The sequence below is a fragment of the Cytobacillus sp. GQ23 genome (assembly GCF_059758675.1).
Genome location: NZ_JCAXER010000013.1, coordinates 1 through 57,671 on the forward strand (window position 1 = coordinate 1; position 57,671 = coordinate 57,671).

Sequence of the window (57,671 nt, forward strand, 5' to 3'; positions counted from 1 at the left end):
GTGCTTTGAATGATTTTGGCGATCAGAAAAATATATTTAGGCTCTATTGTTAAAACATATATGTGTCACTTTACGCAGCATATGTGCTGCTTTTTCATTTTATGTGCCGCTTTCAGACATATATGTGCTACTCCTTATTTCCGCGTCTGTTTTAAAATTCAAAGCTGTTCTCTGTAAAGATAGCTAGTGCTAAATGTTAGATAAACTTCAAAGTATGCTAGATAAATTAAAAACCTGTTAGATAAATTTACAGTCATGTTAGATAAAACCCATAACATGCTAGATAACATCAGAAACCTGCTTGATAAGACTAATTAAACCTCTCTCCTTCATGTAGCCTCAACTAATACAGGCATAATTTCATCCTATTCAATAAAGGCTTTGCTTGAAAAGGAAAATAAATTCGGCATTATTTTAAAAGGAATACATATGTGCCACTTTGCCAAGCATTTGTGCTGCTATTTCATTTTATGTGGCGCTTGCACCCATATATGTGCAACTCTCTATTCCTCCGTTTGTAAAACCTCAAATTTGTTCTCTCTAAAGATCAAGAGTGCCAAATGCTAGATAAATCCAAAACCTGTTAGATAATATAAGATAAAACCCCAAACATGCCAAATAACATCCGAAACCTGCTAAATAAAACTGATCAAACTTCTCTCCATCTTATAAGCTCCACTACTACAGGCATAATTGAGCAGTTTCATCCCACTCAAAAAAGGATAACCTATTCATAAAGATTCAATTTTTGAAAAAAGGTTACCAAAAGCTAATTTCTTTTGTACAATAGTGACTTAATGGGGAGAGGACACTCCTTTGCCTCTTAATTCCTTATGAAGGAGGACTTGCGTTGCTGGAAAACAGTTTTATTATGGTCGCTATTATTTTGATCATTAATATCGTATATGTATCATTTTTTACCATCAGGATGATTTTGACGCTAAAGGGACAGCGTTACCTGGCAGCTTTTATAAGCACAATTGAAGTTGTTATTTATGTCATTGGACTTGGACTGGTTCTGGATAACCTGAATGAAATTCAAAATTTGATAGCCTATGCGGTCGGTTATGGAATCGGTGTTATTGTTGGAATGAAAATAGAAGAGAAGCTGGCCCTTGGTTATATTACCGTAAATGTCATTACAAAAGAATATGACCGGGATCTGCCAAAGGCTTTAAGAGATAAAGGCTATGGCGTGACAAACTGGGCTGCCAATGGTCTTGAAGGCGATCGGATGGCCCTGCAGATTCTGACACCGCGAAAATATGAATTGAAGCTTTATCAGACGATAAAAGAGCTGGATCCTAAAGCATTCATCATCGCCTATGAGCCGAAAACGATTCATGGCGGCTTCTGGGTAAAATCCGTTAAGAGAGGAAAGTTATCTCAATGAGAAAAGGCAAGAATAAAATGGCATTCGAAGTGCAGGAAAATGAAACCATTGACCAGTGCCTCGAAAGAATCAAAAAGACAGGCTATATGCCTGTTAGAAGGACGGAAAAGCCTATTTTCAAGGAAGTTAAAAAATCAGGACAGGTGGAGTATGAACCGGCCGGCCGGCAGATTGTTTTTGAAGCAAAGCGAGTTGAAGGCTAAAACACGAACATTAATTGTCTGACTTTTAGTATCGTTCGATTTTTCAATTGACAGAGTATCAGGTATGTTGTTAATATGATGGTAGTTAATAAAACGTGAATAACCCTCGTATAATAATGGGAATATGGCCCATAAGTTTCTACCTGGCAACCGTAAATTGCCGGACTATGAGGGAAAGCTGATATGCCCGGCATGTAGAAGGAATAGATCCTGCCGTTTGCAGGTGTCTTTCTAACGGTTCTTTTTAGCCCGGACAGATTACTTTCTCTCATATAAGAGAAGGGGTCTGTGCGGGTTTTTATATTAGAAGATTTGGAGGAGAAGGAATGAGCGCACAAGCAGCAGTCATTATGGGAAGCAAATCGGATTGGGAGACAATGAAGCACGCTTGCGGAATTCTGGAAGAGCTGGAAATCCCCTTTGAAAAAAAAGTTGTTTCAGCCCATCGCACTCCAGATCTAATGTTTGAATATGCGGAACAGGCAAGAGACAGAGGCATTAAGGTAATTATTGCGGGGGCAGGAGGAGCTGCACACCTGCCGGGAATGGTGGCAGCAAAAACAACACTTCCTGTGATTGGAGTGCCTGTCCAATCCAAAGCTTTAAACGGACTGGATTCATTGCTATCGATCGTTCAGATGCCTGGCGGAGTCCCGGTAGCAACCGTTGCGATTGGAAAAGCAGGTGCTGTAAATGCCGGATTGCTGGCAGCGCAAATCCTTGGCTCTTTTGATAAAGCCATTGCAGAACGCCTTCAGTCAAAAAGAGATAAAACAAAACAAGAAGTACTGGAAAGCAGTGATGACCTTGTCTAATAAAACCATTTTACCAGGACAAACTATTGGAATTATCGGCGGTGGACAGCTTGGGAGAATGATGGCCCTGGCAGCCAAGGCTAATGGCTTCAGGATTGCGGTATTAGATCCGTCAGAAGACTCTCCTTGCGGGCAGGTTGCGGATATTAGAATCCTTGGAGAATACGGAGATTTAGATTCTATAAAAGAGCTGGCAAAAGTAAGTGATGTTGTCACTTATGAATTCGAAAATATCAGTGCCGAAGCTCTTGAGTGGCTATGTGCAAATGCGTATGTCCCACAGGGAAGCGAAGTACTGGAGATCACCCAGGACCGGACAAAGGAAAAAGCAGCCATCCAAAAAGCCGGCTGTGAGGTAGCGCCATATGCGGTCATTACGACTGAAAAAGACATTTATGATAATATAGAAAAGCTTGGCTATCCAGCAGTATTAAAGACCTCCAGAGGCGGGTATGACGGAAAAGGGCAAGTTGTGATAAAGGACGGGCAGGATATTAAGAAAGCTGCACAGCTTCTTGATAATGGCGTGTGCGTCCTTGAAAAATGGATCACTTTTGAAAAGGAAATATCAGTTATTATTTGCCGGAATATCTCGGGAGAAAGCGCAGTATTTCCAGTCGGCGAAAATGTCCATAAAGAAAACATATTGCACCAGACAATTGTGCCGGCCATGATTACAGCTGATGCTGAGGAAAGGGCAGTAAGTGCAGCAAACCAGCTGGCAGAAGCTTTAAACCTTGTCGGAACATTGGCAGTTGAAATGTTTTTGACGAAAAACGGGCAGGTTTACATTAACGAGCTTGCACCCCGTCCGCATAACTCAGGCCATTATTCAATTGAAGCCTGCGAGACCTCTCAGTTTGAACAGCATATCCGTGCGGTCTGCAATTGGCCCCTTGGCAGCACAGAGCTATTAAAACCTGCTGTTATGGTAAACATACTAGGAGAGCACCAGGAACCTTTAATCAAGAAAATACCTGAATTGAATGACTGGAAGATTCATTTGTATGGAAAAAAGGATGCCAAATATAAACGCAAAATGGGCCATGTCACGCTTTTACGGAACTCTGCCGAAGAGGCACTTGAAGAAGCAGACAGAAGTGGCATTTGGACCCCTGTGAAGGAAAAGATCGGAGGATAAAACATGATTGAACGTTATACGAGACCGGAAATGGGAGCTATCTGGACAGAAGAAAACCGCTTTAAGGCATGGCTTGAGGTAGAAATACTTGCCTGTGAAGCCTGGGCTGAATTAGGAGATATTCCGAAAGAAGATGTACAGAAAATCCGGGAAAATGCTTCTTTTAATATTGAGCGTATTAAAGAAATCGAAGCGGAAACACGGCATGATGTTGTCGCATTCACGCGCGCGGTATCTGAAACGCTTGGCGAGGAGCGCAAATGGGTTCATTACGGGCTTACTTCAACAGATGTGGTTGATACGGCGCTTTCATACCTAATCAAGCAGGCAAATGATATTCTTCTCAAAGATATCGAACGATTCGTGGAAATTCTGAAAAATAAAGCACAGGAACACAAGCATACAGTGATGATGGGACGTACACACGGGGTGCATGCTGAGCCGACTACATTTGGTTTAAAGCTTGCACTGTGGTATGAAGAAATGAAGCGCAATCTTGACCGCTTTAAAGAAGCTGCTGCAGGGGTAGAATTCGGTAAGATTTCTGGTGCAGTTGGAACGTATGCCAACATTGATCCATTTGTTGAAAAATATGTGTGTGAAAAGCTGGGCATCCAGCCAGCGCCGATCTCAACACAAACACTTCAGCGTGACCGTCATGCGCATTATATGGGTGCACTTGCACTTGTGGCCACTTCAATTGAAAAGTTTGCGACAGAAATCCGCGGCCTTCAAAAAAGCGAAACGCGTGAAGTGGAAGAGTTTTTCGCGAAAGGTCAAAAGGGATCTTCAGCGATGCCGCATAAACGCAACCCGATTGGTTCAGAAAATATGACGGGAATGGCAAGAGTAATCCGCGGCTACATGATGACAGCGTATGAGAATGTAGCGTTATGGCATGAGCGGGATATTTCCCACTCATCAGCAGAAAGAATTATTCTGCCTGATGCAACAATCGCGCTGAATTACATGCTGAACCGATTTGGGAATATTGTTAAGAACTTAACAGTTTTCCCTGACAACATGAAACGCAATATGGACCGTACACTGGGGCTTATTTACTCTCAGCGAGTTCTTCTTGCTTTAATTGACAAGGGCATGACTCGTGAAGAGGCATATGACACAGTACAGCCCCGTGCCATGGAAGCGTGGGAAAAGCAGGTCCAATTCCGCAGTTTGATCGAGCAGGACGAAATTATTACATCAAAGCTATCTTCATCAGAAATTGATGATTGCTTTGACTATAACTACCATATCAAGCATGTGGATACAATTTTTGACCGCTTAGGTTTGTAAAAAAATAAAGAGGTAGAGAGCAGTCTTTACCTCTTTATTAACGGGAAAATTCCCAATCTTCTTAATAATACGCCTAGCAGCCAATCAAATAAAGGGGGCTCTCCGCCATGGAAAAAGGAGCATTGTTATACGAAGGCAAAGCCAAAAAAGTTTATCAGACAAACGATGAAAACATCGTCTGGATTGAATATAAGGATTCTGCAACAGCCTTTAATGGCGAGAAAAAAGCAAGTATCAGCGGCAAGGGCCGTCTGAATAACGAGATTACGAGTCTGCTTTTTTCAAAGCTTCATGAACTGGGGATTGAATCTCACTTTATTGAAAAACTTTCAGAGACAGAGCAGCTTGTTAAAAAGGTGGAGATCATTCCGCTCGAAACAGTAGTCCGCAATGTTGCGGCGGGGAGCTTTTCTAAGAGATTGGGAGTTGAAGAAGGGAAAGAATTATCAAGGCCAATCGTTGAGTTCTACTACAAAGATGATGAGCTGGGTGATCCGCTGCTGACAGAAGATCATATTGAAGTTCTTCAGCTGGCTGAAAAGCAGGAAGCAGCCCTATTACAGGAAAAGGCACTTCAGGTTAATAATATTTTAAGAGATTTCTTCAAAGAGCTCGGCATTAAATTAGTAGATTTCAAGCTGGAGTTTGGTAAAGATGCAGCTGGCCAAATTCTGCTGGCTGATGAGATTTCACCAGATACCTGCAGGCTTTGGGATATTGAAACGAATGAAAAATTGGATAAAGATGTTTTCCGCAGGGACCTTGGAAATTTAACTGATGCATATGAAAATATTTTAGCGAGACTGGGAGGCCAAACAGTATGTACAAAGTAAAAGTTTTCGTCACATTAAGAGAAAGTGTTCTAGATCCTCAGGGAACGGTTGTAAAAAACTCTCTGCATTCCATGAATTACAGCGAAGTATCTGATGTGCGCATTGGAAAATACATGGAGCTGACAGTGGAAAAAAGCGATCGTCCTGTAGAAGAAGCTGTGAAGGAAATGTGTGAGCGCTTATTGGCTAACGTTGTGATTGAAGATTACCGCTTTGAAATCGAGGAGGCTGTTGCTCAGTGAAGTTCGCTGTGATCGTATTTCCAGGGTCCAATTGTGACATCGATATGTACCATGCAGTAAAGGACGAGCTTGGAGCGGAAGCTGAATATGTTTGGCATGACGCAGAAAGCTTAGACGAATATGACGGAATTCTTCTTCCCGGCGGTTTCTCTTACGGAGATTATCTTCGTTCAGGTGCTGTCGCACGCTTCAGTAATGTCATGAAGGAAGTTATAAAAGCGGCTGAGGCAGGCAAGCCAATCTTGGGAGTCTGCAACGGATTCCAAATTTTATTGGAAGCGGGTCTTTTGCCAGGAGCGATGAGAAGAAATGACAGTCTGAAATTCATCTGCCGTACGGTTGAGCTGAAGGTTGAAAACAACGAAACTATGTTTTCATCCGTATACGGAAAAGGCGAAGTAATTAATATTCCAATCGCCCATGGCGAAGGAAACTACTATTGTGATGAAGCAACTCTTGCAGCTTTAAAGGCAAATAATCAGATTGTCTTTACTTATAATGAAACAAATCCAAATGGCAGCCTGGAAAACATTGCAGGCATTGTCAATGAAAAAGGAAATGTCCTCGGTATGATGCCGCACCCTGAGAGAGCTGTTGATGAGCTTTTAGGGGGAGCAGATGGCCTGAAACTTTTTCAATCAATCGTAAAACAATGGAGGGAAGCACATGTCGTTAATGCTTGAGCCAAGTCCGGAACAATTAAAGGCACAGAAGGTATACAAAGAGATGGGATTGTCTGATGACGAATTTGCGTTGATTGAAAAGATTATCGGGCGTTTGCCAAATTACACAGAAATCGGTTTGTTTTCGGTTATGTGGTCAGAGCATTGCAGCTATAAAAACTCAAAGCCCGTTTTAAGCAAGTTCCCGACAACAGGAGAGAAAGTACTTCAGGGACCAGGGGAAGGAGCTGGAATTGTTGATATCGGCGATGGGCAAGCAGTTGTGTTTAAAATCGAAAGCCACAATCACCCTTCTGCAATCGAGCCTTACCAGGGGGCAGCAACAGGTGTCGGCGGGATTATCCGCGATGTATTTTCAATGGGCGCAAGACCGGTCGCACTCCTCAACTCTTTACGCTTTGGAGAATTGGATTCTCCTCGTGTACGGTACCTTTTTAAAGAAGTAGTCGCAGGCATTGCGGGTTACGGAAACTGCATCGGTATTCCGACAGTTGGCGGAGAAGTGCAGTTTGATTCTTCCTATGAAGGAAATCCGCTTGTAAACGCGATGTGTGTCGGCTTAATCGACCACAAAGATATTAAAAAAGGCCAGGCTCATGGAGTAGGCAACACCGTTATGTATGTTGGCGCGAAAACGGGACGTGACGGTATCCATGGTGCTACTTTTGCATCAGAAGAATTAACAGACCAATCAGAATCAAAACGCCCGGCTGTACAGGTTGGCGATCCATTCATGGAAAAGCTTCTGCTGGAGGCATGTCTTGAACTGGTCCAGTCTGACGCACTTGTCGGCATTCAGGATATGGGAGCTGCAGGTCTGACAAGCTCTTCTGCTGAGATGGCCAGCAAAGCGGGATCGGGTATTGAAATGAATCTTGACCTTGTTCCTCAAAGGGAAACAGGCATGACGGCATATGAAATGATGCTTTCCGAGTCTCAGGAGAGAATGCTGATTGTTGTAAAAAAAGGACGCGAGCAGGAGATTGTTGATTTATTTTCCAAATATGGCCTGGAAGCCGTTTCTGTCGGCAAGGTAACCGATGATAAAATGCTTCGTCTAACTCATCAGGGAGAAGTGGTGGCAGAGCTGCCTGTAGATGCACTTGCAGAGGATGCGCCAGTTTACCATAAGCCATCAAGCGAGCCTGAGTATTTCCGTGAATTTCAGGCGATGGAGAACGAAATCCCAGCAGTGGACGATTACAAGGAAACGCTTGTGAAGCTTCTCCAGCAGCCGACAATCGCCAGCAAGGAATGGGTTTATGACCAGTACGACTATATGGTCCGCACGAATACTGTAGTGGCACCTGGATCAGATGCAGCTGTCATCCGCATCCGCGGCACCCGCAAAGGATTGGCTATGACGACAGACTGTAATTCACGGTATATGTATCTTGACCCGGAAACAGGCGGAAAAATTGCTGTGGCCGAAGCGGCAAGAAACATCATTTGCTCCGGCGGTCAGCCATTGGCGATAACAGATAATCTGAACTTTGGTAATCCGGAGAAGCCTGAAATCTTCTGGCAAATTGAAAAAGCGGCAGACGGAATCAGTGAAGCATGCCGCACATTGGATACACCAGTTATCGGCGGAAACGTCTCTTTATATAACGAAACAAATGGAACAGCGATCTATCCGACACCTGTCATCGGAATGGTCGGACTGGTAGAGGATATTGACCATGTAACATCTCAATCATTTAAAGCAGCTGGGGACTTAATTTATCTGGTTGGCGAAACAAAGGATGAGTTTGGCGGCAGTGAGCTTCAGAAAATGACATACGGCAGGATTTTCGGAAAAGCACCTGGGCTTGATCTCGAAAAAGAAGAAAAGGCACAGGAGCAAATTCTAAAAGCCATCCGTTCAGGACTTGTAGCATCTGCGCATGATGTAGCAGAAGGCGGATTAGCTGTAGCAGCCGCAGAAAGTCTCATCGGTTCAAAAGGTCTGGGAGCGGATATCAAGGTTACAGGAAATGCAACTTCAGCTTTATTCAGTGAATCACAATCCCGTTTCCTTCTTTCTGTAAAAAAAGAAAACCAGGAAGCATTCGAAAATTTAGTCGACGCGGCACTAATCGGTGAAGTAACAGAAGCACCTGTACTTTATATCTCTAATGAAGAGGGCCTATTGCTTGCCGAACAAGTTGACGTTCTAAAGCAGGCCTGGAAAGGAGCTATCCCATGCTTGCTGAAATAAGAGGACTGAATGAAGAGTGCGGTGTTTTTGGAATCTGGGGGCATCAGGATGCTTCCCAGATCACCTATTACGGGCTCCATAGCCTGCAGCACCGCGGCCAGGAAGGCACCGGAATGGTTGTTACCGATGGAAAGAAGCTGAAAGGCATTAAAGGTGAAGGCCTTGTAACGGAAATTTTCACATCAGATGCCATGAAGGAACTGGAAGGGAAAGCAGCAATCGGGCATGTACGCTATGCGACTGCCGGGGGTGGCGGTTATGAAAATGTCCAGCCTCTCCTGTTCAACTCTCAAAGCGGAAGCCTTGCTCTTTGCCATAATGGAAATCTGGTAAACGCGACTGCTTTAAAGCATCAGCTTGAAGGACAAGGAAGCATTTTCCAAACGAGCTCGGATACAGAGGTGCTTGCTCACTTAATTAAGCGTGCAGGATTTTCCTCCCTCAAGGATCGTGTCAAAAATGCGTTATCCATGATTAAAGGAGCTTATGCTTTTCTGATCATGACTGAAACAGAGCTGATGGTTGCGCTGGACCCGAACGGCATGAGGCCGCTCTCTCTTGGCAAAATCGGCGATGCTTATGCGGTTGCATCTGAAACCTGTGCTTTTGATGTGGTGGGAGCCGAGTTTATCCGCGATATTCTTCCGGGGGAGCTGCTGATTATTGATGATAATGGCTTCCGTTCAGAAATGTTTGCCATGGCCTCTAATATTGCCATGTGCACAATGGAATATGTTTATTTTTCCCGTCCGGACAGCAATATCAACGGGATCAACGTTCATACAGCCCGGAAAAACCTTGGAAAACAGCTGGCTCTTGAAGTGCCAATTGAAGGTGATGTTGTTACTGGTGTACCGGATTCCAGCATTTCGGTTGCGATTGGCTATGCTGAAGCATCCGGCATTCCTTACGAGATGGGTCTGATTAAAAACCGCTATGTAGGACGTACATTTATTCAGCCTTCGCAGTCGCTGCGTGAACAGGGTGTGAAGATGAAGCTGTCGCCTGTACGCGGGGTGGTAGAAGGCAAGAGAGTCATCATGGTGGACGACTCGATCGTTCGCGGAACAACAAGCAGACGGATCGTCACCATGCTGAAGGAAGCTGGAGCGACTGAAGTGCATGTGCTGATCAGTTCACCTCCGATTAAGAATCCATGCTTCTATGGAATCGATACATCGACAAAGGAAGAATTGATTGCCGGCAATCATTCTGTTGAGGAAATAAGAGAAATCATTGGTGCAGACACACTTACCTTTTTAAGTACAGAGGGCATGGTCAAAGCAATTGGACGGAAAGATGGACAATGCCTGGCATGCTTTACAGGGCAGTATCCGACTGAGATTTATCCAAGTACTTTGCATCCTTATGAAAAAGTATAACAATTCAATTGGCCGATAACCTGCTTTGTTTGGCCGATAAATATAGGAATTTGGCCGGAAAAACTTGATTTTTGACCGGTAAAAGCACTAATTTGGCCGATAAGTTGTAGGATCGGCCTTTATTGATGAAGAAGTAACTTTGAAATACGATAACTGTCTAGCTGTAGCGCCTGCCTCCTCGAGGTCATAAGACATTCCTTCCAGAAAGGCATAGAACGCCTTCACGAGAGGCTCGTCTTTTGCTTGTCTGAGGTGAGCAAGGCGCTTACGCTTTTCTAATATGGGGTGAGAGACAGATGGCAAATGCATATAAACAGGCCGGAGTAGATATTGAAGCTGGATATGAAGCAGTTTCCCGCATGAAAAAACACGTACAGAAGACGATTCGTCCGGGTGTGCTCGGCGGTTTGGGCGGATTTGGCGGCATGTTCGATCTATCTGAACTAAACCTGAAGGAACCGGTTCTCGTTTCAGGTACAGATGGTGTCGGCACGAAGCTGATGCTTGCTTTTATGATGGATAAACATGACACCATTGGGATTGATGCAGTCGCCATGTGTGTAAATGATATTGTCGTACAGGGAGCAGAGCCTCTGTATTTCTTGGATTATATCGCCTGCGGAAAAGCGGCGCCTGAACGGATTGAAGCGATTGTGAAGGGCATTGCGGATGGCTGCGAACAGGCAGGGTGTGCACTTGTAGGCGGTGAAACTGCCGAAATGCCTGGCATGTACAGTGAGGAAGAATATGATCTTGCCGGATTTGCGGTTGGTGCCTGTGAAAAATCCAGACTGATTAATGGTGCGGACATCAAGGCAGGAGATGTACTGATCGGCCTTGCCTCAAGCGGAATTCACAGTAATGGCTACTCGCTTGTCAGAAAACTGTTTTTTGAAAAAGCGGATATGTCCTTAACAGATCATGTAGAAGAATTAGGCTGCACCTTAGGGGAAGAGCTGCTTCGCCCTACAAAAATATATGTAAAACCGCTGCTGTCTGCTATGAAGAAGTTCAAGCTGAAGGGCATGGCACATATTACAGGCGGCGGATTTATTGAAAATATTCCGCGCATGCTGCCTGAAGGTCTTGGCGCCCAGCTTACTGAAAGCAATTGGGAAGTGCCTCCGGTATTTTCAGTGATGGAGAAAATCGGCGGACTGGAACGCAAGGAAATGTACAATATTTTTAATATGGGAACAGGCATGGTGATTGCAGCAGATAAAGAAAAAGCTGATGAACTGATCGCCTATTTTAATGAAATTGATGAAAAGGCTTATCTGATGGGGACTGTAACGGATCAGGAAGGAATTGAAATTCTGTAACTTGGAGGAAGTCATGAAAAAAATAGCAGTGTTTGCTTCCGGAAGCGGAACGAACTTTCAAGCCATTGCTGATGCCGTCAGAAATGGGGACCTGCAGGCTGAGATCGTCCTGTTTGTCTGTGACCGGCCAGGTGCATACAGCATCCAGCGCGCTCAAAACGAGCAAGTTCCGCAATTTGTTTTTTCAGCTAAAGACTATGCAGGCAAAGCAGAGTACGAAAGAGCAATTTTGCAAGAGCTGAAGGAGAGCGGGGCAGAGTATATTATTCTCGCAGGCTATATGAGACTGATTGGCCCGACGCTTTTAAAAGAGTTTGAAGGCCGAATTATTAATATCCATCCTTCTCTTCTTCCTGCTTTTCCAGGTAAGGACGCGATTGGCCAGGCATTATCGGCCAAAGTGAAGGTAAGCGGTGTGACGGTTCATTTTGTAGATGAAGGCATGGATACGGGCCCGATAATTGCTCAAGCGCCAGTTGCTATAGATGCGGATGAAACGCTTGAGAGTCTTCAAAAGAAAATACATGAAGTCGAGCACAAACTTTATCCGCAGGTTTTGCAGGATCTTTTCTATGCTAAAATGGTAGAGTGCTAAAGTATATCATATCATCGATAGAGTCAGGGGGAGCGAACATGAAGAAACGTGCATTAATCAGTGTTTCCGACAAAAATGGCATAACAGAATTTGCCCAGCAGCTAAGTGAATTGGGTTTTGAAATTATCTCAACAGGCGGTACAAAAAAAGCGCTGGAGGAGAGCGGAGTTCCTGTTATCGGGGTAAGCGATGTGACAGGCTTTCCGGAAATTCTGGAAGGGCGTGTGAAAACATTAAATCCGTTGATACATGGCGGACTGCTGGCTAAGCATGGTGAGCCAGGCCACAAACAGCAGCTTGAGGAGCATGGGATCCAGCCTATTCAGGTTGTGTGCGTGAATTTATATCCGTTCCAGCAGACTATCGCAAAACCGGATGTGACAGTAGAGGATGCGATAGAGAATATTGATATCGGCGGTCCGGCCATGCTGCGTGCTTCCGCCAAGAACCATGACTATGTAACGGTTGTAGTGGATCCTGCTGATTATGAAACAGTTCTTTCACAGCTGAAAGAAACCGGAGAGGTTCAAAAGGAAACCCGCCGCAGGCTTGCTGCGAAGGTATTCCGCCACACAGCTGCCTATGATGCGATGATTGCTGAATATATGTCAGATTTGGCAAATGAAGAAACGCCTGAAAAATTAACGGTTACGTATGAATTGAAGCAAACTTTGAGATACGGGGAGAATCCTCACCAAAAAGCTGCTTTTTACCGCAAGCCGCTTGGATCTGAATTTTCGATTGCTAATGCTGAACAGCTTCACGGCAAAGAATTATCCTACAATAATATAAATGATGCAGATGCAGCGCTTCAGATTGTTAAGGAATTCTCTGAGCCTGCTGCAGTTGCTGTTAAGCATATGAACCCTTGTGGAGTTGGGACAGGGGAAAATGTCTTTGAAGCTTTCTCTAAAGCTTTTGAAGCAGATCCTGTATCGATTTTTGGCGGGATTATTGCCCTTAACAGGGAAGTGGATGCTGAGACAGCCAAAAAGCTATATGAAATTTTCCTTGAGATCATCATTGCACCTTCCTTCTCGGAGGAAGCACTTGAGATTTTAAAAGGGAAAAAGAATCTGCGTTTGCTGACTATTCCTTTTGGCGGTAAAAAGAAAGCGGAGATGAGATTATCCGCTATTGAAGGCGGTTTGCTGACGCAGGAATATGATCTGTTCACCCTTGAAAATGCCGAAGTAAAAGTAGCGACCAGGAGAGAGCCGACAGAAGAAGAGTGGAAAGCACTGAAGCTCGGCTGGAAAGTTGTTAAGCATGTAAAGTCCAATGCGATCGTCGTCAATGATGAAAATATGACACTTGGAGTTGGTGCAGGCCAGATGAACCGTGTGGGCTCTGCCAAAATTGCGCTTGAACAGGCCGGAGAAAAAGCAAATGGGGCAGTAATGGCATCTGATGCCTTCTTCCCAATGAACGACACAGTTGAAGTTGCAGCCAAAGCAGGCATCAAAGCCATCATTCAGCCGGGAGGATCCATCCGTGATGAGGATTCCATAAAAAAAGCTGATGAGTATGGCATTGCAATGGTCTTTACAGGTGTTAGACACTTTAAGCATTAAACGAAAGCGGAGGCGCCTCGAACTGAGGCCATGTTATTATAGCTGACATTATACGGAGGTGGGCATAATGAAGGTATTGGTTATTGGAAGAGGCGGACGTGAACATGCCATTTGCTGGAAGATGAATCAAGGTCCTTCAGTGGAACAGGTTTTTGCAGCACCGGGAAATCCAGGAATGGAAGATTCGGCACAACTGGTTTCCATTCAGGAAAACGAACAGGAAAAACTTGTGCAGTTTGCTCAGGAAAATGAAATTGATCTGACTGTAATTGGGCCAGAAGTACCGCTGCTAGAAGGGCTGGCAGACCGATTTGAAGAGGCTGGATTAAAGGTATTTGGACCGAAAAAAGCTGCAGCAGAAATTGAAGGCAGCAAGTCTTTTGCCAAAGAGCTAATGAAGAAATATGCGATTCCGACAGCTGAATATGGAGTATTCAGCGACTATGAAGAAGCGAAAGCCTATATTGAAGCAAAGGGTGCTCCCATTGTTCTGAAAGCAGATGGGCTTGCAGCAGGAAAAGGCGTAATAGTAGCCATGACTATGCAGGAAGCGTTATCCGGAATTAAGGAGCTTTTATTAAATGAAAAGTTTGGCCAAGCTTCTTCAACTGTCGTAATAGAAGAATTCCTTGAAGGGGAAGAATTCTCTTTAATGGCCTTTGTGAACGGAGAAACAGTGGTGCCGCTAGAAATTGCCCAGGATCACAAGCGTGCTTTTGATGGAGATCAGGGACCGAATACAGGCGGGATGGGGGCTTATTCACCCGTACCGCATATTGGTGATGAAATAGTTTCAGAGGCTGTTGAACAAGTTTTAAAGCCGGCGGCAAAAGCAATGGTTCAGGAAGGCCGGAGTTTTACCGGAATTTTATATGCAGGTCTGATTAAAACATCAAAAGGGCCGAAGGTAATCGAATTTAATGCCCGCTTTGGAGATCCTGAAACACAGGTAATTCTGCCGCGGATGAATTCGGATCTGGCTGAGGTCATGCTGGCAGTCCTAAATGGGGAGCAGCCTGAAATCGAGTGGAGTCAAGAAGCAATCGTCGGAGTGGTTGCTGCGTCAAAAGGCTATCCTGAAGCATACGAAAAAGGAGCTGTTCTGAATGGGCTGCATTTGCTTAAAGATGTTTTAGTCTTCCATGCCGGCACTGATCGAAACAGCTCAGGGGAGTTTGTAACAAATGGCGGGCGCGTGCTGCTGGCGGGAGCTAAGGCGTCCACATTGAAAGAAGCGCAGCAAAAAGTATATTCAGAACTGGAAAAACTTCAGTGTGAAGGTGTATTCTGCCGCAAAGATATTGCCGATAAAGCTATCGTGCACGTCCTTTCTTAGTTTTCCGGATATACACAAACAGGAGTGCTACAATGCTTCCTATTATGGCTGTCAGAACGAACGTCATATCCATTACGTATTCCCAGAACATATTGTCAGCTCCTTTCTAATGTTCAGCCCCCAAATAGGGGGCTGAATTATTTACTTTGCACGACCGGGGAGGGCTTGGTATTCTTTGTCTGCGCTCCTGTATGGCTAAGAAGGGTTAAAAGGCAGAATCTCCTCGGCAGCCTCATCATTGTTAACGTGATTTCCCCTTTTTTCCTGAACCATATCCTGTCCTCTTTCAAAAAGGGCTGTTAAAGGACAAAAGCGGACAATCCCCTCAGCCACTTTCATGCCACCCAGCATGGCCATCACAAGATAAGAGTCCCGCCAAGGCCGTTTTACAAGTTTTGAAGTGCTCCAGGCCAGTATCGTTAATCCAATTGTTATGCGTATTAAGGCATTTACAATGCCGATATTTGATTTTACCTGCACAGGTCCCACCGCCTTCACAAAATTTTTACAATCTTTTACTGATTCTTTAATGCGTTAAACAGTGAAATATGTTACTATAATAAACAAGAGAAAATGTAAGGGCTTTCTTTATTGATTTAAAGCCGTTTTACTCATTATATTCATTCTGAAAACAGAGTATTTATATATAGAAATCAACAAGGGAGGGAGTATGGTGCTGGAACAGCGTTACCGTTGGAAAAACAGGCACTTGCGTGAACATGTTTCCGTATTGGACGGAAAATTGTCACCGACGATATTACTTAAGAACGCTCGTTATCTGAACCAGGCACTTCGCAAATGGATAACAGCAAATATATGGATTTATGGCGACCGGATAGTTTATGTGGGCGAAAAGCTGCCCGAAAAAACAGATCGGAGTGAGATCATTGATTGCACTGGTCTTACGCTCGTTCCCGGATATATCGAGCCGCATGCCCATCCATTTCAATTATATAATCCCCATTCCCTGGCGAGCTATGCATCGCAGTTTGGTACCACAACCCTGATTAATGACAATATGGTGCTTGCTTTACAGCAGGATAAAAAGAAAGCGTTTTCCTTTTTGAGGGAAATGAGAAACATGCCTGCTACAACCTATTGGTGGTGCCGGTTTGACGCTCAAACAGAGATCCAGCACGAAGAATCTGTTTTTTCACATGGAAACGTTAAATCATGGCTTGAGCATGATGCTGTGCTCCAGGGTGGAGAGCTTACAGGGTGGCCGAAGCTATTGGATGGCGATGATATGATGCTCCATTGGATTCAGGAAACAAAGCGGATGAGGAAAAAGATTGAAGGGCATTTTCCGGGGGCATCTGAAAAAACGCTTGCAAAGCTTATGCTGCTGGGCGCGGATTGTGACCATGAGTCAATGACTGGGAAAGATGTGTACAATCGACTTTTGCAGGGATATACCGTATCACTCAGATATTCTTCCATCCGTCCGGATCTGCCGGTTTTATTGGAAGAAATGCATGAAATCGGAATTGATCAATATGATCGGATGGTATTCACAACAGACGGTTCCTTTTCCTCCTTTTATGAGCAGGGAATCATTGACCATATGATTCGCATTGCCATAGATAAAGGAGTGCCAGTTATTGATGCTTATAATATGGCAACCATTAATGTGGCCCGCCATTATGGAATCGATTATTTACATGGCTCCATTGCGACAGGAAGGGTTGCCAATATCAATTTCCTGTCAGATGAAAGCGAGCCAACCCCTATATCTGTTATTGCCAAAGGGGAATGGGTGAAGAGAGACGGTGAAAACCTGCATGCCTATAAGCCTATAGAATGGGAAGAATACGGCTTTGAACCGCTGGAGATTGATTGGGAGCTGACGGCTGATGATATGCAATTCTCCATGCCTTTTGGGATAAGACTTGAGAATGCGGTCATTACGAAGCCCTACTCCATCACAATTGACGTTTCAGCCGAAGAGCTGGATCGAGATCATGATGAATGTTTCTTCATGCTGGTAGACCGGAATGGAAACTGGCGCATTAATACCATACTGAAGGGTTTCTCGCAAAGCCTGGATGGAATGGCCAGTTCATTTTCCAATACTGGTGATATCATCTTAATTGGAAAAAACAAAAAGGAAATGCTAAATGCATTTAACCGGCTAAAGGAAATTGGCGGAGGCATTGTCATATCTGAAGGGGGGAGTATTGTCCAGGAGATGGAGCTCCGCTTAAAAGGCATCATGTCACATAAAAATGTGGAGGATTTAATGAAGGAAGAAAAACAGCTTGTGCATTATTTGCGTGATCAAGGTTATAGACATGAAGATCCAATGTACACGCTGCTCTTTTTCTCTTCAACTCATCTGCCCTATATCCGAATTACTCAGCAGGGAATGTATGATGTCATGAATAAAACGGTACTCTTTCCGACGATAATGCGTTAAAATATGAAAGAGAAGGAATAGAGAGAGATCAAAACTGCTCAAGGGAGCTAACATAGAAAGTGCATAAAAAGCTACAATCTTACGGGGTGAAAAATGTTAAAAAGATGGATAGCTATATCGGCAGCGGCATTGTTCCTCGTTTCTGGATGCAGTAAAGAAAAAGCAGAGGAGCCGGCAAAGCAGGAGACGGAAAAAGCGGAAGAAGCGACAAAAGGAGTCAGCTCTGAAAATGAACTTCCATTTCAGTATCCGCTCACAGGCATCGGGTCTGAAACCGAAGTGGATGGAAGGGCTGTCTCGGTGATGATCAATAACCATCCGAAAGCCCGTCCGCAATCTGGTATTAATCAGGCTGATATCGTCTACGAAATGCTGGCAGAAGGTGACGTGACTCGTTTTCTTGCTATTTTTCAAAGTGAGCGGCCCGAAATGATAGGACCTGTCAGAAGTTCCAGGGACTATTATATTGAGCTGGCCAAAGGCTTTGACAGCCTCTATATTGCGCATGGATACAGTCCGGAGGCCAAAGAATTGCTGGATCAGGGGTATGTAGATAACCTGAATGGGATGCACTATGACGGTACATTGTTTAAAAGGGAAAGCTTTAGACAGGCTCCGCATAATTCCTATATCTCTTTTGACAATGTGCTGAAGGGTGCCAAAGAAAAAAATTATGCGATGGACGATGAACCGAAATCACTTGAATTTCTGTCAAAGAAAGAGGTAAAGGCAATTCAGGGAGAGAAAGCTGACTCTGCCATGGTCTCCTACCGGGATAATGAATTATTCAATGTCATCTATGAATATGATGAAGGACTTGGGAAATACAAAAGATATTCCAACGGTGAGCTAACAGCTGACTACAAATCCGGGGAACCTGCATTACTCGATAACATTTTCATCGCAGAAGCGGATCATCAGGTGGTTGACAGCGCAGGCCGCCGTGATATTAACTTAACTTCTGGGGGAAAAGGTTATCTCCTTCAAAAAGGAAAAGTGACTGAGGTGCAGTGGGAAAATATTGACGGACGAATTCTGCCTGTCTTAAACGGCCAGCAGGCTGGACTGGTGCCGGGAAAAACATGGATCAACATCGTTCCATCAAACCCAGGGCTGGAGCAAACGGTTTCCTTTGATGCTAAACAATAAACTGTAAAATAAAGGGGTATGCAAATATATGCAAATTGATAAGCTAAGAGGCAAAGAACTCGATCAGTTATTTAAGTCTGTTTTATCTTTAAAAGATCTGGAAGAGTGCTACCGATTCTTTGACGACTTATGTACAGTGAATGAAATACAATCTCTGGCCCAGCGCCTGGAAGTAGCACGCATGCTTCGCGAAGGAAAAACGTATCATAAGATTGAAACAGATACGGGTGCTAGCACGGCAACCATTTCCCGTGTAAAGCGCTGCCTCAACTATGGAAATGATGCATATGAAATGGCATTGGAAAGAATCAAAGAAGAAGAAGCTGAAAAGGCGTAAATATTTGTTTTTGCCTAAACCGATGGGGCTGGTCCCGCGGTTTTTTTCTTTGTCTTCAATCCTTCCAATGGCGCTTCAGCTTTTATTTTTTATTCCTAATCTTAAATGATATAATGATGAAATGGAATGATAGAATGGAGGCAATTTTGCATGTATGATGTTCGCGAATGGAGCCACGTTTTCAAGCTCGATCCGGATAAAAATATATCAGATGAAGACCTGGAGATGATTTGCGAGTCAGGGACCGATGCGATAATTGTGGGCGGAACAGACGGAATCACGCTGGAGAAGGTGCTGGATTTAATGGCCCGCATCCGCAGATACACGGTGCCCTGTGTGCTGGAGGTTTCAGCAATTGATTCAGTTACTCCGGGGTTTGACCTGTACTTTATCCCGACAGTTCTTAACAGCCGGGATGTGAAGTGGGTTACAGGCCTTCATCAGGAAGCTGTAAAAGAGTATGGGGATATTATGAATTGGGAAGAAATCCTTGTTCAGGGCTATTGCATCCTCAATGAAGAATGTAAAGCTGCACAGGTCACCAACTCACGTACAGATTTATCGCTTGATGAGGTGAGAGCATATGCCATGATGGCAGAGAAGATGTTCCGCCTGCCAATCTTCTATCTGGAATACAGCGGAACGTACGGAGATGCCGAAATGGTCGGAGAGGTGAAAAGTACACTGGAAGAAACCGTATTATTTTACGGAGGCGGCATCCGGAATGCAGAACAGGCAAAAGAAATGGCTGAGCATGCAGACGTCATTGTGGTCGGAAATGTTATTTATGATGATCTGCAGGCGGCATTGGCCACAGTCAAAGCTGTTCGTGCTTAATTCAGGTTGCTGATGGGCAGCAAACAAGATAAAATATAAGAACATATGTTTCTATGGTGGTGAAGAGAAGGAATGCAATTTTTATCAGATAAATTATTGAACGGACTAAACCCGCAGCAGCAAAGTGCGGTAAAAGCAACTGACGGACCACTTCTTATAATGGCAGGAGCGGGAAGCGGAAAGACAAGAGTTCTTACGCACAGGATTGCTTACTTAATGGTGGAAAAGGGTGTGAACCCCTACAATATTCTAGCAATCACATTTACTAACAAAGCAGCACGTGAAATGCGTGACCGGATTCATAATATGATGGGCGGAGCTGCAGATGATATCTGGATTTCGACGTTCCACTCGATGTGTGTGCGGATTTTAAGAAGAGATATTGACCGGATTGGCTATAACCGAAATTTCACGATTCTGGATTCAACAGACCAGCAATCCGTTATTAAATCGATCCTGAAGGATAAAAATCTGGATCCAAAGAAATTTGATCCGCGTGCTATTCTGGGATCAATCAGCTCGGCAAAAAATGAATTGATCACTCCTGAAGAGTATGCGAAAACAGCCGGAGATTATATTCAGCAGGTTGCAAGTGATGTATATACCGAGTACCAAAAGAGATTAAGGCGCAATCAGGCGCTAGATTTTGATGATCTTATTATGATCACCATTCAGCTGTTCCAGCGAGTTCCGGAAGTGCTGGAATATTATCAAAGAAAATTCCAATACATTCATGTGGATGAGTATCAGGATACAAACAGAGCGCAATACATGCTTGTAAAGCTGCTGGCAAGCCGATTTAAGAATCTATGTGTAGTCGGTGACTCGGACCAGTCTATTTATAAATGGCGCGGTGCAGACATTGCCAACATCCTTTCCTTTGAAAAGGATTATCCTAATGCGCAAACCATCATGCTTGAACAAAATTACCGTTCAACAAAAAGGATCCTGCTGGCTGCGAACGAAGTCATCAGCAAAAACTTGAACAGAAAGCCGAAAAATCTATGGACCGAAAATGCTGAAGGCAATAAGATTTTCTACTATCGTGCCGACAGCGAACAGGGAGAAGCGCAGTTTGTTGCAGGCAAAATCAAGGAATACATCAGCACCGGCAAGCGAAGCCCTTCAGATATCGCGATCTTGTACCGAACCAATGCACAATCCCGTGTAATGGAGGAAGTGCTGTTAAAGTCAAATATAGAATACTCCATTGTCGGCGGCATCAAGTTCTATGACCGCAAAGAAATCAAGGACATCCTTGCTTATCTGCGCCTGATTGCCAATCCGGATGATGATATCAGTCTTCAGCGTGTAATTAATGTGCCAAAGCGCGGAATCGGCTCCGGTTCAGTTGATAAAATCGCCAACTTTGCACAGCTTCATGAAATGAGCATGTTTGAAGCACTCGAATCTATTGAATTGATTGGCTTGAGCCCAAAAATTACAAAAGGGGCCATTGAATTCAGGGATCTGGTTAAAAACTATACTCAAATGCAGGAATACCTATCTGTGACGGAACTGGTGGAAGAGCTTTTGGAGAAATCAGGCTACCGTGATATGCTGATTGCCGAGAAATCCATTGAAGCACAGAGCCGCCTGGAAAACATTGATGAATTCCTGTCGGTTACAAAAAACTTTGAAGAAGCCAGCGAAGATAAAACGCTTATTGCATTTCTAACTGATTTGGCGCTTGTGGCTGACATTGATAAATTGGATGATGATGGCGAAAAAGCCGAATCTGTTGTTCTTATGACACTTCACTCAGCAAAAGGGCTTGAATTCCCTGTTGTCTTTTTATTAGGCCTTGAGGAAGGGGTATTCCCTCACAGCCGTTCGCTAATGGAAGAGTCTGAAATGGAAGAGGAGCGGCGCCTTGCTTATGTGGGAATCACCAGGGCCGAAGAGGAGCTTTTTATTACGAATGCTCAAATGCGCACTTTATTTGGACGCACGAATATGAATCCGCCGTCCCGATTTATTAAAGAAATACCTGCTGATTTGCTGGATGGCCTTGAACCTGCTAAAAAGCCGACTCCATTTGGCTCATCGCCGTTTGGTTCTCCTTCTGCTTCTGCTTCTGCTTCAAGAGGAGCACAGGTTCAGCGGAAAGCAGTGATCCGTCCATCCGCTTCGAACACAGGCGGAGACGATATAGCCTGGAAGGTTGGCGATAAAGCACAGCACGGAAAATGGGGCACAGGTACTGTTGTCAGTGTGAAAGGGTCCGGCGAAGGAACAGAGCTGGATATTGCATTTCCAAAACCGGTGGGCATTAAGCGCCTGCTGGCAAAATTTGCACCAATTACAAAGGCATAATCCCCCTGTATTTTTAATGGATTATAGAAAGGGTTGAATGTATGGACCTTCAATTGGCAGAAAAAAAGGTGAAAGATCTGCACAACCTTTTGAATCAGTATAATTATGAATATTATGTTCTTGATCAGCCCTCTGTTCCAGATGCTGAATACGATAGGCTGATGAGGGACCTGATTGAGCTTGAAGAGCAGTTTCCTGAGCTGAAAACAGAGGATTCTCCAACACAGCGGGTTGGAGGGGAAATCCTTGATATGTTTGAAAAAGTGGAGCATCAGTCGCAGATGCTCAGTTTGGGAAATGCCTTCAATGAACAGGATTTAAGAGACTTCGACCGCCGTGTCCGCCAGGGTGCCGGAGAAGAAGTTTCTTATGTATGTGAATTGAAAATTGATGGACTGGCTGTCTCTCTTCGCTATGAGGATGGTTTATTTATTCTCGGTGCCACACGCGGTGATGGAACCATAGGCGAAAATATTACAGCTAATCTAAAGACAATTCGTTCGATTCCTCTCCGGCTGAAAGAGAGCGTTACAATGGAAGTTCGCGGTGAGGCATTCATGCCAAGGCGTTCTTTTGAGAAATTGAATAAAGCGAAAGAGGAAAATGGGGAAGAGCCTTTTGCCAATCCAAGGAATGCTGCAGCAGGATCATTAAGGCAGCTTGATCCGCGCCTGGCAGCAAAGCGTAATCTCGATATTTATGTCTACGGTATAGCGAATGTAGGGGATACAGGCGTTGTATCTCATAGCGATGGACTGGACTATCTGGATAGCCTTGGATTTAAAACAAATAAAGAACGCAAAAAATGTGAAAGCATCGAGGAAGTTATTGAATACGTACAGGGCTGGACCGACAAACGTCCAAATTTGTCTTATGACATTGATGGCATTGTAATCAAGGTCGATTCACTGGAGGCGCAGGAGCAGCTGGGCGCTACGGCGAAAAGCCCACGCTGGGCCATAGCTTATAAATTCCCTGCCGAAGAGGTTGTTACCAAACTAAGGGATATTGAATTAAGCGTAGGGCGGACTGGCGTAGTTACTCCAACTGCACTTCTTGATCCTGTCCGTGTTGCCGGGACGACTGTCCAGAGGGCTTCACTTCATAACGAAGATTTGATCCGCGAAAAAGATATTAAGATTGGCGATCAGGTTGTTGTAAAAAAAGCTGGAGATATCATTCCCGAAGTTGTGAATGTACTGGCAGACAGGAGAACGGGTGAGGAGCAGGATTTTAATATGCCGACACATTGTCCGGAATGTGAGAGCGAACTGGTCCGCCTTGATGGTGAAGTGGCTTTGCGCTGCATCAATCCAAAGTGCCCGGCCCAAATCAGGGAAGGCCTTATTCATTTCGTTTCCCGCAATGCCATGAACATTGATGGTCTTGGTGAAAAAGTAATCAGCCAGTTATTTGCTGAAAACCTGATTAAAGATGTGGCAGATATCTATAAATTAACGTATGAACAGCTCATCAAGCTTGAAAGGATGGGCGAAAAATCGGTAAATAATCTTCTTCAGGCCATTCAAAACTCAAAAGGCAATTCTCTTGAAAAATTGTTATTTGGCCTTGGAATCCGTCATGTGGGAGCAAAGGCAGCCAAAACGCTTGCCCAGGAGTTTAGCCATATGGAGGCTCTTGAAAAAGCATCCCGGGACGATTTAACAGCAATTAATGAAATTGGTGAAAAAATGGCGGACAGCATTGTTTCCTTCTTTGAACAAGAGGAAGCCCATGAACTGATTGCCGAGCTGAAAGCAGCCGGAGTCAACATGGCTTATAACGGGCCAAAGCCAGTTTCAGCCGAAAGCTCAGATAGCTTTTTTGCAGGGAAAACAGTAGTTTTGACAGGAAAGCTGGAAATCATGAGCCGAAATGAAGCAAAAGACAAAATAGAGGCGCTTGGAGGCAAAGTTTCCGGAAGCGTCAGCAAAAAAACTGATGTTGTGATTGCCGGGGAAGATGCCGGATCCAAACTGACAAAAGCTCAGGAGCTGGGTGTAGAGGTTTGGAACGAGGAGAGACTGGTTGAAGAATTAAATAAGTAAGAGGGTGTAAGCTCCGTGAAAAATCTCATAATGCTTGCTTTATCCCTAACCCTTCTGCTCGCTGGCTGTGCGCCTAATTTTAATAAGCAGGAGGAAGTCGTTCAGGAAGACAAGAACGAAAAGGATAAGGCAATCATTCCGAACTATAAAATTTCTGAAAAGTATTATCGAACGCTGCTGCCATTTGAACCAAGTGAGTCCAGAGGCCTTGTGGTTAATAATATAAGCACTAAATATGACATTAATGAATTTGAGACCGGACTAATGCGAGTCGCACAGAACACGTTTGATCCGGATAAATATTTATTCCAGGAAGGGCAGTATCTAGAAAGAAGCACAGTCCAGGCCTGGCTGAACCGCAAATTCACTGACGATCAGCTGAAGGAACGAGACATGAAAGCCGAAGACAATATTGGCTTAAATCCAATGATTGCAGATGGCGGAGATATTGAAAAAAATAACGAAAAAAGCCCAATATACCTGGCACATATACTTGAGCACAACTATCTGCTGAAGAACGACGATGGAAAAGTGGGACTTGGCGGAGTTGTGATCGGCCTTGCCATGAACTCTGTTCATTATTATCAGAAAGAACAATATGGCGCGACTTTTGAAACGGACATTAAACGGTCTGTTATTGAACAGGAAGGCAAAAAGATGGCCGAGGAAATCCTTCAGAGAGTACGGCAAATCAAAGGCCTGAAGGATGTGCCGGTAACTATTGCTTTGTTTGAACAGCAATCAAGAACATCGGTTGTGCCGGGAAGCTTCTTTGCATACGCGACAGCAGACAAAGGAAGCACGAAGCTGGGAGGATGGGAAGATATCAATGAGAAATATGTCCTTTTCCCTTCAAACACCGCTGAAAAAAACCATCGTGATGATTTAACAGCTTTTCTTAACTTCAAGCAGGATGTGGAAACATACTTCCCTAACTTCAATGGAGTTATTGGAAAAGCTTTTTATGCCCAGGATCAGCTGCAGGAAATCAATATTGATATCCCAATCCAGTTCTATGGGAAAGCAGAAGGTATTGGATTTACACAATATGTGACAGGGCTTGTAGTCAAACACTTCCCTGAATACATCTCAGTCCAGGTAAATATCTCATCGGTCAACGGCCCGGAAGCACTTGTAGTCCGGAAAGCAGACCAAAGTGAACCATTTGTCCATATCTATAATTAAAACTATGATGCCCAGAAGTGCATGAGATGCACCTTCTGGGTTTTTTGCGTTTTGATGGAGCTGGATTTGTCGTGAGGGTGGAAAAGGAAGGGGGTGTGCGCGCCAAGATTATTCGTGACGCCCAAAAAGAAAGAAGCTCAAGAAAAATGAGCGTCACCCAATTTTGCCAAATACAGCAAAAAAATTATATATAACAGTTTTATCCAAACTTGCCCGATAGAGCTTCAACTCCTTATCCTTCTAAGTGAAACGGCAACTCTGTCATTTAAATGTTAATATATAACATCCGCGGAGAATGTTTGAAGATAATGTTATTTTCATGTTAATATAGTGTTTGGATGAAAACGTTTTAAGAGAGTAGCAGACCGTGCTCCAGCATGTTTATGTTACTATCCGACGTTTCATATTTGTACACTCAGGAGGCGGTAAAAATGGTACAACCTTATAAGCATGAACCATTCACGAATTTTAAAGAAGAAGAAAATCGTGAAGCATATTTAAAGGGTTTACAAACTGTAGAAAGCTATTTAGGCCAGGATTATGATCTTTTAATTGGCGGAGACCGGATTTCTACTGAAGATAAAATTGTATCCATCAATCCTTCTAATAAAGAAGAAGTAGTTGGCCGTGTTTCAAAGGCAAACCGCGAGCTTGCGGAAAAAGCAATGCAGGCTGCTGTGGAAGCGTTCAAAACATGGAGAAAAGTGAAGCCGGAAACACGTGCGGATGTGTTATTCAAAGCTGCTGCGATTATCCGCCGCCGCAAGCATGAGTTTTCTGCCCTTTTAACAAAGGAAGCAGGAAAGCCTTGGAATGAGGCAGATGCTGATACTGCGGAAGCGATTGACTTCCTTGAGTACTATGCACGCCAAATCTTAAAAATTAAAGACGGTGTTCCAGTCAACAGCCGTCCAAACGAATATAACCGTTATGACTACATTCCATTGGGAGTGGGCATCATCATCTCTCCTTGGAACTTCCCGCTTGCGATCATGGCTGGCACAACTGTTGCCGCAATCGTGGCCGGAAACACAGTTCTATTAAAACCAGCTTCGACTACACCGGTTGTGGCTGCGAAATTCGTAGAAGTGATGGAAGAAGCAGGACTTCCGAAGGGCGTTCTAAACTTCGTGCCTGGAAGCGGTGCAGAAGTGGGCGACTACCTGGTTGACCATAAAGACACTCGCTTCATCTCCTTCACAGGTTCACGTGACGTTGGTCTTCGCATCAACGAGCGCGCTTCTAAATTAAACGAAGGCCAAATCTGGCTGAAGCGTGTAATTGCGGAAATGGGCGGCAAGGACACAATCGTTGTCGACAAAGAAGCTGACCTTGAACTGGCAGCGACTTCAATCGTGGCATCTGCCTTCGGCTTCTCAGGCCAGAAGTGCTCCGCATGTTCACGTGCTGTTGTAGTAGAGGATGTATACGATCAGGTTCTGAACCGTGTGGTGGAATTGACGAACGAATTAACGCAGGGCAATCCGGAAGACCAGAGCAATTACATGGGTCCAGTGATTGACCAGAGCGCATTTGATAAGATCATGAGCTACATTGAAATCGGTAAAGAAGAAGGCAAGCTGATGACAGGCGGAGAAGGAGACAGCTCCAAAGGCTTCTTCATCAAGCCGACTGTATTCGCGGATCTTGCCCCTGATGCACGCCTTATGCAGGAAGAAATCTTTGGGCCAGTCGTTGGTTTTACAAAAGCAAAAGATTTCGACCATGCGCTTGAAATCGCTAATAACACAGAGTACGGCCTAACTGGAGCTGTGATCACGCAGAACCGTGAGCACATCCAAAAAGCGCGCGAAGATTTCCATGTTGGAAACCTATACTTCAACCGCGGCTGTACAGGTGCGATTGTTGGATACCAGCCATTCGGCGGATTCAACATGTCAGGAACAGACTCCAAAGCGGGCGGCCCTGACTACATTCTTCTGCACATGCAGGCGAAGACTACTTCTGAAATGTACTAATAAACCTCCGATTGGAGAAGGGAACAGCAACTTGGTTGCTGTTCCTTTTTTATTGGATATTCAGGACTTTGGGGTATATGATGAAAATAAGCCAATAGATTGGAGTGATGCAAAAAATGCCAAACAAAGCTTTGATCAATATCGATTACACAAATGATTTTGTAGCTAAAGACGGTGCCTTGACATGCGGTAAGCCTGGCCAAGTGCTGGAAAAGAAAATCTCAGAGCTAACACAAGCGTTTATCGCAAACGGACACTTCACTGTTTTTGCCATTGATGTGCATGATAAAGGAAACCTCCATCACCCAGAAACGAAATTATTTCCACCGCATAATATCAGGAACACGGAGGGAAGAAATCTTTACGGCACATTGCAGCAGGTTTATGAAACAAACAAGGAAGCTGAGCATGTTTATTTCATGGACAAAACAAGATACTCCGCATTTGCAGGAACGGATCTAGAGATAAAATTGAGGGAGCGCGGTGTAGAGGAAGTGCACCTGGTCGGTGTATGTACCGACATTTGCGTGCTTCATACGGCAGTGGATGCTTATAATAGAGGTTTTAAAATAGTGATTCATAAAGATGCAGTTGCATCATTTGACCAGGAGGGCCATGAGTGGGCCTTACGGCATTTTGCAAATACGCTGGGAGCAGATGTAATGTAATTGCTATTGGCCACTGGCATTGCCAAGCAGAAGGGTGTAACTGAAACAGCTTACATACAAAAAACCCTCTTCACATAGGAAGAGGGTTTCTGCCATTATTTTTTAAGGACAGACTTATATTGATTGTACTGCTCCTGGACTTCTTTTGAAGGTGCCTTATCGAGAAGGCTGACGATGATGATCGCTAGACCTGCAAAAAGGAATCCGGGCGCCAATTCATACAAATCAAACAGTCCGCCGGTTAGCTGTGCCCAAACAATTACTGTTACGGCACCAACAATAATGCCGGCAAGGGCACCATTTCGCGTCATGCGTTTCCAGAACAGGCTCAGAATGATAACCGGCCCGAAGGCTGCACCAAATCCGGCCCATGCATAACTGACAAGCTCCAATACCTTGCTTTCGGGGTTATACCCTAAGAAGATAGCGATAATGGCAATGCTCAATACAGCAATTCTGCCAACAATCATTTCTTCCTTTTGGGAAGCATTTCTTCTGAAGATGGATTTATAGAAATCCTGCGCCAGTGCACTTGAAGAAACGAGCAATTGAGAGTCAACTGTGCTCATGATTGCTGAGAGAATGGCTGCTAATAAAAATCCGGCTACCCATGGATTAAAGAGTACTTGTGAAAACATGATAAATACTGTTTCAGAATTCGCAAGCGGTGCATCCGCGAAATAGGCGATTCCGGCAAAGCCTACAAACAAAGCTCCAAACAAGGAAATAATCATCCAGGTCATACCGATAAAACGTGCTTTTGGAACATCATTGGTAGATCTTAATCCCATAAAACGAACAAGGATATGCGGCTGTCCAAAATAACCTAATCCCCATGCTAATAATGAAGCTACTCCAACAAAAGTGGCACCGGAATATACATCTAAATAGGAAAGATCCATAGCACCGATTGTCTGCATAGTCTCATTCCATCCGCCAAGCTCCTGAATGGCAACAACCGGTATAATAATCATAGCGAGGAACATTAAAATTCCTTGAATGAAATCTGTCCAGCTGGCTGCAAGGAACCCTCCAAACAATGTGTATGACAAAATTACAGCAGCTCCGACCCAAAGTGCGAGTGTGTAATCCATCCCAAATGAGTTTTCTAACAGGATGGCACCACCGACGAGACTGGACGATGTATAGAAAGTGAAAAAGACCAAAATAACGACTGCAGAAACAACCCGCAGTATTTTGGAAGTATCGTGGAACCGGTTCTCAAAATATCCGGGTACTGTAATAGAATCATTGGCTACTTCCGTGTAAACCCGCAGTGGTTTGGCCACAAACTGCCAATTTAGATATGCCCCGACAGACAATCCGATTGGAAGCCAAATTTCCCCCATACCGCCTAAATATACGGCACCAGGCAAACCGAGCATAAGCCATCCACTCATATCGGATGCCCCTGCACTCAAAGCTGCGACACCCGGCCCCAGCCCGCGGCCGCCTAATACATAATCAGATAAATCTTTAGTCATTCTGGCCGCAAGTATACCAATCAGAAGCATTCCTGCCAGATAGATTATGATTGATGTTAACGTTGGAATATTTATATCCATGTTTATTTACCCTCTCCCTTTTCTGTAAATAGAGATATGCCTGATAGTACGATCAATAATGGCATTGGAATCAGAAGCCAAAGCCACGTTGCCATAGTAAAATCCATATGTTCACCTCCTGTTAGTTCCCCTATTAAATACCCGCGCAATAGATCCCTTTATACAGTAACATACAGTTTTTTGTTTGGAGATAAGATCGTTTGGGGATAAATCCACTTTGAAAAGACGTTTATTATCATAACATAGTTAAGATGCAGGAACAAAAAATCTAAAAAGCTATAAAGATACAATTGTATAAAAATACGTTATTTCGCATTAATTTTCTGCTATATCTACTATATCAACATATCTATTCATCTAAATTTATAAAATTAAGTTGGCTGGCAGGGGGTACTTGTGATAAATAAAAAAAGACCCGGCAGGTCCTTCAAGGATTAAATATTGATTTTATTAAGTACTTTTACTAGAGAATTTTCAGTGCTAATGTCCGTAAAGTCTATTCCAAGCTGGATGGCTGTCTGAGCAACTTCAGGACGAATGCCGAGCAGGGTTGATTGAACACCAATAAGTTTTAGTGAGCCGATTACCTGGAAGATTTGGTAAGCAACCATGGTATCAACCATGATGACCCCTGACAGGTCAATGATTAAATGACTAATCCCCAGCTATACACTCTGCTGAAGAGTCGATTCCATAATAGATTTGGCCCGTTCTGTATCAATATCTCCCACGAGCGGCAGCAGCCCAACTTCTGGGGAAAGCGGCATAACCGGCGTACTGAGTTCTTTTATTAATATAGATTGTGCGGTTAACCGGTTCAGCAATATATCCATAAAGTTTTCAGTGAAGGTTTCCATTACATAATCCAGCGTATAATCAATAATTTCCTGCCAATGAAAAATATCCTCTGCCTTAATATCCAATTCGGCAGTTTCAGCGTAACGTTTTATATGCATCCAATAAACTTTTCGGAATATCGAAAGGTTTCTCTGAACGTCGACAAGAGAAGTTCTGGATTTAACCCGATCAGCGGAAGTCTGCATTGTCCAATTAGCAAATCGTTTCCTTCATTTCCTCTTCTGTCTGAAGCAGAGATTTTGCTGCAATTCTAAAATACTTTGTATTTTGCTCATCCACTTTCTTTGCCCTTTCAGGAGGGGCATCGGAAGAGTAGTCAGATCCTGCCTTTGCACCTTGAAAGCTTCTCCACTCCTTCGTCATTTCAGGTGCTTGTTCCACAAGATAATATATAAAGAGCGATTTCTATCTTCCATAAATTTCTCCTTCATGTATCAAATTGATATCTAAAAATATAACCAACACTCTATATCATAGCACAGGGAATGAAATTGAATAAAAACGGGTTACAACATTCTGTAAATTTAGAGTTTTTTAAAAATAAGGGCTTCACATTCTAAAATAACTGTTATATAATACAAAACATAGATAATTAATTGTTTTATAACAACATAGAGTTATATCATAACAGATTAATTCTAAAAAACTGTTATGATACAGAATTGTAGTGCATCCGGGTTCTTGCTGAAAATCATTTTTGAAAATCAAAAGGAGGATTTAATCAAATGTCAGATGAAAGAGTGCGTCAATTGCAGGAAAGCTGGGAAATGGATGAACGCTGGAGTGGGGTAGAAAGGCCGTATACTGCCGAGGATGTCATTAAATTAAGAGGGTCAATTGATATTGAACATACATTAGCACGCCGTGGTGCAGAGAAGCTGTGGAAGCTTGTCAATGAAGAGAATTTCGTTAATGCATTAGGGGCGTTAACGGGAAATCAGGCAGTCCAGCAGATTAAGGCCGGGCTAAAGGCCATTTACTTAAGCGGCTGGCAGGTTGCTGCTGATGCCAACCTGTCCGGAAATATGTATCCGGACCAAAGCTTGTATCCGGCCAACAGTGTACCAAGTGTTGTAAAAAGGATTAATCAGGCCCTTCAGCGAGCTGATCAGATTCATCATATGGAAGGGGATCATTCCATTGACTGGTTTGCTCCAATTGTAGCAGATGCTGAAGCAGGGTTCGGCGGCCAGCTTAATGTATTTGAGCTTATGAAAGGCATGATTGAATCGGGTGCCGGCGGAGTACATTTTGAAGATCAGCTTTCGTCTGAGAAGAAATGTGGACATCTTGGCGGTAAGGTATTGCTTCCAACCCAGACCGCTGTTAAGAATTTAATATCTGCAAGGCTGGCGGCGGATGTTATGGGAGTGCCGACTGTTATTGTCGCCCGGACTGATGCTAACGCGGCTGACCTGATTACAAGCGATGTGGATCCGTATGATGCACCTTTCGTTACAGGGGAACGCACTCCTGAAGGATTCTTCCGGACAAAGGCAGGACTCGACCAAGCGATCGCACGAGGGCTGGCGTATGCTCCTTATGCCGACCTGGTATGGTGTGAAACATCTGAGCCGGACCTTGATGAAGCGAGACGTTTTGCTGAAGCAATCCATGAAAAATTCCCAGGCAAGCTGTTAGCGTATAACTGCTCACCTTCATTCAATTGGAAGAAAAAGCTGGATGACGAAACGATTGCAAAATTCCAGGTGGAGCTCGGCAAAATGGGCTACAAGTTCCAGTTCGTTACATTGGCAGGATTCCATGCGCTGAATCACAGCATGTTTGAATTGGCACGCGGCTACAAAGACCGCGGAATGGCTGCGTATTCTGAACTGCAGCAGGCTGAGTTTGCCAGCGAAGCACATGGATACACGGCGACAAGACATCAGCGTGAAGTGGGCACCGGCTATTTTGACCAGGTTTCAATGGTCATTACTGGAGGCACTTCCTCGACAACAGCTTTAAAGGGATCCACTGAAGAAGAACAGTTTACTGAAAAGCAGGAAGCTTAGTTTTAACCGAATGTAACTTGATTTTTTACCTGTATATTCTCCTATTTTGAACCTCTCTTCTATGGAAGGGAGGTATTTTTTTGGTTAACAGGCAAGCACAGTACCTCCTGCAAAAACATACATATTATATAGGCGAAATTTGAAATAGGGCATAATAGTGAATACAATAAAACAATGAGGTCATATAAGGATGGAGGATATACAATTGGCTGAAAATATAGATGATTATCTTCAACAGGGGATTCATGGACAGAAACAAACCAAGCCTGATGAGCGCCGCAAGTTTCTTGGCTCGCTTCGGGAGAGGGTAGTCATTGCCCTAAAGCAGCCGCAGATGAGGGAAGATGGAATCTATCCTCAGGTGGAAGAAGCTATTAAAGCCAACCGCAAAGCTCATCTTTATTTGAATGGGAATATGAGCTACTCCTATTTATCAAAATATATAAAACTGGCTTCTGCCAATAAAGTAGAATATACAATTGTCACCAACAAAGAACATAATTCGGAAATAGGGCTCGTTCTTGCCTATGACTATGCAATTGATAAACCGGAAATATTTGTGGAGAGAAAAACGGTTAAAGCAGAGGCGGAAAAGTCGAAAAAAGGCGGCCTATTTGCAAAACTATTCAAACGTAAATGAGCAGCGCTGCCACGCTGCTCTGTTTTTTAGGTGAAGGCAACGTAATACCGCCCTAAATTCGGAGTTTACCGGCCAAATTGAATAAAATACCGCCGAGATGCAGGATTTACCGGCCGAACGCAATAAAATACCGGCCAAACTTCAGCACTTCCTGGCAAAAGCCTATTCCAAGGGTTTCAGGTACAGTTGCGGATCCAAATCAGGACCTTCAATCACAATGGCTGTCATTCCAAGGTAAGAGCCTGATTCGTGTTCCTCGCCTTCAGACCAGTAAACAGCGGTGCCTTTTTGGACTGCAATCTGCTCACCTCCAGCAGTTTTGACCCATCCTTCGCCGTCAACGATGAGAAATAGCTGTGGACAAGCTGCCGGGTGCATGCCTAAAACACTATTATCCTTAAGGTAGATGCACCCAACAGTAGCTGTTTTGTTTCTGATAATCGGACTGATGCTGGTATTGTAGCTGCTGAATTGCGCAATTTCCCTGCTGACATCCAAATCAAATCGGAAAAATTCCATAATCGCCCCTCCTGTACTTATGATCGGATCCCCAGATATTCGGTATCGCCTTTCATTTATCCTCTAAAAAGAGATGCAAACACACAACTCATTTAACTCATGGTAAAATAGCAGAAGATTGCTGTACCAGCCCATTCTCACGTGTTGCTTTAACGCACGAAATTTTGGTATGATCATAATAATTGTGCATTGACAGTATTCAATTTTTGGAGGTGGCAGTAATGTCGAGAATTTCAATCGATCAGGTTAAGCATGTTGCACACTTAGCGCGACTTGCGATGACTGAGGAGGAAGCTAAAGCTTATACCGAACAGCTGGACAAGATGATTTCATTTGCGGAGCTTTTGAATGAGCTTGACACAGAGCATGTTGAACCAACATCCCATGTTCTTGATATGAAAAATGTACTGAGAGAAGATAAGGCGAATAAAGGGCTTCCACAGGAAGAAGTTTTGAAAAATGCGCCGGAACATCAGGATGGCTATATAAAAGTGCCGTCTATCATTGAGTAGGGAGGGAAAATGGTGAGTTTATTTGATCATAAGGTAGCTGAGCTTCATCAGCTTTTACATAAAAAAGAGATCACGGTTACCGATCTTGTCAGTGAATCGTACAAGCGAATCAGTGAGGTTGAAGACCAGGTAAAAGCTTTCTTGACACTGGATGAAGAGAGAGCCCGCGAAACAGCAAAGAAAATGGATGGAAAAATTGGAACGGACGAGGCGAAAGGCCTTTTGTTCGGTATGCCAATCGGTGTAAAGGACAACATTGTAACGAAAGGGCTGCGCACCACCAGTGCGAGTAAAATCCTTGAAAACTTTGATCCAATTTATGATGCAACGGTTGCTTCCAAATTACATAATGCTGAAACCATTACGATCGGTAAACTGAATATGGATGAATTTGCAATGGGATCATCCAATGAAAACTCAGGATTTCAGGTAACCCGAAATCCCTGGAATCTTGAAAGAGTTCCCGGAGGGTCTTCCGGCGGCTCTGCTGCCTCTGTTGCAGCAAGAGAGGTTTTATTTTCTCTTGGTTCAGATACAGGCGGCTCGATCAGACAGCCTGCTTCTTATTGCGGAGTTGTCGGGTTAAAGCCTACATATGGCAGAGTATCCCGTTTCGGACTGATTGCATTTGCCTCATCTTTAGACCAGATTGGGCCAATTACCCGCACAGTTGAAGATAACGCATATCTTCTTCAGGCTATTTCGGGTGTGGACCCAATGGATTCTACTTCAGCAAATGTAGACGTTCCAAGCTATGCTGAAAGCTTAACTGGCGATGTTAAAGGGTTGAGAATCGCCGTACCAAAAGAATACTTGGCTGAAGGTATAGATGAAGATGTGCGCCAGTCCGTGCTGGATGCCCTGAAGGTATTAGAAAAACTGGGGGCAACATGGGAGGAAGTTTCCCTGCCGCACTCCAAGTATGCTCTTGCAACGTATTATCTGCTGTCCTCCTCCGAGGCATCAGCCAACCTGGCCCGCTTTGATGGCGTACGCTATGGCTATAGAACTGCAGATCCTGAGAGTTTAATCGATTTATACAAAAAAACCCGTGCAGAAGGCTTTGGGGATGAGGTTAAACGCCGCATTATGCTTGGAACGTTTGCCTTAAGCTCTGGCTATTATGATGCTTACTATAAAAAGGCTCAAAAGGTGCGTACACTGATTAAACAGGACTTTGAAAAAGTTTTTGAAAAGTATGATGTCATTATTGGGCCGACAGCGCCAACTCCTGCCTTTAAGATTGGTGAAAATACGTCTGATCCGCTGACTATGTACGCGAATGATATCCTGACGATTCCAGTAAATCTTGCCGGCGTGCCCGGAATCAGCGTACCTTGCGGATTTGCGGATGGACTGCCGCTTGGCCTGCAGATTATCGGAAAGCATTTTGATGAAAGTACTGTTTACCGCGTAGCGCATGCTTTTGAGCAGGCTACAGAATTTCATAAGCAAAAACCGGGACTGTAAGGGGGGAAATACATGAAATACGAAACGGTTATAGGACTTGAAGTACACGTTGAACTAAAAACGGATTCAAAAATATTCTCAGCAAGCCCAAACCACTTTGGGGCAGAGCCTAACTCCAACACGACGGTCGTGGATCTCGGCTACCCTGGAGTGCTTCCTGTCATTAATAAAAAGGCAGTTGAATTCGGAATGAAAGCTGCGATGGCACTGAATTGTGAAATTGCACCAGTTACAAAATTTGACCGGAAGAATTATTTTTACCCGGATAACCCAAAAGCCTACCAGATTTCTCAATTTGATAAGCCTATTGGCGAGCATGGCTGGATTGAGATTGAGGTTGACGGCTATAAGAAAAAAATCGGCATTACGCGGATTCATCTTGAAGAAGATGCTGGCAAGCTGTCTCATGCTAAAGGATATTCCCTTGTAGACTATAATCGCCAGGGTACTCCTCTGATCGAGATCGTTTCTGAGCCGGATATCCGTACGCCAAATGAAGCTTATGCCTATTTGGAGAAGCTAAAGTCCATCATCCAATATACTGGTGTATCTGACTGTAAAATGGAAGAAGGTTCACTTCGCTGTGATGCGAATATTTCCCTTCGTCCTGTCGGCCAGGAGGAATTTGGCACAAAGACTGAGCTAAAGAATCTGAACTCGTTTAACTTTGTCCGAAAAGGACTGGAATACGAGGAGAAGAGACAGGAAGAGATTCTTAGTTCTGGCGGAACAATCCAGCAGGAAACATTGCGCTATGATGAAGCTACCAATAAAACGATTCTAATGAGGGTAAAAGAAGGTTCGGATGATTATCGTTATTTCCCTGAACCTGACTTACTTGATATCCACATTGATGAAGAGTGGAAAGAGCGCATTCGTGCAGAGATCCCTGAGCTTCCGGACCAGAGAAAGAACCGCTATATTGAAGAACTTGGGCTGCCGGCCTATGATGCAGCTGTCCTGACAGTGACAAAAGAAACTTCTGATTTCTTTGAGGCAGCTGTCAATAAAGGAGCAGACGCCAAGCAGGCTTCCAACTGGGTAATGGGTGAATTGTCAGCTTATTTAAATGCTGAACAAAAAGAGCTAACTGATATTGCTTTGACACCTGAGGGACTTGCCGGAATGATTAAGCTGATCGAAAATGGAACTATCTCTTCCAAAATTGCTAAAACAGTCTTCAAAGAACTGGTTGAAAATGGCGGAGATCCGGAAACAATCGTAAAAGAAAAAGGCCTGGTCCAAATTTCGGATGAAGGTGCCCTTCTTAAGATTATCGGAGAAACACTTGATGCGAATCCGCAATCAATCGAGGATTTCAAGAATGGAAAGCAAAAAGCAATCGGCTTCCTTGTCGGCCAAATCATGAAAGCTACAAAAGGACAGGCCAACCCGCCGCTTGTTAACAAATTATTGCAGCAGGAAATACAAAAAAGATAAAAGGTGAGCTGATGGGAATCCATCAGCTTTTCCTATATTCCGACAAAAAAGCAAAGCCTATTTCCCAGGAAAAGATAGAGTTTTACAAAGTGCTACAGCAAATGCAGGAATGAAAGCGGATCGAAAAGAATATACACTAAAGAAATCGAAATTAGGGAGTGAGTACTATGAAATTAATGGAATGGTTTGAGAAGGGTCTAAGTCCGCAGAATTATATAGAAGCAATGAAAGTTAACAAAGAAGAGATGAATAAAATATACAATCGTTTTTCTTTATCTGATGAGGAAAAAACAAGATTGGCAGACCTTAAGAATGCCGGCTTGAAAGTAATTGCACTGACTGAGGATTGGTGCGGTGACGCCATGCTTAATAATCCGATCCTATTAAAAATCGCAGAGGAAGCCGGTATGGAAGTCCGTTTTATTTTAAGGGATCAGAATCTTGAGCTGATGGACCAGTATTTGACTAATGGAACATCCAGAGCGATACCGATTTATATCTTTATAGATAAAGAAGGGAATGAAAAAGCTGTTTGGGGACCTCGGGCCAAACAGATTCAGGAATTGGTGGATAGTGAAAGAAGCAAGCTTCCTGCACAGGATGATGAAGAATTTAAGGACAAGCAGATGAGCATGTACAGAAGATTAACTGCTTCCTATCAGGAGGATTCTAAGATCTGGCATACGGTGGCTGATAGTATAATAGATGCTCTAATTTCTGGAAAATAAAGTCGAAAGGATGTTTTAAATGGGCTGGAAACAAAATTCCTTAACTGCGAGGCTGGGAATCCAGTATCCTATCTTCCAGGCTCCAATGGCTGGCGGGCTGACAACTCCGGAATTAATCAGCGGGGTATCCAATTGCGGCGGACTTGGAAATATGGGTGCGGGCTATATGATGCCAGATGATATAAGAGCGGATATAAAACAGGTTCGGGAATTGACTGATCGGCCCTTTGGCATCAATCTCTTTGTTCCGGATCGCGATGTATCAGCCAAAGCAGAAGACATCAGCGCAATGAGGACTGTTCTTGAACGATACAGCAGTGAACTTGGTATGGCGGAAAAACCAGCTCTGTCGGAAAAGGATTATGCTGCCTTATACAAAAAGCAGCTGGCTGTTTTAATGGAAGAACGTGTGCCTGTTTGCAGCTTTACGTTTGGCATACCTGATTCCACCGATATTTCCGAATTAAAGAAACAGGGTACGGCAATTATTGGAACCGCAACCAATGTTAATGAAGCAGTGGAATGGGAGGAAGCTGGTGCAGATATGATTGTTGTTCAGGGGTTTGAAGCTGGGGGACATCAGGGAACTTTTCACAGGGAGGAAAGCGGTCAGATCGGTTCCATGGCTCTCATACCGCAGGCTGCAGATGCAGTAAGCTGTCCTGTGGCTGCTGCAGGGGGAATCATGGATGCCAGGGGGATTGCTGCTGCCATGATTCTTGGGGCAGAAGGAGTGCAGCTTGGGACGGCCTTTCTTACATGCAGGGAAAGCGGGGCTCACCGATTGTATAAGCAGGCACTGCTTAAAGCAAGGGAAGACCAGACAGCTGTGACGAAGGCATTCTCAGGAAAGCATGCAAGGGGGATCCGCAATCAGTTCATGGAAGAAATGCAAGGTGTGCCGGCGTTGCCTTATCCCTTGCAGAATGACATGACAGCTCCTATCCGGAAGCAGGCAGCGAAAATGGGGCGGTCGGAATTTATGTCATTATGGGCCGGACAGGGAGTGGGACTGTCTGAAGAGGTGACAGTGAAGGAACTGATCATTAAGCTTGTTAAGGGGACAGAAGCATTATTGGATAAGTAAAAAGCAGTGCCAAGTGAGGCACTGCTTCTGTTTTTTTATTTGCCTGCCAATACGTTTGTAAGAGGCGGGACTATTTGTTTTTTACGTGAAACAACGCCTTTTAATACGGCACTGTTGTTTTTTAGTGTTACATCATAAGCCTTTTCAACTGCTGCTGCTTCTTTTCCAAGAGAGATGGCAACTGAGTCGTTGTTAAGGATGTCAGTTAAAACAAAAACAAAAAGGTCAAGCTCTTTGTTATTGATGTTTTCAGTAATGACAGCTTCTAATTCTTCCTGGCGGCTTAAAACGTCATTCAGGTCAACTGCATTTACCTGAGCGATTTCTGTTTTATAGCTTCCCATTTGGAATTCTTTTGCATCAAGGGAGATTAGCTCTTTCACGCTCTTCCTGCTTAAGTCTGCTCCTGCCTTAAGCATTTCCAGACCATATTCTTCTGCATTTACTCCCGCAATTTCAGCAAGCTCACGTGCTGCTGCAACGTCCTGATCTGTACATGTAGGAGATTTGAACAGAAGGGAATCAGAGATGATGGCAGAAAGCATCAGTCCAGCAGTTGCCTTGCTGATTTCCACTCCATTTTCCTTGTACATTTTGTTTAGAATGGTTGCTGTACAGCCAACAGGCTCTGCGCGGTAGTAAAGCGGATCGCTTGTTTCAAAATTCGCAATGCGATGATGGTCAATAACCTCAAGGATTTTCACATCTCTGATATCATCAGCGCTTTGCTGGAACTCATTATGGTCTACAAGAATAACGTCGCTGGCTTCCTTGGATACTGCCTCAACAAGCCGGGGAGCTTCAGTCTTAAAATAATCTAAAGCATATTGAGTTTCCTCATTTACCTGGCCCAGGCGGATTGGCTCTGCATCAACACCTAATTTGTTTTTTAATTCTGCATAAGCAAGTGCTGAACAGATTGAGTCAGTGTCAGGGTTTTTGTGTCCGAATACAAATACTTTTGACATAATTCCTACTCCTTCTATATGTAATGTTGGTTTTGGCATGCTGTTATTTTACCATATTTCTAATGTAATGGCGGTACAGGGAAAAATCAAATTTGTTTTTTTCATTTGTAAGAGGAAGCTTGGGTGTTTTGGAGAAATATAAAAATGTAAGGAGGAGACAAACATGGGAAAAGTAGCTGTAATATCTGATATTCATGGAAATATAACAGCACTGGAGGCTGTGCTGGACAATATCCGTGAACGCGGAATAGAGAACATTTTTTGCCTGGGTGACCTGATAGGGAAAGGGCCCAATTCTCTTAAAGCTGTTGAACGGATAAAAGAAACCTGTGAAGTGGTCCTCCTTGGAAACTGGGATGACTTTATGCAGAAGCCGCTGGACTTTGAAGAGGGACAGTGGCATCAGAGACAGCTGGGGGAAGAGGCCTTGTCCTATCTAGGCACGCTGCCGTTCCATCACGATTTTCATATGAGCGGAAAATACATTAGACTCTATCATGCTTCGGCCAAAAGCATTTATCACCGGGTTGTCCCGATGAGAGATTCATATGAAGAGAAACTGGCTATGTTCGAGAATACAGATCATATCATTGACGGAGAAGAAGGCAGGGTCCCGGATGTTATCGGGTACGGGGATATTCACGCTGCCCTGGTTGAACCGATTCATCCGCAAAAGACACTATTCAATGCAGGAAGCGTTGGGAACTCCCTTGATATACCCCAGGCTACCTATGCGATTTTGCATGGGGAATACTTATCAAAAGAGGCTGCGCCTTTTTCCATCGAAATAGTCCGGATTCCATATGATATTGAAAAAGAAATCAGCATTGCCAAAGAAATGGGAATGCCGAACCTTGAGGCCTACGCCCTGGAGCTGCGCGAAGCCAAATATAGGGGGGCGCCGAAGAAGGTGCAGTGAGAGGAATAGGAGCAATTAGGACTGAGCACACAAAAAAAATCTATCCGCACATAAAAAGCGGCGTGCGCACATAAATAAATTATCCGCTCAGAAAAAAGGGAGAGCGCACATAAAAAGGTTTATCCGCACACAAAAAGCGGCGAGTGCTCATGACAAAATTATCCGCTCATAAAAAAGGGAGAGCGCACATAAAAAAACGTATCCGCACACAAAAAACGGCGAGCGCACATAAAAAGGTTTATCCGCACACAAAAAGCGGCGGGCGCACATAAAAAGGTTTATCCGCACACAAAAAGCGGCGAGTGCACATAAAAAGGTTTAGCTGCACACAAAAAGCGGAGAGCGTACATAAAAAAACGTATCCGCACACAAAAAACGGCGAGCGCACATAAAAAGGTTTATCCGCACACAAAAAGCGGCGGGCGCACATAAAAAGGTTTATCCGCACACAAAAAGCGGAGAGCGCACATAAAAAAATCTATCCGCACATAAAAATGGTGAACGCACACAAAAAAACGTATCTGCACATAAAAAAATTTATCCGCACAATAATTCCAGCTATCCGCACATAATTTTGCGGAGTCGGCCATTTATAACATCAAAAAAGCTGACTTCCCGTCCTATGGTAGTCAGCTTTTTATATGATTAAAAGATTTTCCTGCCTTTTTTGGAAAGAGCGTAATAAATGCCGTGCTGCAGATTCGTGAAGCAGTTAAATTTGGAAAGATTAAAGTTGGTTTCCGTAATTTTAGTGCCAAGTTCCGGAGAAATGCCAACCAGAATCGTTTCGGTGCCGATCAAGTTTGCTGCAGCAGCCAATTTGCTCAAGAATTCCACCGTGTAGGAACTGATAGACTGATTCAATCCGGTCAAGTCCAGGATTAGGCAATCTGCCTGGTGCTTCGGAAGGCTGTGAAGAGTTTTATCGACGAGTTCTTCAGAACGGAATTCGTCATACCTTCCCAAAAGAGGGACAACAACAATTCCATCCAGGACAGGAATAACCGGGGAAGAGATTTCTTTAACCAGCTGCTTAAGTTCTAACGTGCGCACTTCCACTAATTTCTCAAGCTCTCGGATTTTTTTTGATTCTTCGCGTCTCGCTAAAGCGTGGATATTTTCTTCAACTGTAACACTTGAAGGGAAAAAATCCAGCTCAGAATACTCCGCGCCTGCTAACTGATCTGATTCTTTTTTATACCATATGCTTGTACCGAACACAGCCGAAAAAATCCCCGCAAAATGTCCTGGCAGAAAGGTTCCGGATTCAGTTTTACCCTGTTTTCTGTTAATCTTATATTCCCAGCTGTCAACCGTTCTGACCCTGGCAGTGTTGGCAGCGGGATTAACCTCAGAGATGATAAAATTCCCCCAGCCTGCCGACGCGTATATTCTGGGGATGATATTAGCTACTTCTTCTATAGGCAGGTTCATGTCTTTAAAAAACTTGCCTACCACTAATCCCTGTCTGAAGCCGGCGGTCTCAAGTACAAGACTGGAGGTTTCTTTTCCTGAAATCTCTTCTATAGTATCGAAAAAGCTTTTCATGGCGGAACTTATCCAAAAGAGGACTGAGTCTTCCCCTTCAAAATTAAACTGACCTTTTTCCAGGTCCCAATTAAAATGAAAACCATCAATTTTTGTTTCAAGCACTAGACCTTCTTCTTTCATACCATTACCCCCTGATATTGATATGTATAGTTAAGCATTTTTATTTTTCTGGTATACAACTCATATAAAGTACCCTAAATTTCAATCAATAAACCTGTTTAGAAACTATTTGCGTCTATTGATATTCAATTTCTTCGACTTTTCATTTACATATGCATACATAATCTCTTTCTCATTCAAATTGTTTTGCCGCAGCTGCTCTAACAGCCAATCTTTAGTCTGTCCCAGCAGCTGGAGATTGCGCAACTGGATTCTGCCATCAACAATCACCGCAATCGGGAGGCCTTCATCCTGGATAGAAATCTTTAAATGTTCGACGGTCACAGGCGTATTAGCCACTTTGGGTATGATGCTCACTTCACCAATTGGCTCGAGAATAGCGTAATCAACGTCAGCAATTTTTGGATATCCTTTGCTTCTTAAGATGGACAGCAGCTGAGACATGGATAAATGGGATTTTTCCAGATTGTCTTCAAGGATTTCTCCATTTTTTATCAGCATCGTCGGCTCACCAAGAAAAAACCGGTTGCCAATTTGGTTTAAAGTTAAATAGGAGAAGAGGATGTGGAGGCCCACAAGTATTGCTAATGCTGCTAATGTCGGCCAGTATTTTGTGCTGATGAGAGGCTCTGAAGCAACGGTGCCAACGATAATGATGGCGACAAGGTCATAAGGGGTCATCTGGATAATCGTTGATTTCCCCATCAGTCTCATAATCATAATTGTGAGTAAGTAAAGACTCGCTATTTTTATAATCAAGAACATAATGCAAGCTCCTTTAAACGCACTTTATTCAAAGGTTTTGCTTAATGAGCTGCTTTCATGTGAAAAATAATAAAAAACCCGAATCTAGGATTCGGGTTTTGATCAGGCCCGCTTTTTATCATCTCTTGGAGGGATGCGGTCATCTTTTAAGCGCTTATCATTGAATTTAGGCTCATTATGATCAAAAAAGTTATTAATGTTCGAACGATGCAGGAAAATCAGGAATAATAGAAAAATAGAAAAGATAAGTTCATGTTCAGTGCCTTCAGTAAATAAGGAATAGATAAGCAAGGATGCACCCACAGATAAAGAGCCGAAAAATACATACTTCGTTAGGAAAATGATAGCGATAAAAGAAATATAGGCGGCTAAAAACATCCAAATATTTGCTGTAAGCAATACTCCGGCTGTAGTGGCGATGGCTTTTCCTCCGCGGAATCCTGCAAAGACCGGAAAGCAGTGGCCGGCAACCGCGACCATCCCGACTATTAGCGGATCAGCCTCAGCGTTTAGAATGGCAGGCAATGCCGCAGCAGCAGCACCCTTTCCCACATCCACCAGCAGCACCACGATAGCTGCGTTTTTGCCAAGTACCCTTAAGGTATTCGTTGCACCGGGATTATTGCTCCCATGATCACGTATGTCGATTCCAAAGGCATATTTGCCTACCAATAAGGCAGTAGGAATTGATCCTATTAAGTAAGCTGCCAGGTAAATAAGAAAAGTCATCGTATTCATCCTTTTTCATCAATATATTCACTTGTTTATTAGAGTTGTCCATTACTCGAAAATTTTTTACTAGCCTCCTCGGTATGTAGTCATTGATTACAGTTTACCATATAATGGTTTAGTGAAAAGGGAGAATTAATCATTATCTATAATATCAGGATTGGGAAATCATGTATTTTATAAGTGGGAGATTATTAAAAAAGGTATTGAATTATTCCATGCGCTAAATTATGATTGTGTCGGCACTCAAAAAGGAAGCAGGTTATCCGAATAGTTATAAGGATATGTTTGCTAAGAATAATCCCAGCAGGATATTTTTTGGTGTTTTAGAGCAATCCCTGAGAGAAAAACATTGGAAGGAGATGATTTTCATGGAGCATTTCTCAATGGAGGATTGGCGGAAATATGTGAAAAATGAGCTTACCGAACCTGAGCGTGAACTCTATGAAGATCATCTATATATATGTGATGAATGTCTGGAAGTATACCTCGAAGCGATGGACGAGGAGGAGGACTCTCTGCCTGCAATGACGGGAGAAGAGGACTTTACCAATCTGGTTATGGCTCAAATATCAGGAGGAGCTCCTGAAGAAGCTAAGGAACAGGGCGGGCAGTCTCCTAAAGCCTCCTGGTTTGAGCGCTGGTTTCCGTTTTCCTTTGCCTGTTTTATGCTCATCGGGGGATTAGTAACCATGTACCGGGAGAAAAGCCAAATAGATCAGGAGTAACTCTTAACGAAAGTTAGGAGTTTTTTTATTTTATAGCTTTAGCATTATATCGATTAGAGCGTAGCACATGGCAATTTAACATTAAAAATTTGAAAATTCTCATAAAAATACTTACAATTAAAAAGACCGATCAGTTTATTTTAAAGAAAATGCCTGGGGAGTGGGAGATATGGGAAGAAGGAAGGTTCCGCAGGAAATGCAAAAAAAGAGCAAGAGTGTCCATCTTGAGCAATGGATTTGGGATTTGGCAGAACAGATACAGCCGTGCCGTTCGGCAGCTATCAGAGATTTATTTCTCGCTAAAATAAAAGAGGATCTGAAAAAAGCGGGATTGGCGGAGGAAGGAGCGGAAATCACGAGTGAGCATGCAAGCCTGTATATAGAAGAAGTTCTGAAAAGAAGTGAAATCAGCCGGAAGTGCTGCTGATAGAATAAATCAAATGCCATGGAGGGACAGACTTGCCGCCTATTGTATCAGAAGAATATAAACGCAAAAAAAAGAAGGAAATCCTGTCTGGAGCCTTGGCCTGTTTTGCCAAAAAAGGTTTTCAGGCAGCGACTATAGATGATATTGTCGCATATTCAGGAATCAGCAAGGGAGCTATCTATAATTATTTTAAAAGCAAGGAAGAAATCTATCTGGAGCTGTTGAATGAGCAGACAGAATCAGCTAACGCAAGACTTACAGAGAATATATCCAAGCTTTACTCCGCGGAAGAGAAATTTGAATATCTGTTTGACTTGTATAGGGATATGAGCCCATTCAGCCAGGAGCGTAAGGATAGAATAACTGTGCAGCTGGAATTTACGCTGCATTCTTCAAGAGATGAGAACCTCAATCGTATCCTGAATGAGCGCGGAAAGAAGTTCTTTTTAAACCTTATAACAGATATTTTGGAGGAAGGACAGAACAACGGGGAATTCCGATCCAATGCAGATCCCAACCATATAGCAGGGTTGTTCTGGACTTTTATGGATGGGGCGATGCTTCATAGAGTAATCAATGAGGAATATCCATACAGGACGATTATTGACTATGTTAAAAGCCTGGTTCTGCAGGACCTGAAAAAGGAATAATGCTGATTTTAGACCACCTGGCCAAGAAATATAACTTAATTACGATACTTTTTTGTTTAATGAGGGTATAATTCATTTGTGCATCTGACTACTTGTGAAAACAGCGGGAAGTGAATAGAATAGATACGGATGGCAGTGAAAAATTGATATGCCTTTGACTATTAGATATGATGTAAAAAGATGGAACCAGAAGGATTAAGTTTAGATATTTCAATAATAGGATGATGGTCTATGAAAAGAGCAAGAATTATTTACAATCCGACTTCAGGCCGGGAAATTTTTAAAAGACATATAGCAGAGGTTTTGCAGAAACTGGAAAAGGCTGGCTATGAAGCCTCATGTCATGCTACAACAGGTGAAGGCGATGCAATTAAAGCTGCCCGGACGGCTGTTGAACGCCGATTTGACCTGGTTGTCGCAGCAGGCGGAGACGGAACGATTAACGAGGTTGTCAATGGACTTGCTGAACAGGATTACCGTCCGCGCCTAGGCATTATCCCAACGGGCACCACCAATGATTTTGCCCGCGCTCTCCATATTCCAAGAGATGTGGAAGCGGCAGCAGATATTATTGTAAAAGGGGATACCATTCCTGTTGATATTGGCCGGATAAATGATAAATATTTTATTAATATTGCTGGCGGAGGCAGGCTGACAGAGCTGACTTATGAGGTGCCAAGCAAGCTTAAAACCATGATTGGCCAGCTTGCTTATTACCTTAAGGGAATTGAAATGCTTCCTTCCTTCCGTTCAACCGAAGTCAGCATCGAGTTTGACGGGAAAATCTTTGAAGGTGAAGCCATGCTTTTCCTAGTCGGTCTGACAAATTCAGTTGGCGGGTTTGAAAAGCTTGCTCCGGATTCCTGTATTAATGACGGGCTATTTTCCCTGCTGATCTTAAAGAAAACCAATCTCGCTGATTTTATCCGGATCGCGACAATGGCAGTCCGGGGTGAGCATGTAAAGGATCCGAACGTCATCTACACGCAGGCAAACCGCATTAAAGTGCAATCCAAGGAGAAAGTACAGCTCAACCTTGATGGTGAATTTGGCGGGCTGCTTCCTGCCGAATTCGTAAACCTGTACAGACATTTGGAAGTATTTGTCCCAATTGATCAGATTCGTGAGGAAGACCGCCCGACAGATTGGGAAAGCTCTCATGAATAATCTAAGGTCCGCTCTATAACAGAGCGGGCTTTTATTTTCGAAATCAAATGTAATTGCGAACAGTGCTAATAGAATAGATAAGGTAAATCTGCAAATTTGGCATGCTGCAGGATATACAGGTCTTATGTCTAATAGATATCCATTTCGTATTTACCCCTGTTTTGTGATACAATCTGTCTAGTCAAAATAGGTCACGGAATTAAGCTGAAAAGGAAGAATATGATGAGCAGAACATTACCTGTGCAAAAAAATGATTATATAGATGTGACATTTGAGGATTTGACCCATGAAGGGGCAGGAGTGGCAAAGGTTGACGGCTACCCGCTATTCGTGCCGGATGCCCTTCCGGGTGAGAGAGCAAAAGTCAAAGTAATAAAGGTGAATAAGGGATATGGATTTGGGCGCTTGATTGAGACCTATGAAAGCAGCCCATACCGGGTAGAAGCGCCATGTCCGATTTATAAAGAGTGCGGCGGATGTCAGCTGCAGCACCTGAGCTATGAAGGCCAGCTTCTCGCTAAGGAAAAGCAGGTTAGAGATGTACTGGAAAGAATCGGGAAGCTTGAAGGTGTCAAGGTACATCCGGTTCTCGGCATGAAAGATCCTTGGCGCTACAGAAATAAAGCGCAGGTGCCGATTGGTGAGCAGGAGGGCGGCCTGATTGGAGGATTTTACCAGCAGCGCTCCCACCAGATCATTGATATGAAGGAATGCCTTATCCAGCAGGAAAAAAATGATGAGGTTGTTCAGAAGGTAAAGGAAATATGCGGCCGCTATGGTGTCCGTGCTTATGATGAAGGCAGGCATAAAGGTGAGCTCCGCCACGTGATGGTGCGCTATGGGCTTGTGACAGGCGAAGTAATGATTGTCCTTGTTACAAGGACGAACGAGCTTCCGCATAAGCAAAAAATTGTGGACGAGATTGCATCAAGCATTGAAGGTGTTAAATCTATTGTCCATAACGTGAATTCACGGAAGACAAATGTGATCATGGGAGATGTCACACGAATCCTATGGGGCGATGAAGTAATCTATGACTTTATCGGGGATATTCAATTTGCAATTTCCGCCCGTTCCTTTTATCAGGTGAACCCGGAGCAAACGAAAGTATTGTATGAGAAAGCACTGGAATATGCGGATTTGAGCGGTGAAGAAAAGGTTATTGATGCCTACTGCGGAATCGGTACCATCTCTCTTTTCCTGGCACAGAAAGCAAAAGAGGTATTCGGTGTGGAAATCGTGCCGGAAGCCATTGAGGATGCAAAAAGGAATGCAAATCTGAACCGGATGACAAATGCTTCGTTTGCAGTCGGGAAAGCAGAGGAAGTAATTCCAGAATGGTATAAAAAGGGGAACACTGCAGATGTACTGGTCGTTGACCCGCCGCGAAAAGGCTGTGATGAAGCACTTTTACAAACCATTTTAAGCATGAAGCCAAAGAAAGTCGTCTATGTATCCTGCAATCCGGGAACATTGGCACGTGATCTGCGTATTTTGGAGGAAGGCGGATATAAAACCATCGAAGTGCAGCCTGTAGACATGTTCCCTCAGACAATGCATTGTGAAGCGGTCGCGGGATTGGAATGGAAAGGGTAAAACAAATATTTACTCCTTCCAGTTTTCGGGATGAGCAGCGGGATGTCATATATGTATCAAATGAGTTTTATCAAATACTATTTCAGGCTGAATCCATACGGGTTCAGTCTTTTTTCGTTGGCTGTTTTGTCAAAGGTTGCTGCTATTTATATTAGATTTATTGAGTTGATTGCAGCGGAAGGTGCGAGATCCTCGAAAATGCATACGCATTTTCTTCGTGCGGTGTGTACTCAAGGAAACATTTACAATGTCCTGCGGGAGTAGCGGGACAGGTGAGGCCCCGCAGAACACTTGAGCATCCCTTCGCTGCAATCAATGGACAGAATTCATAAACCAAAACAACAATCTTTTAGAAAAGAGCCTTTTATATTGAATAGATAAACAGGAAAAAGAGCTTGATAAGTGTAAGTTCAATTATACATTTAACTGTTGACTGGACACTATTTGGTGTCATATAATTTAGGACACCAAATAGTGTCATTTATATTTAAGAGGGGGGAGGATTTTGAACACTGCTTACCAAAAGCATGATGTTTTTGCGGCTATTGCAGATCCAACAAGACGTACATTAATACATTTGCTGGCTGGTGCTGAAGAGCTGCCTCTTCACGAACTGACTGCTCATTTTCAAATGGGCCGGACTGCTGTATCTAAACATTTGGCTATCCTTAAAGAAGCAGATTTAGTTAGCAACCGTAAGATAGGCCGAGAAACAAAGTACCGGCTAAATCCAGCTCCCTTGCAGGAAGTGAAAGACTGGTTATCCTTTTATGAAAGTTTTTGGAATGAAAGAGCGATATTACTTAAGAATTTATTGGAGGATTAGAAAATGCCGGATATATCATTAGACTTTGAATTTAAGAGCCCCATCAATAAGGTTTGGGATGCTTTAACGCATTCGGATACCCTGGCGCAATGGGTAATGGAAAATAACTTCAGGCCAATTGTAGGATATAAATGCCAGTTTCGAAATAAGGATATAGATTTAATTGTTGATAGTGAAGTATTGGTAGTGGACAAGCCTAATAAGCTATCTTACACATGGGTAGGCGGGCCAGTAAACACGATAGTCACATGGACATTGAAAGAAGAGGATGGAACAACTTACGTACATCTTAAGCAGACTGGGTTTGAAAGTGAAGATGTTCAAGCGTTCAATGGTGCGAAGTATGGCTGGACATATAAGGTTGAAGAGCTTAAAAAAATGTTAGAGGAAATATAAGACGAAACTTTTCATTTTAGGAGGGAATAGCTTGGAGGTTTTTGCTGAATTTTTAGCTGGGATTGATGACCCTTTCCACAGAGAAAGAACGGAAGAAGTATTTACTTGGTTAACAGATAAATATCCAAAATTACATAAAGAAATTAAATGGAATCAGCCAATGTTTACAGATCATGGCACATATATTATTGGCTTTAGCCTATCTAAAAAGCATTTAGCTGTCGCTCCTGAAAGTGTAACGATTGCTCATGTAGAGGATGACATTGTAAATGCCGGCTATGGTTACACAAAGGAGATCATACGTATCCCTTGGAAAAGTCCGGTAGACTACACACTGCTTGAGAAAATGATTGATTTTAATATGAAAGACAAGGCAGACTGTACAACTTTCTGGAGGAAATAGAAAATATATTGCGGCTCTTAGAAAATATATGAGGGCTAAGAGGAGATATTGAGATGAGTTTTTTCAAAGATATGATTGCAGTATTTAAAAAAAGAAAATTAGTATTTATAGAAAGCTGTAAAGAATCTGAAGATGTATATACCTTTGTATTTGAAAAAGAAAAAGATTTAACATGGAAAGCAGGGCAGCATGGGTTGTTTAGTATTACTCATAAAAAAGTCAAAAATCCTACTAAACCATTTACAATATCAGCTGCTCCAAGTGAGAATGCTGTAAAATTGACAATGAAAATAAAAGATAACCCAAGTGATTTTAAGAAGGCAATGTTAGAGCTAAAACAGGGAATGACTATTGGTATGTCTGGCCCCTTAGGGTCATTTAATGTAAACGATGATCGGCCTGCTGTCCTTATTGCTGGAGGAATCGGAATCACACCGTTTCGATCCATCATAAAACAAATTGAGGCAGAAGGTCATAGCAATAAGGAGCCAATGCACCTCCTCTATATGGATAGTGAAAAATCTTATATTTTTAAAGCTGAACTTGATGCTAACAAAGCCTCAATAAGTACCGCTTATCTTGACTCTAGGGATAACTTGCAGGAGGAGATAGATAAGCTGCTTAACCTTTATCAGAACAATGCTCAATATCTGATTGCAGGGCCAAAGTCAATGGCGGATACACTCTCTGGTTACTTACAAAATAATAGTATCTCAAAAAAAAATATTAAAAAAGATGCTTTTTATGGCTATTAAAGTGTGGATTGAGGAGGCTGATTTTAATTATGAAACCAAGAATATCAGTAATAACCCTCGGTGTAGATGACTTGGAGAGGTCCTTGAAATTTTACCAGGCTGGACTTGGGCTTCCGACAGAAGGAATCATAGGACAAGAATTTGAGCATGGTGCTGTTGCATTCTTTGATTTGCAATCCGGGTTAAGACTTGCGATATGGAAACGGAAAGATATCGCACATGACACAAGCATAAAACAGACACCGAAAAGTCCAACTGAATTTACGATTGGCCACAATGTAGGGAGTAGGGAAGAGGTCGACAGTGTAATGGAACAAGCAAGGGGAGCTGGTGCGGTGATTACAGTTCCGCCACATGATACCTTTTGGGGAGGATATTCTGGATATTTCCAGGATCCTGATGGTCATTTGTGGGAAGTCGTCTGGAATCCAGCTTGGGAGATTGGGGACTAGGCTTGTGCTTTCCTAATACACTTATGTTAAAGGAGGTAGAATACACAGAATGGAAACACTTTATATTGAAAAAGACATTAACATATATTGTGTAACTGCTAAGTCATTTCCAAATGGAGTTTTGGAGGCTCACCAGGAACTTCATAAAATGATTCCTTTTTCAAAAGAAAGAAGGTACTTTGGTTTATCAAGGCCGGAAAAAGGTATGATTCTGTACAAAGCAGCTGCCGAAAAATTAGAAAAAGATGGTGAAGAAAATAAAGAATGTGAATCATTCATTATTAAAAGAGGCAACTACAGGACCATTACCATTTTGGATTTTAAAACGAATCCACATAGTATAGGAACAGCTTCTGAGACACTTATTTCATATTCTGACATTGATCCTAATGGCTATTGCGTCGAATGGTATTTTAATGATAAAGATGTGAAGTGTATGGTCAGGTTAAAAGATAATTAAACGGCTTAATATCAATTTGGCCGACAGTGCAAGCAGATCATCCTGAGGACAAATTGTTAGCTAACCGTCTCTACTTAATAGTAGGGACGTTTTTGTTTAAAATCTCATCTATGATTTTGGGAATTTATTTGACTAAGTCAACTAATAAAAATATAATTTTTGATAAAAGCAAATATATTCTCAGGGGTGACTATGTTGTCAAACTTTTCATTTGAAGAAGAAGTCAATATTGTTCGGCATTTTAATCGTTTTATTACAAGACAAATAGGAGCTTTACACGAGGGATTATTACATAGCCCTTTTACTCTGACTGAAGCAAGGATACTATTTGAGATTGCTAATAATGATAATCCTGCAGCTTCCAATTTAACTCGTGATCTTGGTTTGGATGCAGGGTATTTAAGCCGCATATTAGCCCGATTTGAAGAGAAAGGTCTTGTGCAAAAAGAGCGTTCTGCCGCAGATGCCAGACAGCGTATCCTGATACTTACTCCGGAAGGGGAAAAGGCGTTTTCTTTGATTAATGAGAGATCATACAAGGAAATAGCCGAACTTCTTCAAGAACTGTCAGAAAGTGAACGGCAGCAATTAGTGAACGCTATGAGAACAGTTGAAGGATTGCTCAGTAAAAATGGAAATCTTAAATTTTCCGGTCCCTATTTCCTTAGACAGCATGAACCTGGTGATATGGGTTGGATTGTTCATAAACATGGCATCCTGTATTCTCAGGAATATGGGTGGGATGAGAGTTTTGAGGCGCTGGTATCACAAATAGCAGCGGATTTTATCAATAACTTTAATCCTAAGCGGGAACGATGCTGGATAGCCGAAATGAATGGTGAAATTGTCGGCTCTGTCTTTGTTGTTGAAGGAAGTGAAGATACGGCTAAACTTCGCTTATTATTTGTAGATCCAAAGGCCAGAGGATTTGGTATAGGGTCGCAATTAGTAGAAGAATGTATTAAATTTTCCAGAAGGGTTGGCTATAAAAAACTTGTCTTATGGACAAATAGTGTTCTTAAAGAAGCCCGCCATATTTATCAGAAAAAGGGCTTTAAACTTGTCCATGAGGAAAAACATCATAGTTTCGGGAAAGATTTAGTCGGAGAGACTTGGGAACTGCCCCTTTGATTTAGGTTTAGATCGATTCTGAAATAAATGGTCAAACCCATAGATTCAAAAATGAAACAAGACCTTGCTGCACATAGCAAGGCCTTGTTTTTATTTCAAAGCATCCTTTAAAACTTTGCCCTCTAAAAAGTCAGGTGCCGGGATGTCCAGCAGTTTATAAACGGTCGGGGCAATATCCAGTGTGGTAATTGAGCCGATTGGGCTGCCCTTTTTAATAGAAGGACCTTGTGCAAAGAACACAGCCTTTAGTTCCTTCCGCTCAGGGTTGCCGCCATGGCTGCCGAGTTCGATTGTCGGCATATGGGGGCTTGTTAGGCTGCTGCCCATCATATAACCCCTCGATCCTAGCAGCAATATGTCTCCCTGATTAGGGTGCTTATTCTCAGCTTTATACCTATAGGCAATCAGATAAGGCTTTTCTTCTTTCCTAAAAAGGTAATTGGAAATTTTCTGTGCTGTTTGATTAAAAGTGCTGAAATTTCCCTCGGTGAGGTAATCACCGGCTTCACTTAAATAGCCCTTGAGGATTTTTGTCTTAAATTCGGGTTTGGTTTTATATTCGCTAAAGAGCTTCTCTATTTGGCCAGCAGCTTTTTTCTTCTCTTTTTTACTGAGTTTTTCATTCAGATAAATTTGGGCAGCAGATCCGCTGGCTACAGCCATTGCCTTGGAGTTCTCCTCATCGACTCTGCCTTTTTTATCAATCTTTAATAGACCTGCTTCTTTCAAAAGAGTGTTTGGAGCCAGAATGGTGTGGACGGGCTCCATGCCGTGGTCGGATACCACAAAAAGATGGTCTTCCTCGCCAAGGCTTTCCATCGTTTGCCCCACAACCTTATCTGCAAGCTTATAGGCCCATTCAATGTATTTTGAATGTATTTGTGAATTTTCCTCTGAATACCCGGGCTGCCGCGGATCTGTCAGCAGAAAATGATGTGATTCATGATCAATCTGAGGTGTGTAAAACATCAGCAGATCTGGCTGGTATTTTTCTTTAATATAAAGTGACACGTCCGTTGCCCAGCGGACAAAACGCGAACTGATTTCTTCGTACTCTTCACGTGTAATCCACTCTTTTTCAAAAGCCTTTGTATCATCCTGGACGGGAAAGAAGCCGAATTCCGATATCAGGTCCTTTTCAAATCCTTCTGGACCTTTAATGAGGGCTGACGTAACTGCAGTCCTGTAAATACTTGCGTTCTCAAGACTGGCATCAGTCTTCAGCTTGAACCAGAATCCTGCAGACTCACCATCAGCTTCAACAGGAATTGACCCCCATTCATTGGCATTGACAATGATATCATCGGAGTCTCCCGAACGGTTTTCTGAAAAAATAAAGCGGTTATAGTTGGTTTTTCCATCATCCGAAGTGTCTAAAGCTAATATATAAATCACTTTATTTTTTGTTTCTTTCAATGGCAGCTTCACTATAGCTTCCTTCATAGGACTAAAACTGTCCTCAGTGTGCTTCCAGCTTTCTGTTTTTTTGAACTGAAGCTTGTCCTGAGAGCTGTCTGCCCAGGTTTCGCCATAGTAAACTGCATAATCCGCCTGTCCGCCTGCATCAGGATTTGACCCGGGAAACAGCACAGTGGCTGTTGTTTTCCCATTTTTTTTGGCTTCAGCCCAAAGAGGGCTTTTATCTAGCGGCTGATGAAATGCGCTTTCTCCATTGGCCAATTCCTTGTTGGGATCCTGCCATTTATTGCTCACCATGCCGGTTTCTGAAGGAGCAGCACCTGAAGCAATTGCCGCATGAGAGGGTGCTGTCAGCGAGGGGGTTACAGTTTTGGAGCCCTTGGCTGCCACTCCGTTCTCCATAAGAGACCTAATATGAGGAAGTTTGCCGTCCTTTACATACTCTTTTGTCAGATCATTTCTCATTCCATCAAAAGAAATCATCACAACCTTGTTTTCCTTCCCAATCGGATTCTCTGCATATCCTGACGAAGGAAATGCAATCGATCCTATTAATAAAATAACTATATAAAAATAGTGCTTATTCATTATGCTTCCTCCAAGGTGTCAATTGGTACAAGAGATTATTCCCTTTGCTTTTTATAGTTAAACATTTTCATAGGGGAAGATTTACAGATGCCAAATATACTGACTTCGGTAAATAAGCAGATTCAAACTGATTCAATAGATTCAATAAAATTTTTCCAGTCCCAAAGATGTAGACTTGAAGTTTGCGAATCTTTATTTTTAGAGTAGTCCGCAAAATTCGACAGATAAAATAAGGGATATGGAGGAAAGTGTATGGCAATTTTAAAAGGTTCATATGGAAACAGAGCTATATTAAAAGGGACTGTTGCAGCAGCTATTTTGGCAGGAGGAGTATTGTCACCGTCAATTCCAAGCTTCTCAAACGAGGCAGTGGCAGAAGCAGCTTCCTATTCTTACACAGTGGATGCAACAAGTCTGAATGTCCGCTCCGGTCCAGGGACAAATTACAGCCGAGTTGGGAGCCTGGCTCAAGGCAGCAGTATTCAGGTAATTGAACGTCTTGCAAGCGGCTGGTACAAAATTAACTACAATGGCAAAACTGGCTACGTCAGCGCCCAATATATTAAAACAAATGAAAAGCTTTACCGTGTGAATGCCACCTCATTAAATGTCCGGAAAGGCCCGGGTACCAATTACGGGAGAATAGGGTCTTTAAAGAACGGATCTATATTGAATGTTATACATAAGGAAAGCAATGGCTGGTATAAAATTTCCTACAATGGCAGCACGGGTTATGTAAGCGGTGATTTTGTGACAGCCAGTGATGCCCGCTTGTCCAAGATCAATGTGCCGCTCATTGCCCAGCGGCCGGAACTGCCAAGCGGATGTGAAGTAACATCACTTGCGATGGCACTGAAATTTTATGGGGTCAATGTCAGTAAAACGACACTTGCAAATAAGATGCCCTATGACTCAACTAAGCTTGTAAGAAATGCAGACGGATCAATTAAAACCTGGGGGGATCCTGATGTCGGGTTTGTTGGAACTCCTTTTGGCAACGGGCATACGATAAACCCGGGGCCGCTGAAAAAGCTGCTTGACCAGTATCGTCCAGGTGGTGTGAATCTGACCGGAAAAGATTTCTCAGAAATTGAAAAGGCTGTTTCAGAGGGCAGCCCTGTACTGGCCTGGTTTACCATCAGCCATGAAATGCCTGCGAATAGAACCTGGAAAACGCCTGCCGGCAAAACGATCAGTGCCCCGAGGCCTCTGCACTGTATTGTTGTAACCGGTGTGGATGCGAATTATGTTTATTTCAATGACAGTGAAGCTGTTAAAAAAGATGACAAAATGCCAAAAGAGAAGTTCATTAAGATTTATAATGCCATGGGCAAGCGTGCACTGGCGGTTAAATAACCAAAAAGCACCTGCGGAAATTTCCGCAGGTGCTTTTTTTACAGAATATACGTCTCAGGTCTTAGGAAGGATTACTTTTGTGGTCTATGGCGGGTAAGCGTGTTATTTTATATTGTATAACTTGAGAAGTTTTTTAAAAGTGTTTTAATAGATTTAAGGATATATGCCTTTTTTGCTGAAAGATGTCTGTGGATGAAACTTTAGGTTTATGAATTACGTATTAATAAGTAGGACTATGAGTAGGAGTCGATAAATATGAATTCCTTTTTAGCATTTGCTTTTCGCCTGCTGACATCAATTCCATTGTCTGTCAGTGTGTGGCTGGCCAGTTACTTTGCTTTCGGGCAAACATTTATTCTGTCGGGGGTTTATGGGGCTGGAGCCGGCCTGCTCACTTATTGGGCGGGAGGATTGATTCAGCGCCGCCGCTTTTTGAAAAAGCATGGATTGAAGAAAAGGGAATACCAATATATAAAGAGAAATCTTGATGAGGCACGCCGTAAATTAACCCGTCTGCATAAAGCGATGTTCTCCATACGGCACCTCCCGACGCTTAAGCAGCGCATGGAGTTCATGAGGGTGACGAGGAGAATTTACAGACTGACCAGAAGTGAGCCGAAACGGTTTTATCAAGCGGAGCAGTTTTATTTTTCCCATTTGGATTCGGCTGTGGAGCTGGCGGAAAAGTATGTGTTTCTGTCTTCCCAGCCAAGAAAATCGCGTGAACTGGATCAGTCCCTTCAGGAGACGAGACGTACTCTTGACGAACTTACCCATCATATAGAGGAAGATCTTCACCGGGTAATAGCAGAAGATATTGATCAGCTTCATCTTGAGATTGATGTTGCCAGGAATTCGATTGAAAAGATAAAAGAATCAAGAATTCATGATGAAAGCAGGAGATTAAAATGAACGAAGAAAAACCATCCCTGTTAAAAAGCACTGATTTAATGGATGACTTGCTGGCAGATCCCTTTGGGGAAAATCAGCAGCCTGTTTCATCGCCGCTGAATTCGGAAAAGCGGACAAGACTGATTGATGTGATTCCGGAAGAAAACCGTGAAAAAGCCTATCAGCTTGCAAAGCAAATCGATCCGGCCAATCACCAGGCGATGATCTCATACGGAACACCAGCTCAATCAAAGCTGTTATCGTTCTCCCATACCATGCTCGAGCATGTTCAGAAAAAGGATGTTGGTGAAGTGGGAACGATCATTAATGACCTGATGAAAAAATTCAGCGATGTGAATCCGGATGAGCTGAAGCCTGAGAAAGCCTCCTTTTTTGCTCGTATGTTCGGAAAGATTTCCGGTACTGTTCAGGAGGTCTTGTCCAAATACCAGAAAACAGGAGCTCAAATCGACCGCATCAGTGTGAAATTGGAAAGAAGCAAGAATGCACTTCTTTCCGACATTGTCATGTTAGATAAGCTTTACGAAAATAATAAAGAGTATTTTCATGCCTTAAATGTTTATATTGCG

General features: G+C 43.2%; 58 protein-coding genes and 1 riboswitch (1 of these 59 running past the window's edge). Of the genes, 46 read left to right on the forward strand and 12 right to left on the reverse strand.

Going from position 1 to position 57,671, the window contains the following annotated elements; all coding sequences use genetic code 11:
* Positions 1-850: 850 nt before the first annotated feature.
* The 14 genes from AC6CHU_RS12180 to purD all read left to right on the forward strand — a co-directional run bounded on the left by AC6CHU_RS12180 (position 851) and on the right by purD (position 15,015).
* Positions 851-1,393 (forward strand): DUF2179 domain-containing protein, encoded by a 543-nt coding sequence (locus AC6CHU_RS12180; protein WP_053433027.1) that lies wholly within the window; start codon positions 851-853, stop codon positions 1,391-1,393.
* Positions 1,390-1,596 (forward strand): NETI motif-containing protein, encoded by a 207-nt coding sequence (locus AC6CHU_RS12185; protein WP_251284344.1) that lies wholly within the window; start codon positions 1,390-1,392, stop codon positions 1,594-1,596. Before AC6CHU_RS12180 ends, AC6CHU_RS12185 begins: the two co-directional genes overlap by 4 nt.
* An 86-nt stretch (positions 1,597-1,682) precedes the next feature.
* Positions 1,683-1,784, forward strand: a riboswitch (purine riboswitch).
* A 138-nt stretch (positions 1,785-1,922) separates the two neighbouring features.
* The gene (purE, locus tag AC6CHU_RS12190; protein WP_251284343.1) at positions 1,923-2,411 is read left to right on the forward strand and encodes a 5-(carboxyamino)imidazole ribonucleotide mutase; all 489 of its coding nucleotides are present in this window, start codon (positions 1,923-1,925) and stop codon (positions 2,409-2,411) included.
* Positions 2,404-3,552 (forward strand): 5-(carboxyamino)imidazole ribonucleotide synthase, encoded by a 1,149-nt coding sequence (purK, locus tag AC6CHU_RS12195; RefSeq protein WP_396399156.1) that lies wholly within the window; start codon positions 2,404-2,406, stop codon positions 3,550-3,552. Before purE ends, purK begins: the two co-directional genes overlap by 8 nt.
* Before the next feature lie 3 nt (positions 3,553-3,555).
* Positions 3,556-4,848, forward strand: coding sequence for an adenylosuccinate lyase (gene purB, locus AC6CHU_RS12200; protein ID WP_159871258.1), 1,293 nt, complete (start codon positions 3,556-3,558; stop codon positions 4,846-4,848).
* A gap of 107 nt (positions 4,849-4,955) precedes the next feature.
* Positions 4,956-5,681, forward strand: a complete 726-nt coding sequence (purC, locus tag AC6CHU_RS12205; RefSeq protein WP_251284341.1) for a phosphoribosylaminoimidazolesuccinocarboxamide synthase — start codon at positions 4,956-4,958, stop codon at positions 5,679-5,681.
* Positions 5,669-5,923 carry a phosphoribosylformylglycinamidine synthase subunit PurS gene (purS, locus tag AC6CHU_RS12210; protein ID WP_009336741.1) on the forward strand — a complete coding sequence of 85 codons (255 nt, stop codon included), beginning with the start codon at positions 5,669-5,671 and terminating at the stop codon, positions 5,921-5,923. The genes purC and purS overlap by 13 nt, the downstream gene beginning before the upstream one ends.
* Complete coding sequence (gene purQ, locus AC6CHU_RS12215; protein WP_159871264.1) at positions 5,920-6,606, forward strand: phosphoribosylformylglycinamidine synthase subunit PurQ; 687 nt, start codon at positions 5,920-5,922, stop codon at positions 6,604-6,606. The genes purS and purQ overlap by 4 nt, the downstream gene beginning before the upstream one ends.
* Positions 6,590-8,806: a phosphoribosylformylglycinamidine synthase subunit PurL gene (gene purL, locus AC6CHU_RS12220; protein ID WP_159871267.1), complete on the forward strand. Its 2,217-nt coding sequence runs from the start codon at positions 6,590-6,592 to the stop codon at positions 8,804-8,806. The genes purQ and purL overlap by 17 nt, the downstream gene beginning before the upstream one ends.
* Positions 8,791-10,188, forward strand: coding sequence for an amidophosphoribosyltransferase (gene purF / locus AC6CHU_RS12225; protein ID WP_159871270.1), 1,398 nt, complete (start codon positions 8,791-8,793; stop codon positions 10,186-10,188). Before purL ends, purF begins: the two co-directional genes overlap by 16 nt.
* 296 nt (positions 10,189-10,484) lie before the next feature.
* On the forward strand, positions 10,485-11,510 hold the full coding sequence (gene purM / locus AC6CHU_RS12230) for a phosphoribosylformylglycinamidine cyclo-ligase (RefSeq protein WP_159871273.1): 1,026 nt from the start codon (positions 10,485-10,487) through the stop codon (positions 11,508-11,510).
* A gap of 13 nt (positions 11,511-11,523) precedes the next feature.
* Complete coding sequence (purN, locus tag AC6CHU_RS12235; protein WP_159871276.1) at positions 11,524-12,105, forward strand: phosphoribosylglycinamide formyltransferase; 582 nt, start codon at positions 11,524-11,526, stop codon at positions 12,103-12,105.
* Positions 12,106-12,143: 38 nt separating this feature from the next.
* Positions 12,144-13,679 carry a bifunctional phosphoribosylaminoimidazolecarboxamide formyltransferase/IMP cyclohydrolase gene (gene purH, locus AC6CHU_RS12240; protein WP_159871279.1) on the forward strand — a complete coding sequence of 512 codons (1,536 nt, stop codon included), beginning with the start codon at positions 12,144-12,146 and terminating at the stop codon, positions 13,677-13,679.
* 67 nt (positions 13,680-13,746) lie between these two features.
* Complete coding sequence (gene purD / locus AC6CHU_RS12245) at positions 13,747-15,015, forward strand: phosphoribosylamine--glycine ligase (protein WP_251284339.1); 1,269 nt, start codon at positions 13,747-13,749, stop codon at positions 15,013-15,015.
* Here purD and AC6CHU_RS12250 read toward each other — a convergent pair.
* Positions 14,993-15,106: an EYxxD motif small membrane protein gene (locus AC6CHU_RS12250; RefSeq protein ID WP_323805933.1), complete on the reverse strand. Its 114-nt coding sequence runs from the start codon at positions 15,104-15,106 to the stop codon at positions 14,993-14,995. The two genes, purD and AC6CHU_RS12250, sit on opposite strands and share 23 nt — an antisense overlap.
* Positions 15,107-15,210: 104 nt before the next feature.
* Positions 15,211-15,495 carry a YgaP family membrane protein gene (locus AC6CHU_RS12255; RefSeq protein WP_159871285.1) on the reverse strand — a complete coding sequence of 95 codons (285 nt, stop codon included), beginning with the start codon at positions 15,493-15,495 and terminating at the stop codon, positions 15,211-15,213.
* A 193-nt stretch (positions 15,496-15,688) separates the two neighbouring features.
* Between AC6CHU_RS12255 and AC6CHU_RS12260 the strand changes: the two genes are divergently transcribed.
* The 9 genes from AC6CHU_RS12260 to AC6CHU_RS12300 all read left to right on the forward strand — a co-directional run bounded on the left by AC6CHU_RS12260 (position 15,689) and on the right by AC6CHU_RS12300 (position 27,950).
* Entirely contained in the window at positions 15,689-17,431 is a 1,743-nt protein-coding gene (locus tag AC6CHU_RS12260) for an adenine deaminase C-terminal domain-containing protein (RefSeq protein WP_201306624.1), read from the forward strand.
* Between the two features lie 93 nt (positions 17,432-17,524).
* Complete coding sequence (locus AC6CHU_RS12265) at positions 17,525-18,580, forward strand: DUF3048 domain-containing protein (protein ID WP_159871291.1); 1,056 nt, start codon at positions 17,525-17,527, stop codon at positions 18,578-18,580.
* A 28-nt stretch (positions 18,581-18,608) separates the two neighbouring features.
* Positions 18,609-18,917 carry a YerC/YecD family TrpR-related protein gene (locus AC6CHU_RS12270; RefSeq protein ID WP_035333268.1) on the forward strand — a complete coding sequence of 103 codons (309 nt, stop codon included), beginning with the start codon at positions 18,609-18,611 and terminating at the stop codon, positions 18,915-18,917.
* Positions 18,918-19,067: 150 nt separating this feature from the next.
* On the forward strand, positions 19,068-19,754 hold the full coding sequence (gene pcrB, locus AC6CHU_RS12275) for a heptaprenylglyceryl phosphate synthase (protein WP_159871294.1): 687 nt from the start codon (positions 19,068-19,070) through the stop codon (positions 19,752-19,754).
* A 72-nt stretch (positions 19,755-19,826) separates the two neighbouring features.
* Positions 19,827-22,070: a DNA helicase PcrA gene (gene pcrA, locus AC6CHU_RS12280; RefSeq protein ID WP_498121870.1), complete on the forward strand. Its 2,244-nt coding sequence runs from the start codon at positions 19,827-19,829 to the stop codon at positions 22,068-22,070.
* 41 nt (positions 22,071-22,111) lie between these two features.
* The gene (ligA, locus tag AC6CHU_RS12285) at positions 22,112-24,118 is read left to right on the forward strand and encodes an NAD-dependent DNA ligase LigA (protein ID WP_498121872.1); all 2,007 of its coding nucleotides are present in this window, start codon (positions 22,112-22,114) and stop codon (positions 24,116-24,118) included.
* Between the two features lie 15 nt (positions 24,119-24,133).
* Entirely contained in the window at positions 24,134-25,303 is a 1,170-nt protein-coding gene (locus AC6CHU_RS12290) for a CamS family sex pheromone protein (RefSeq protein ID WP_498121874.1), read from the forward strand.
* A 431-nt stretch (positions 25,304-25,734) separates the two neighbouring features.
* Positions 25,735-27,282 (forward strand): L-glutamate gamma-semialdehyde dehydrogenase, encoded by a 1,548-nt coding sequence (pruA, locus tag AC6CHU_RS12295; protein WP_498121876.1) that lies wholly within the window; start codon positions 25,735-25,737, stop codon positions 27,280-27,282.
* Between the two features lie 116 nt (positions 27,283-27,398).
* Positions 27,399-27,950 (forward strand): cysteine hydrolase family protein, encoded by a 552-nt coding sequence (locus tag AC6CHU_RS12300; protein ID WP_498121877.1) that lies wholly within the window; start codon positions 27,399-27,401, stop codon positions 27,948-27,950.
* 95 nt (positions 27,951-28,045) lie between these two features.
* Here the strand turns inward: AC6CHU_RS12300 and putP are convergent, their stop codons facing one another.
* The 4 genes from putP to AC6CHU_RS12320 all read right to left on the reverse strand — a co-directional run bounded on the left by putP (position 28,046) and on the right by AC6CHU_RS12320 (position 30,736).
* On the reverse strand, positions 28,046-29,515 hold the full coding sequence (gene putP, locus AC6CHU_RS12305; protein ID WP_498121879.1) for a sodium/proline symporter PutP: 1,470 nt from the start codon (positions 29,513-29,515) through the stop codon (positions 28,046-28,048).
* Between the two features lie 434 nt (positions 29,516-29,949).
* Complete coding sequence (locus AC6CHU_RS12310) at positions 29,950-30,180, reverse strand: STAS domain-containing protein (RefSeq protein WP_498121966.1); 231 nt, start codon at positions 30,178-30,180, stop codon at positions 29,950-29,952.
* Positions 30,181-30,558 carry a hypothetical protein gene (locus AC6CHU_RS12315; RefSeq protein WP_498121882.1) on the reverse strand — a complete coding sequence of 126 codons (378 nt, stop codon included), beginning with the start codon at positions 30,556-30,558 and terminating at the stop codon, positions 30,181-30,183. It abuts the gene before it with no gap.
* A gap of 7 nt (positions 30,559-30,565) precedes the next feature.
* Complete coding sequence (locus AC6CHU_RS12320; RefSeq protein ID WP_498121884.1) at positions 30,566-30,736, reverse strand: hypothetical protein; 171 nt, start codon at positions 30,734-30,736, stop codon at positions 30,566-30,568.
* A gap of 362 nt (positions 30,737-31,098) precedes the next feature.
* Between AC6CHU_RS12320 and aceA the strand changes: the two genes are divergently transcribed.
* Positions 31,099-32,388 (forward strand): isocitrate lyase, encoded by a 1,290-nt coding sequence (gene aceA / locus AC6CHU_RS12325; RefSeq protein WP_498121886.1) that lies wholly within the window; start codon positions 31,099-31,101, stop codon positions 32,386-32,388.
* A gap of 205 nt (positions 32,389-32,593) precedes the next feature.
* The gene (locus AC6CHU_RS12330) at positions 32,594-33,028 is read left to right on the forward strand and encodes a YueI family protein (protein WP_498121889.1); all 435 of its coding nucleotides are present in this window, start codon (positions 32,594-32,596) and stop codon (positions 33,026-33,028) included.
* A 162-nt stretch (positions 33,029-33,190) separates the two neighbouring features.
* Here AC6CHU_RS12330 and AC6CHU_RS12335 read toward each other — a convergent pair whose 3' ends face one another.
* The gene (locus AC6CHU_RS12335; protein WP_498121891.1) at positions 33,191-33,547 is read right to left on the reverse strand and encodes a cupin domain-containing protein; all 357 of its coding nucleotides are present in this window, start codon (positions 33,545-33,547) and stop codon (positions 33,191-33,193) included.
* Between the two features lie 221 nt (positions 33,548-33,768).
* Between AC6CHU_RS12335 and gatC the strand changes: the two genes are divergently transcribed.
* The 5 genes from gatC (at position 33,769) to AC6CHU_RS12360 (ending at position 38,784) form a co-directional block, all read left to right on the forward strand.
* Complete coding sequence (gene gatC, locus AC6CHU_RS12340; protein WP_498121893.1) at positions 33,769-34,059, forward strand: Asp-tRNA(Asn)/Glu-tRNA(Gln) amidotransferase subunit GatC; 291 nt, start codon at positions 33,769-33,771, stop codon at positions 34,057-34,059.
* Between the two features lie 12 nt (positions 34,060-34,071).
* Positions 34,072-35,529, forward strand: coding sequence for an Asp-tRNA(Asn)/Glu-tRNA(Gln) amidotransferase subunit GatA (gene gatA, locus AC6CHU_RS12345; protein WP_498121895.1), 1,458 nt, complete (start codon positions 34,072-34,074; stop codon positions 35,527-35,529).
* 12 nt (positions 35,530-35,541) lie between these two features.
* Positions 35,542-36,969 (forward strand): Asp-tRNA(Asn)/Glu-tRNA(Gln) amidotransferase subunit GatB, encoded by a 1,428-nt coding sequence (gene gatB / locus AC6CHU_RS12350; protein WP_159870707.1) that lies wholly within the window; start codon positions 35,542-35,544, stop codon positions 36,967-36,969.
* Positions 36,970-37,136: 167 nt separating this feature from the next.
* Positions 37,137-37,697, forward strand: a complete 561-nt coding sequence (locus AC6CHU_RS12355; RefSeq protein WP_498121898.1) for a thioredoxin family protein — start codon at positions 37,137-37,139, stop codon at positions 37,695-37,697.
* A 19-nt stretch (positions 37,698-37,716) separates the two neighbouring features.
* Positions 37,717-38,784, forward strand: a complete 1,068-nt coding sequence (locus AC6CHU_RS12360; RefSeq protein ID WP_498121899.1) for an NAD(P)H-dependent flavin oxidoreductase — start codon at positions 37,717-37,719, stop codon at positions 38,782-38,784.
* 35 nt (positions 38,785-38,819) lie between these two features.
* On the opposite strand, the gene AC6CHU_RS12365 is transcribed toward AC6CHU_RS12360, so the two are convergent.
* Positions 38,820-39,752: a manganese-dependent inorganic pyrophosphatase gene (locus AC6CHU_RS12365; protein WP_498121901.1), complete on the reverse strand. Its 933-nt coding sequence runs from the start codon at positions 39,750-39,752 to the stop codon at positions 38,820-38,822.
* A gap of 163 nt (positions 39,753-39,915) precedes the next feature.
* Here AC6CHU_RS12365 and AC6CHU_RS12370 point away from each other — a divergent pair, with 163 nt between their 5' ends.
* Positions 39,916-40,671 (forward strand): metallophosphoesterase family protein, encoded by a 756-nt coding sequence (locus AC6CHU_RS12370; RefSeq protein WP_498121903.1) that lies wholly within the window; start codon positions 39,916-39,918, stop codon positions 40,669-40,671.
* A gap of 645 nt (positions 40,672-41,316) precedes the next feature.
* Here AC6CHU_RS12370 and AC6CHU_RS12375 read toward each other — a convergent pair.
* The 3 genes from AC6CHU_RS12375 to plsY form a co-directional block, all read right to left on the reverse strand.
* Positions 41,317-42,342, reverse strand: a complete 1,026-nt coding sequence (locus AC6CHU_RS12375) for an STAS domain-containing protein (protein ID WP_498121905.1) — start codon at positions 42,340-42,342, stop codon at positions 41,317-41,319.
* A 105-nt stretch (positions 42,343-42,447) separates the two neighbouring features.
* The gene (locus tag AC6CHU_RS12380) at positions 42,448-43,107 is read right to left on the reverse strand and encodes a DUF421 domain-containing protein (protein ID WP_498121907.1); all 660 of its coding nucleotides are present in this window, start codon (positions 43,105-43,107) and stop codon (positions 42,448-42,450) included.
* A gap of 102 nt (positions 43,108-43,209) precedes the next feature.
* Entirely contained in the window at positions 43,210-43,836 is a 627-nt protein-coding gene (gene plsY, locus AC6CHU_RS12385) for a glycerol-3-phosphate 1-O-acyltransferase PlsY (RefSeq protein WP_498121909.1), read from the reverse strand.
* Positions 43,837-44,207: 371 nt separating this feature from the next.
* Between plsY and AC6CHU_RS12390 the strand changes: the two genes are divergently transcribed.
* The 12 genes from AC6CHU_RS12390 to AC6CHU_RS12445 all read left to right on the forward strand — a co-directional run bounded on the left by AC6CHU_RS12390 (position 44,208) and on the right by AC6CHU_RS12445 (position 52,827).
* The gene (locus AC6CHU_RS12390) at positions 44,208-44,564 is read left to right on the forward strand and encodes an anti-sigma factor (protein ID WP_159870683.1); all 357 of its coding nucleotides are present in this window, start codon (positions 44,208-44,210) and stop codon (positions 44,562-44,564) included.
* A 169-nt stretch (positions 44,565-44,733) separates the two neighbouring features.
* Positions 44,734-44,991 carry a hypothetical protein gene (locus AC6CHU_RS12395; protein ID WP_159870680.1) on the forward strand — a complete coding sequence of 86 codons (258 nt, stop codon included), beginning with the start codon at positions 44,734-44,736 and terminating at the stop codon, positions 44,989-44,991.
* A 32-nt stretch (positions 44,992-45,023) separates the two neighbouring features.
* Positions 45,024-45,641, forward strand: coding sequence for a TetR/AcrR family transcriptional regulator (locus AC6CHU_RS12400; RefSeq protein WP_159870677.1), 618 nt, complete (start codon positions 45,024-45,026; stop codon positions 45,639-45,641).
* Positions 45,642-45,872: 231 nt separating this feature from the next.
* Positions 45,873-46,808 carry a diacylglycerol kinase gene (locus tag AC6CHU_RS12405; RefSeq protein WP_159870674.1) on the forward strand — a complete coding sequence of 312 codons (936 nt, stop codon included), beginning with the start codon at positions 45,873-45,875 and terminating at the stop codon, positions 46,806-46,808.
* Between the two features lie 222 nt (positions 46,809-47,030).
* The gene (rlmD, locus tag AC6CHU_RS12410) at positions 47,031-48,404 is read left to right on the forward strand and encodes a 23S rRNA (uracil(1939)-C(5))-methyltransferase RlmD (protein ID WP_159870671.1); all 1,374 of its coding nucleotides are present in this window, start codon (positions 47,031-47,033) and stop codon (positions 48,402-48,404) included.
* Between the two features lie 505 nt (positions 48,405-48,909).
* Positions 48,910-49,230, forward strand: a complete 321-nt coding sequence (locus tag AC6CHU_RS12415; protein WP_159870668.1) for an ArsR/SmtB family transcription factor — start codon at positions 48,910-48,912, stop codon at positions 49,228-49,230.
* Positions 49,231-49,233: 3 nt separating this feature from the next.
* A complete protein-coding gene (locus AC6CHU_RS12420; RefSeq protein WP_498121911.1) occupies positions 49,234-49,626 on the forward strand; it encodes an SRPBCC family protein in 393 nt (130 codons plus the stop codon).
* Between the two features lie 31 nt (positions 49,627-49,657).
* Positions 49,658-50,029: an iron chaperone gene (locus AC6CHU_RS12425; protein WP_159870662.1), complete on the forward strand. Its 372-nt coding sequence runs from the start codon at positions 49,658-49,660 to the stop codon at positions 50,027-50,029.
* A 53-nt stretch (positions 50,030-50,082) separates the two neighbouring features.
* A complete protein-coding gene (locus AC6CHU_RS12430; RefSeq protein WP_498121913.1) occupies positions 50,083-50,784 on the forward strand; it encodes an FAD-dependent oxidoreductase in 702 nt (233 codons plus the stop codon).
* 29 nt (positions 50,785-50,813) lie between these two features.
* Positions 50,814-51,236 (forward strand): VOC family protein, encoded by a 423-nt coding sequence (locus tag AC6CHU_RS12435; RefSeq protein ID WP_498121915.1) that lies wholly within the window; start codon positions 50,814-50,816, stop codon positions 51,234-51,236.
* A 49-nt stretch (positions 51,237-51,285) separates the two neighbouring features.
* The gene (locus AC6CHU_RS12440; RefSeq protein ID WP_498121917.1) at positions 51,286-51,696 is read left to right on the forward strand and encodes a transcriptional regulator; all 411 of its coding nucleotides are present in this window, start codon (positions 51,286-51,288) and stop codon (positions 51,694-51,696) included.
* A 192-nt stretch (positions 51,697-51,888) separates the two neighbouring features.
* Positions 51,889-52,827, forward strand: a complete 939-nt coding sequence (locus tag AC6CHU_RS12445; protein ID WP_498121919.1) for a bifunctional helix-turn-helix transcriptional regulator/GNAT family N-acetyltransferase — start codon at positions 51,889-51,891, stop codon at positions 52,825-52,827.
* Positions 52,828-52,917: 90 nt separating this feature from the next.
* Here AC6CHU_RS12445 and AC6CHU_RS12450 read toward each other — a convergent pair whose 3' ends face one another.
* Positions 52,918-54,834 carry an alkaline phosphatase family protein gene (locus AC6CHU_RS12450; protein WP_159870647.1) on the reverse strand — a complete coding sequence of 639 codons (1,917 nt, stop codon included), beginning with the start codon at positions 54,832-54,834 and terminating at the stop codon, positions 52,918-52,920.
* Between the two features lie 252 nt (positions 54,835-55,086).
* On the opposite strand from AC6CHU_RS12450, the gene AC6CHU_RS12455 reads away from it, so the two are divergent.
* The 3 genes from AC6CHU_RS12455 to AC6CHU_RS12465 form a co-directional block, all read left to right on the forward strand.
* Positions 55,087-56,190 (forward strand): SH3 domain-containing protein, encoded by a 1,104-nt coding sequence (locus tag AC6CHU_RS12455; RefSeq protein WP_159870644.1) that lies wholly within the window; start codon positions 55,087-55,089, stop codon positions 56,188-56,190.
* A 255-nt stretch (positions 56,191-56,445) separates the two neighbouring features.
* Positions 56,446-57,102 carry a 5-bromo-4-chloroindolyl phosphate hydrolysis family protein gene (locus tag AC6CHU_RS12460; protein WP_159870641.1) on the forward strand — a complete coding sequence of 219 codons (657 nt, stop codon included), beginning with the start codon at positions 56,446-56,448 and terminating at the stop codon, positions 57,100-57,102.
* A protein-coding gene (locus AC6CHU_RS12465; RefSeq protein ID WP_159870638.1) for a toxic anion resistance protein crosses the window boundary here: on the forward strand, positions 57,099-57,671 show its 5' end (the start). Its footprint extends 594 nt past the window's final position; the window shows 573 of its 1,167 coding nt (coding positions 1-573); it begins with the start codon at positions 57,099-57,101; the stop codon falls past the right edge of the window. The genes AC6CHU_RS12460 and AC6CHU_RS12465 overlap by 4 nt, the downstream gene beginning before the upstream one ends.

Bases quoted from the DNA above. Each gene is read 5' to 3' on its own strand.
- purD (WP_251284339.1), top strand. From the start codon at position 13,747: ATGAAGGTATTGGTTATTGGAAGAGGCGGACGTGAACATGCCATTTGC.
- gatB (WP_159870707.1), top strand. From the start codon at position 35,542: ATGAAATACGAAACGGTTATAGGACTTGAAGTACACGTTGAACTAAAA.
- AC6CHU_RS12250 (WP_323805933.1), bottom strand. From the start codon at position 15,106: ATGTTCTGGGAATACGTAATGGATATGACGTTCGTTCTGACAGCCATA.
- pcrB (WP_159871294.1), top strand. From the start codon at position 19,068: ATGTATGATGTTCGCGAATGGAGCCACGTTTTCAAGCTCGATCCGGAT.
- AC6CHU_RS12355 (WP_498121898.1), top strand. From the start codon at position 37,137: ATGAAATTAATGGAATGGTTTGAGAAGGGTCTAAGTCCGCAGAATTAT.
- purS (WP_009336741.1), top strand. From the start codon at position 5,669: ATGTACAAAGTAAAAGTTTTCGTCACATTAAGAGAAAGTGTTCTAGAT.
- AC6CHU_RS12335 (WP_498121891.1), bottom strand. From the start codon at position 33,547: ATGGAATTTTTCCGATTTGATTTGGATGTCAGCAGGGAAATTGCGCAA.
- AC6CHU_RS12370 (WP_498121903.1), top strand. From the start codon at position 39,916: ATGGGAAAAGTAGCTGTAATATCTGATATTCATGGAAATATAACAGCA.
- AC6CHU_RS12435 (WP_498121915.1), top strand. From the start codon at position 50,814: ATGAAACCAAGAATATCAGTAATAACCCTCGGTGTAGATGACTTGGAG.
- AC6CHU_RS12315 (WP_498121882.1), bottom strand. From the start codon at position 30,558: ATGCAGACTTCCGCTGATCGGGTTAAATCCAGAACTTCTCTTGTCGAC.
- AC6CHU_RS12440 (WP_498121917.1), top strand. From the start codon at position 51,286: ATGGAAACACTTTATATTGAAAAAGACATTAACATATATTGTGTAACT.
- AC6CHU_RS12375 (WP_498121905.1), bottom strand. From the start codon at position 42,342: ATGAAAGAAGAAGGTCTAGTGCTTGAAACAAAAATTGATGGTTTTCAT.
- ligA (WP_498121872.1), top strand. From the start codon at position 22,112: ATGGACCTTCAATTGGCAGAAAAAAAGGTGAAAGATCTGCACAACCTT.
- AC6CHU_RS12455 (WP_159870644.1), top strand. From the start codon at position 55,087: ATGGCAATTTTAAAAGGTTCATATGGAAACAGAGCTATATTAAAAGGG.
- AC6CHU_RS12445 (WP_498121919.1), top strand. From the start codon at position 51,889: ATGTTGTCAAACTTTTCATTTGAAGAAGAAGTCAATATTGTTCGGCAT.
- AC6CHU_RS12430 (WP_498121913.1), top strand. From the start codon at position 50,083: ATGAGTTTTTTCAAAGATATGATTGCAGTATTTAAAAAAAGAAAATTA.
- purB (WP_159871258.1), top strand. From the start codon at position 3,556: ATGATTGAACGTTATACGAGACCGGAAATGGGAGCTATCTGGACAGAA.
- putP (WP_498121879.1), bottom strand. From the start codon at position 29,515: ATGGATATAAATATTCCAACGTTAACATCAATCATAATCTATCTGGCA.
- gatC (WP_498121893.1), top strand. From the start codon at position 33,769: ATGTCGAGAATTTCAATCGATCAGGTTAAGCATGTTGCACACTTAGCG.
- rlmD (WP_159870671.1), top strand. From the start codon at position 47,031: ATGAGCAGAACATTACCTGTGCAAAAAAATGATTATATAGATGTGACA.
- purN (WP_159871276.1), top strand. From the start codon at position 11,524: ATGAAAAAAATAGCAGTGTTTGCTTCCGGAAGCGGAACGAACTTTCAA.
- purH (WP_159871279.1), top strand. From the start codon at position 12,144: ATGAAGAAACGTGCATTAATCAGTGTTTCCGACAAAAATGGCATAACA.
- AC6CHU_RS12270 (WP_035333268.1), top strand. From the start codon at position 18,609: ATGCAAATTGATAAGCTAAGAGGCAAAGAACTCGATCAGTTATTTAAG.
- purF (WP_159871270.1), top strand. From the start codon at position 8,791: ATGCTTGCTGAAATAAGAGGACTGAATGAAGAGTGCGGTGTTTTTGGA.
- purL (WP_159871267.1), top strand. From the start codon at position 6,590: ATGTCGTTAATGCTTGAGCCAAGTCCGGAACAATTAAAGGCACAGAAG.
- AC6CHU_RS12380 (WP_498121907.1), bottom strand. From the start codon at position 43,107: ATGTTCTTGATTATAAAAATAGCGAGTCTTTACTTACTCACAATTATG.
- AC6CHU_RS12185 (WP_251284344.1), top strand. From the start codon at position 1,390: ATGAGAAAAGGCAAGAATAAAATGGCATTCGAAGTGCAGGAAAATGAA.
- AC6CHU_RS12300 (WP_498121877.1), top strand. From the start codon at position 27,399: ATGCCAAACAAAGCTTTGATCAATATCGATTACACAAATGATTTTGTA.
- purM (WP_159871273.1), top strand. From the start codon at position 10,485: ATGGCAAATGCATATAAACAGGCCGGAGTAGATATTGAAGCTGGATAT.
- pcrA (WP_498121870.1), top strand. From the start codon at position 19,827: ATGCAATTTTTATCAGATAAATTATTGAACGGACTAAACCCGCAGCAG.
- pruA (WP_498121876.1), top strand. From the start codon at position 25,735: ATGGTACAACCTTATAAGCATGAACCATTCACGAATTTTAAAGAAGAA.
- AC6CHU_RS12450 (WP_159870647.1), bottom strand. From the start codon at position 54,834: ATGAATAAGCACTATTTTTATATAGTTATTTTATTAATAGGATCGATT.
- AC6CHU_RS12360 (WP_498121899.1), top strand. From the start codon at position 37,717: ATGGGCTGGAAACAAAATTCCTTAACTGCGAGGCTGGGAATCCAGTAT.
- AC6CHU_RS12265 (WP_159871291.1), top strand. From the start codon at position 17,525: ATGTTAAAAAGATGGATAGCTATATCGGCAGCGGCATTGTTCCTCGTT.
- AC6CHU_RS12460 (WP_159870641.1), top strand. From the start codon at position 56,446: ATGAATTCCTTTTTAGCATTTGCTTTTCGCCTGCTGACATCAATTCCA.
- purE (WP_251284343.1), top strand. From the start codon at position 1,923: ATGAGCGCACAAGCAGCAGTCATTATGGGAAGCAAATCGGATTGGGAG.
- AC6CHU_RS12395 (WP_159870680.1), top strand. From the start codon at position 44,734: ATGGGAAGAAGGAAGGTTCCGCAGGAAATGCAAAAAAAGAGCAAGAGT.
- AC6CHU_RS12420 (WP_498121911.1), top strand. From the start codon at position 49,234: ATGCCGGATATATCATTAGACTTTGAATTTAAGAGCCCCATCAATAAG.
- plsY (WP_498121909.1), bottom strand. From the start codon at position 43,836: ATGACTTTTCTTATTTACCTGGCAGCTTACTTAATAGGATCAATTCCT.
- AC6CHU_RS12365 (WP_498121901.1), bottom strand. From the start codon at position 39,752: ATGTCAAAAGTATTTGTATTCGGACACAAAAACCCTGACACTGACTCA.
- purC (WP_251284341.1), top strand. From the start codon at position 4,956: ATGGAAAAAGGAGCATTGTTATACGAAGGCAAAGCCAAAAAAGTTTAT.
- AC6CHU_RS12320 (WP_498121884.1), bottom strand. From the start codon at position 30,736: ATGACGAAGGAGTGGAGAAGCTTTCAAGGTGCAAAGGCAGGATCTGAC.
- AC6CHU_RS12390 (WP_159870683.1), top strand. From the start codon at position 44,208: ATGGAGCATTTCTCAATGGAGGATTGGCGGAAATATGTGAAAAATGAG.
- AC6CHU_RS12405 (WP_159870674.1), top strand. From the start codon at position 45,873: ATGAAAAGAGCAAGAATTATTTACAATCCGACTTCAGGCCGGGAAATT.
- aceA (WP_498121886.1), top strand. From the start codon at position 31,099: ATGTCAGATGAAAGAGTGCGTCAATTGCAGGAAAGCTGGGAAATGGAT.